This is a genomic window from Streptococcus pseudopneumoniae (assembly GCF_001074975.1).
In the GTDB taxonomy this organism is placed as follows: Bacteria; Bacillota; Bacilli; order Lactobacillales; family Streptococcaceae; genus Streptococcus; species Streptococcus pseudopneumoniae_D.
Window position 1 is genome coordinate 1 of record NZ_JUUO01000029.1, and the last position, 44,426, is coordinate 44,426.

A 44,426-nucleotide genomic window follows, 5' to 3' on the forward strand; every position below is an offset into this window, starting at 1 on the left:
ACAAAGTAGGCTCCATAATATCCATAGGGGATTTACCCACTACAAATATTATAGAGCCATAAAATCTTGATATTATGCGTTTTATTGTGGAAAGAGCCGATTTTTCGTTAGTTACTAAAATGAATTTTTCCCAGCCTTTTTTAAAATGTTTGGCGTTTTGCTTTGCGCTCCACACGACTGCGAGCTCGATTTTCAGCGCGCTTGGTCTTGCGGCGTTTTTCATCCACAGCCCATTGAATTTTTTTCTTATAACCTGGTTTGACTTTTTTCTTTTTCTTTTTAACCAAACCAATCATTTCGATATCGAGCTTATCTTGTTTTTTCTCACGGTTGGCACGACGATCACGGTCATAAGTATCTTGAAATTCCCCGTCTTTAACCATTTTCGGAGTAAACTTAATTCCTAATTTCTCCAACTCACGGATGTCCGAGTCATCACTTGGCTGATATAGGGTAATAGCTGTACCTGGTAGGCCATTGCGTCCAGTACGACCAACTCGGTGCACGAAGAAGGATAAATCTTGCGGAATGGCATCATTGATGACATGACTAACACCTTCAATGTCAATCCCACGCGCTGCCAAATCCGTTGCGACAATATACTCAAAATCCAGATTTTTCACCTGATTCATGATACGCTTGCGCTCACGAGGAGCAATATCTCCATGAATCTTTGCTACCTTCAAGCCTTGAGCAGTCAAGTAAGCATGCAATTCATCAGCACGCGTTTTAGTGTTCACAAAAATCATTGCCAAATAAGGCTGCATCAACTGGGTCAACTGATAAATTTGAGCGTTTTTGTCACGTCCCTTGGTAGAAATCAACCAATTATCAATAGTGTCAGAAATGACCGTTTTGGTCTTGATTTTTTCCATAACAGGATTTGACAAGTATTTTTTCAAGAATGGTTGCAATTTTTGTGGAATAGTCGCTGAGAAGACCATGAATTGCAAGTCTTTTGGAAGGCTACCAGCAATCTTATCAACAGTTTCCAAAAATCCCATATCCAAGGTCATATCAGCCTCATCGACCACAAAGGTCTTAGCCTTGTGAATAGCTAAATCACCAGATTTAACCAAGTCGTAGATACGACCTGGCGTTCCAATAACAATATGAGGTTGGTTACTTGCCAATTTTTCAATTTGGCGAGCCTTGTCCGTACCACCCACATAATTAACCACACGAACTTCCACTTCTGAGTGAGCTGCAATCTGACGGGCTGCTTGATAAATCTGAGTAGCCAACTCACGGCTCGGTGCCGTAATCACTGCCTGTACACTATCGCTAGCTTCATCTAATTGCTGAAAAATCGGCAACAAGAAAGTGTGAGTCTTACCTGAACCTGTTTTTGATTCTCCTACTAGGTCACGACATGCTAAAACAATAGGAATCAACTTATCTTGCACCTCTGTTGGAGTTGTAAATTTTAACTCCTCCAAGGCTTCTCCAATATAGTTTTTAAATTGAAATTTCGTAAATGACATAATATCCTCGATTCTATCTATCTTATCAATTATACCATATTTTATTTCATTACAGTAGTCTCACTTATAGAGCTTACTTTCAGAGCTTCTCTAGTCAGAAAAAGGCTGGAACTTCATGATTCCAACCTCTTTTCAGTTATTATTTCCAGTTTAAAATAGCATTCAAGCCATAGTGATCACTGACTTGCGGACTCTTGTTACCATCAAATACGACATGTAAATTTTCCAACTCTAATTCTTTAGTAGTAAAAACATAGTCGATTCGAAGGGGTTCAGTGTTTCCTTTCCAGCCATCAATTTCTGGTGGAACAGTATAGCTACCGCTTTTCTCTTGAGCAACTTCAAAAGCGTCTTGTAGGCCTAATGGACTAGCTAAAATAGCTTGATAACCTTCCTGACCAGCTGGGTTGTTAAAATCCCCAGCCAGCAAAAGTGGCTTGTTCAATTCTTTCAAGACATCCTCAAATCGTGCCCATTCTTCTTGGAAACCTTTATCCCACCAAGAAAGGTGGACACTGGCAACTGCAAGCTCCTTACCATCTACTACAGTTTCAGCCAGGGCAACGCGGCGAGTATGATAATCCGTTGGATCATCCACATCTGAAACCAAAATTTCTCGTGCTTCAATAGGTGTTTTAGATAAGATAGCTACACCTTCATGGTAGCGGTCATAACCGATATGATTATAAGCCCAAGTCCAATAGTAATTTTTTCCTTGCTCAGATAACTTTTCAACCAAAAGTCTAACATAATGGTCTTGGTGAATAGGCTCAGCAGCTGGCAAAGCTTGATAGAGATCATTAACTTCTACCTTAGGCGACGTAATCTCCTGATTGATTTCTTGGAAACAAATCAAATCATAGTCTTTATCAAGAATATCTTGGAGCAAGAGCTGGAATTTTTCCTCAGCTTCTTTTTCCATCCAGCTATGAGTATTGAGTGTTAAAAATTTCATGCTTTTCTCCTAAAACAAGAGGTTGGAAAACAGCTTCCAACCTCAAGTATATTACAATTCTACTTTAGCAACTGCTGTTTTAGCTGCAAGAGAACCTGTTTGTTCTAATTTAACTGATTTAATAGCTTCAGCATTTGTGAAGACAACTACTGTAGAAGTTTCACGACCTGCTGCACGGATAGCATCCAAGTCAGCTGTGACAAGAAGGTCACCTGCTGCAACTTTTTGTCCTTCAGCTACATGAACTGTAAATGGTTTTCCTTCAAGACTTACTGTGTCCAAACCAATGTGAACAAGTACTTCAAGACCTGCTTCAGTCACAAGACCAAGAGCATGTTTTGTAGGGAAGATGCTTGATACAGTACCTGAAACTGGAGATACAATGTTTCCATTTGCAGGTTCTACAGCAAATCCATCACCCATCATTTTTTGAGCAAATACTGGATCTTTTACTTGTTCCAAGGCAACAACTTGACCGTCAGCTACTGAGTAAACTTCCTCAGTAAGACCTTTGAATTGAACAGTGTTTTGTTGCGCTTCTGTCATTTGACTTGGAAGAGTTTCAGGAATGATTTCACCTGAATCAAGGATATCTTGGATATCAGATTTCAATACGTCTGCTTTTGGACCATAGATAGCTTGAACTCCTTGTCCTTTCATGACAAGACCCATAGCTCCTTCTGCTTTCCATTGCTCTGCATTTCCTACTTTATCTGCATCTTTAACAGTTACACGAAGACGAGTCATACATGCATCCACATCAACGATGTTTGCACGTCCACCAAGAAGGTTGATAATGTTTACAGCTTGAGAACCTGCTGCAACTTTCACTGCGCTGCTAGCTTCTTCTGAACCTTCAGCAGTTTCGTAGTTACCGTTACGTCCTGGAGTTGCGTAGTTGAATTTTTGAATCATGAAGTTTGCGATAAAGTACATGATTACAGCAAAGAGAACAGTTACCCAAATGAAGTTAATGATATCCATACCGATACCAGCACTGATTGCAATAGGTGTACGAGTCAAGAACTCGATTGAACCGAATGAGTGCATACGTAGGTTTACAACGTCAGCCATAGCGAAGGCAGCACCTTGAACAAGTGAGTAAACAAGATACATAGGTGTTGCTACAAACATGAACATGTATTCGATTGGTTCAGTAACCCCTGTCAAGAATGTTGCAAGAGCTGTCGCAATCATCATACCTTTATATTGGTGTTTCTTGTCAGCATCAACATTACGGTAAATAGCAACGATAACACCCATCAAGATACCGAATGAACCAATCATTTGTCCAACTTTGAAACGAGCTGGGTGAACAGTATCTAACAATTGTTGGTAGTGACTTGCATCTGTACCTTTAAGGTTAACAAGGTCTGTTACCCATGCAAGCCATAGTGGGTCTTGACCAAATACTTGACTACCTTTAGCTGCACCAGTTAAGACCTCATAAGTACCACCAAGAGCTGTGTAGTTCATTGGGATAGTCAACATGTGGTGAAGACCAAATGGCAAGAGCAAACGTTCCAATGTACCATACAAGAATGGTGCAAGGATTGGAGCAGTTTCTTGTGAGTTAGCAATCCAGATACCAAAGCTATTGATACCAGTTTGCACAAGTGGCCAGAAAGCTGAAAGTACAATTGCAGCAATTATTGAACGAAGAATAACTACAAACGGTACAAAACGTTTTCCGTTAAAGAATGAAAGTGCATCAGGAAGCTTACGGAAGTTGTAGTATTTGTTGTAAGCAGTTGCCCCAATAAAACCAGAAATAATCCCTACGAAGACACCCATGTTAAGTGCTGGTGCTTCCATAACGCTAATAAAGTAATCAGCAACTTTGATTGATCCACCAAAGAGTGTTGTTACCATAGCTTCTGGATTTTTCAACATATCTCCTGATACGCCAAAGATTGTACCAGTGATACGATTGATTAGGATAAAGGCAAGACCTGCCGCAAACGCACCACCAGCGCGTTCCTTAGCCCAGCTTCCTCCAATAGCGAGGGCGAACAAGATATGAAGGTTAACGATAACTCCCCAACCGATTTGCTCTAGTACACCACCAGTAATAACGAGTGGAGCAAAGTTAGGGTTAATCATCACAAGCGACTTACCGATTGAAATCATCAAACCAGCAGCCGGCATAACGGCGATAACCACCATCAAAGCCTTACCGAATTTTTGCCAAAACTCGAAAGACAAGACATTTTTGAATGTATCTTTCATCATTCAAATCTCCTTTATTTTTATTTAGGCAAACGTTTTACGAAAACGTTTGCACTTAACTATGTATTAATTATACCACTTTAATTTTTTTTGTAAAGGCTTTTATAAAAAAAAGTAGACTTTTTTCTAAAATTTTTGTAGTAAAAGAGGAGATATTAAAATCTCCTCAAATATACATCTATTTAAATTTAAATTTTTAAGAATCGACGCATTGAAATTCCTGATCCAATTGAACCAATAAAAATTCCAATAATAAACAAGAGGGCTATTATTAGTGGACTAAATACTTCTGGTGAAATCATAGAAAGATTTTGACCGACTAATGACTTATTAACCGATTGGTAAACCATTTGATAAACAACGAATACTAAAACCGATGGAAGGGTTGCTCCAAGTAATCCGATGAAAGCCCCCTCAAGGAGGAATGGTCCTCGGATATAGCTATTCTTAGCACCAACCAAGCGCATAATTTGAATTTCTCGACTGCGAGAAATAATGGTAATACGAATGGTATTAGAAATCAAGAAGACTGCAATGAAAATCAAGAGTCCTGCTATAACTAATCCCCAAACACGGATAAATGATGCTAGTTGGAATAGGCGTTCTGTATTGGCACCACCATCCTGAACCTCAGACACACCTTCAATTTTTTTAGCATCCTCGGCTACAGTTTTTACATCACTTGGCGTATTTGTATCAACGACATAGGCATCATAGAGAGGATTGGCATCTCCTTCAAAGATTTTCCAGTTGTCACCCATTGTCTCGGTTAATTTTTCATATTGTTCTTCTTTACTTGAAAAAGTAACACTCTTAACCATAGACATGCCCTTCAAGGCATTATATACCTTATGGTAGTCATTATTTGTAACAGTTTGACCTTCTTTTTCAATAGTCTCGCTATTATCAGCGACATCCTTACGAATGTAAACCATTACTCGGACATTATTTTCAATATCTGTAGCCAGTTTCGCTGTATTGAAAATAACAGAAGCAAATATGGCAACCAAGGTTAACGTAATCATGACTGAGCTGACAGCAGCTACTGTCATCCAACCATTTCGTTTCAAACTTTTTAATGATTCAAATAAATGGCGAAAAAATCTACTAATCATCGTATCCATACTCTCCTTTTGATTCGTCACGGACGACACGGCCATTTTCAATGGCAATGACACGGTGGCGCAAGGTATTTACAATCTGGCTATTATGAGTCGCCATCAAAATAGTTGTTCCTTGTAAGTTAATCCGTTCCAAGAGATTCATAATTTCCCATGAATTATCCGGATCCAAGTTTCCTGTTGGTTCATCAGCTATCAGTACTTTTGGATTGTTTACAATAGCTCGTGCAATCGCAATCCGCTGTTGCTCCCCACCTGAGAGCTCATTTGGAAAAGAACGAACCTTATGCTTCAATCCAACCAAGTCCAAAACTTCCATCACTCGTTTTTTGATATTACGGCGATTTTCCCCAATTACTTCCATAGCATAAGCAATATTTTCATAGACAGTTTTCTTTGGCAACAGTTTATAATCCTGGAAGACAACCCCAATACTACGACGTAGAAGCGGGACATCTTTCTTTTTAATCTTAACCAGATTAAAACCAGCAACTGATAGGCTTCCTTTATCGATTTTTACTTCACGATACAAAGAACGAATAAAAGTTGACTTCCCTGCTCCTGAAGGTCCTACGATGTAAGCAAATTCCCCTGGATCAACGCTAACTGAAACACCTCGTAGAGCAGTCGTTCCATTGTCGTATTTTTTGACGACATCTCTCATTTCAATAATTGACATGTGAGTTCCTTTCTATCTTAGCTGATGCGCCACTTGAGATAGGCATCAATAAAACCATCTAGGTCTCCATCCATCACCTTATCTACTTGTGCAACTTCAAAGCTAGTTCGGTGATCTTTTACCATAGTATATGGCGTGAAAACATAAGAACGGATTTGGCTTCCCCATGTGATTTCTTTTTTCTCACCTTTGAGGGAATCTACCTCCGCAGCTTTCTTTTCTTGCTCCATTTGATAGAGCTTTGCCTGCAACATTTTCATAGCACGATCTCTATTTCCATATTGGGTACGATCGACCGTTGACTGGACGACAGTTCCCGTAGGAATGTGTGTCAAACGCACACCTGTTGAAACTTTATTGACGTTCTGTCCACCAGCACCACCTGAACGGAAGGTGTCCATTTTGATATCATCTTCACGGATTTCCACTTCAATAGTATCATCCAACTCAGGCATCACTTCTACAGATGTAAAAGAGGTATGGCGACGTTTGGCAGAGTCAAATGGTGAAATACGAACCAAACGGTGAACACCCATTTCTGACTTGAGGAGACCATAGGCATTAGGCCCTTCAAAGGACAAGGTCACCGACTTAATACCTGCTTCATCACCAGCTTGGTAATCCAAGACTTCTACTTTAAAGCCTTTAGCATTTCCATAGCGAGTGTACATACGAAGTAACATATCACCCCAGTCTTGCGCCTCTGTACCACCAGATCCTGGATGGATTTCCAAGATGGCATTATTATGGTCATAAGGTTCTGACAAGAGGAGGGTCATCTCGTAGCTGGTCATCATCTTATCAAGTTCGGATAACTGCGTTACCAGTTCTTCTTGAACCGACTCGTCTTCTGCTAAGAAGTCCAATAAAATTTCGACTTCATCCTGCAACTCTTCCATTTTGTGGAAGGTGTTATAGGTGTTTTTTAATTCATTTAATTCTTGCGACGTTTTTTGGGCCGCGATATTATCGTTCCAAAAATCAGGTTCTGTCATCTTGTTTTCCAAGATAGCAATCTCTTCTTCTAAACCTTCGAGGTCAAAGAGACCCCCTGAAAGAAGCTAATTTTTCACGATTTGCGTCAATTTTCTGACGAATTTCTGAAATGTCCATAAATACTCCTTTTTTGTATCGTTTTATTATACCATATTCTCTCATTTCTTTCCATCTTTTGCTCTAATCCCATATTACATGTAAAAAAGAAGCCTTTCGGCTTCCATGCTTACAAAATTTTAGCAGAAGTACGACTAATCTCTTCTACTTGAATATTTTCAGCTTCAAATTTTTGCTTTAAGGCTGTCAAATCAACTGAACCATCAATTTGAACTTCGATAATCACCTTACCATCTTTACGCGGAATATTTACTGTATGGGAGATATTCAAATTTTCTTCAACGATTAGAGAAACAATCTTACCAAGAACGCCGACTTCATTTTCCGTAACAAAGCGCACACGAATTCCTTCTTCTCCATAGCCAGCAATTTCAAGAAAGGCTTGGAAAACGTCACGATCTGTAATAACACCATAGACTTGATGGTTATCTACGACAGGAAGAATACCAATCTTGTTTTTCAACATCAGATAAGTTGCATCTTCTAGACTAGCATAGCCTGAGACAGTGACAACATCACGAATCATGACATCTTTTACTTTTGTCTTATTCAGAAGATAATTCATCTCATAGATAGAAAGACTTGTTGCTTTGGATGGACTTGCTTGCGCAATGGTTCCCTCAGTCACCAAACCAACCAATTGATCATTTTCGATAACAGGCAAGCGGTGCAAACCTTGCTCTCTCATCAAATCTGCTGCATGAGATACTGTTGTATCTGGACTAATGTACACTACCTTGCGGGTCATAAAATCTTTAACTGCCATGAGACTTCTCCTTTTCTATTCTTATCCCTATTATACAATCTTTTTGTAAATCTATCAAACGCTTACATTTCTTTTTCAAAATTCAGAAAAGTATGAATAAGCTAGCAAAAAGAGCTCTAAAATCGAGCTCTATGAATGAAAGTAAGATAGCTTTCATTCGATTTTTTCAATTATTAAAAATTAGCCTTTTAATGTAGATGAAGATTGCTTTACAATCTATATCTGCCGACTAAAAAGGTACCCCAGACTATTAATGAGGATTACTTCGTAATCTTCATTTGCAACCTAAACTAGTCTCCCAGACTAGTTTAGCCACCCAGATATGCTTTTCTGACTTCTTCTGATGAGGCAAGTTCTTTTCCTGTTCCTGATAGGACGATTTTCCCTGTTTCCAATACATAGCCTCGGTCAGAGATTGCGAGTGCTTTATTGGCATTTTGTTCAATCAAGAGGACGGTTGTTCCTTGTTTCTGGATGTCTTGAATGATATCAAAAATCTCTTGGATAAAGATTGGTGCAAGTCCCATTGATGGTTCATCTAAAAGAAGAAGTTTTGGTGTTGACATGAGGGCGCGTCCCATGGCAAGCATTTGTTGTTCTCCCCCTGAAAGAGTGGCTGCATCTTGGTTCTTCCGTTCTTCTAGACGTGGGAAGCGTGAGAAAACTTTCTTCAAGTTAGCTTGATTTTCTTCACGATTTTTCTTTAAGAAAGCTCCCATTTCAAGATTTTCCATAACAGTCAAGCCAGGGAAGACGTGGCGTCCTTCTGGTACTTGTGAAAGCCCACCTGCCACGATTTTCTGAGCTGGCATTTTTTGGATTTCTTGACCTAAAAATTCAATTTTTCCTGAACTTGGTCTAACTAGACCAGACAAAGTACGGAGAATAGTTGTCTTACCTGCACCATTGGCACCGATAAGGGAAACAACTTCACCTTCATTAACTTCAAAGCTTACATCACGGACTGCTTGGATCATACCGTAATGTACAGAAAGATTTTCAACTTTTAACATAGACATTAGGCTTCACCTCCTAGATAAGCTTCGATAACGCGTTTATTGGTCTTAATTTCGTCTGGAGTTCCTTGAGCAATCAAACGACCATATTCAAGTACGTAGATGCGTTCTGTTACTTCCATGACCAGATTCATATCGTGTTCAATCAACATGATTGTAATTTTAAATTCATCTTTGATACGACGAATTAACTCAGTCAATTCCGCTGTTTCCTGTGGGTTCATACCTGCTGCTGGTTCATCTAAAAAGAGAATTTTAGGTTCCGTAGCAAGGGCACGAACAATTTCCAAACGACGTTGTTGTCCGTAGGCGAGGTTTTTAGCAAGAGTCTCTGCATCACCATCTAAATCAAAGATTTTCAATAATTCCAAAGCTTTAGCTTTTAATTCTTTTTCACTCTTGTAAAAAGCTGGTAAGCGTAAGAAACTAGCAATAACATGTTGTTTGTGATGGTTGCCAAAAGCAATCAAAACATTGTCCAAAACTGTTAAATCTTTAAAGAGACGGATATTTTGGAAAGTACGTCCAAGTCCCAAAGAGGCAATCTTATAGGGTGACTTCCCATTTAAAAGGTGACCATCAAGGGTAACTGTTCCCTCACTTGGTTCATAAACACCCGTCAAGAGGTTAAAAAGAGTGGTTTTACCAGCTCCGTTTGGACCGATTAGTCCAACCAATTCCCCTTCGTTCAATTCAAGAGTCACATCTCCAACAGCTGTTAGACCGCCAAAATGTTTGGTTAACTGTTTTACTTCAAGTAATGCCATTAGTTTTGTTCCTCCTTCTTAGATTTTTTAAAGAAACGTGATAGGCTCAATTCCCATGTTCCAAGAAGTCCACCTGGTCTGAAAATCATTACCAATACCAAGGCCAAAGCGTAAATAATCATACGCACGCTGGCAACATCTTGGAGAAGCATATTCAAAATTCCAAGAACAATGGCTGAAACAATTGCACCTGTAATGGAACCAAGTCCACCAAATACAACAATAATCAAAACGTTGATTGAGTTGATGAAAGTGTAATCTTTCGGTACAACTGAACCGATAAATCCTGCTTGAAGCGACCCTGCAATACTTGCAGTGATAGCACCAAAGACAAAGGCGATGATTTTAATTTTAGTCGTATTAACCCCAACTGACTCAGCAGCGATTTCATCCTCACGAACAGAGAGGGTTGAACGCCCAATTGGACTACGCAAGAAGTTCAAGGTTGCAATCGTTGTAATCACGACAAAGAAGTATACCATTTGCCAAGTTGTAAAGTTAGGAATCCCTAAGATACCTGCCGCACCATTTGTAAGGCTTCCACCGTTGATGATAAAAATACGGATGATTTCAGAAACACCTAGAGTCGCTACCGCAAGATAGTCCCCCTTCAAGCGCAAGGTTGGAATTCCGACAAGCAAGGCAACGGCTCCTGAAAGCAAAGCCCCTATCAGCATAGCTCCAAAGAAGGCAGCGTAGGTTGGTGATTTAGAACCAATAATAGCTGCTGCATAGGCACCAATCGCCATGAAACCAGCATGCCCAAGTGAAAATTGTCCTGAAAAACCAACGATTAAGTTGAGACCAACAGCCAGAATAATATTAATTCCAATTTGTTGTAAAATCTGTACATAGAATAGGTTGAGTACTCCGACTGAAACCAGTACACTAATCAAGCCATAGCCAGCTAACAAAAGGAGTAACCATAGAATATTAACTTTTAAATTTTCTTTCATCGTTTACACCTTCTCTTTCACATTCTTACCAAGGATACCAGCTGGGCGGACAATCAAGATCAACAACAAGATTCCATAAACAATGGCATCACGGAAGTCTGACATTCCAAAGGCTGTCGCAAAGGTTTCTAATAGACCAATTACAAAACCACCAAGAGCCGCACCAGGAATGATTCCGATACCACCAAGTACAGCAGCAACGAAAGATTTAAGACCTGGAGTCACTCCCATCAAAGGCTCAAGAGAGTTATAATAGAGGGCAATCAGAACACCAGCCGCACCCGCAAGAGCTGAACCCAAAGCGAAGGTAAAGCTGATAGTACGGTTTACATTGATCCCCATCAATTGCGCTGCATCGCTATCTACAGATACCGCACGCATGGCTTTCCCCATCTTTGTTTTTTGCACAATGACCTGTAACAAAATCATCAAAATCAAGGAAATGGCCAAGATCATTAACTGCACATTTGTTAGGCTAACTGGTCCCAAATCATAGCGAACTGTTTGAATCGCTTGAGGGAAAGCACGAGTATTAGCACCAACCAGATAGACCATCCCATACTCCAATAGGAAAGAAACCCCAATAGCTGTAATCAAAACAGCAATACGCGTAGAGTGGCGCAAAGGTCGGTAAGCAAGGAACTCAATCACGACACCAAGAATGGCTGTCGCTAGCATAGCTACAATAAGCGCTACAAAAAAATTCATTTGGAAAGAATTAATCAAGAAATAACCGATAAAGGCTCCCATCATATAAATATCACCGTGGGCGAAGTTGATGAGCTTGATAATTCCATAAACCATGGTATACCCTAGGGCTAACAGCGCGTATACACTACCTAGAATCAAACCATTTACTAGTTGTTGGAGCATAAGATTCACTCTTTCTATTTATAATTCCGAGGGTTTTCCCTCACTTTTTGATAGGTTCTTAAACATCGAAACAGGGAGTGAGTCCGAGGCTCATTCCCTATTTCAACATTTTCTATTATGGTTTTACAACTTCTGCTGCTTCAACCTTACCATTGTTCATGGTCATCATGTAAGCAGTTTTGACTGTGTTGTGGTCTGCATCGAAGCTTGTTTGACCAGTTACACCTTCAAAGTCTTTTGTTTTAGCAAGGTTATCCTTGATTTCACCAGAGTTTTTAGCACCTTTTGCTGCGTTTGCTACAAGGTGAACTGAGTCATAAGCCAAGGCTGCAAATGTTGAAGGCTCTTCATTGTACTTAGCACGATATGCGTCAAGGAAGGCTTTTGCTTTAGCTGAAACTTCTACAGTAGTTGAGAAGCCTGAGATAAAGTAGATGTTTGATGCTTTTTCAGCAGTTGCTTGTTGTACAAATTCTTCACCGTTGAATCCATCGCCACCAACGATTGGTTTGTCAATTCCCATGCCACGCGCTTGGTTTACAATTTTACCAGCTTCAGTGTAGTAACCAGGGACGATGATAGCATCAAAGTCTTTCCCTTTCATTTTTGTAAGGGCTGCTTGGAAGTCTGTGTCACCTGCTACGAAAGTTTCATCAGCAACGATTTCACCCTTGTATGACTCGCGGAAAGATTTGGCAATACCTTTAGCATAGTCGCTGGCATTGTCAGTGTAAAGAACTACTTTCTTAGCTTGCAATTTTTCAGAAACATAGTTTGAGATAATTTTTCCTTGGAAGCTATCTTGGAAAGTTCCGATAAAAAGGTAATCTTGACCTTTAGTCAATCCATCTTGAGTCGCACTTGGTGAGATCAACGGAACACCTGCTTTTGTAGCGTTCGCTACCGCAGCTGCAGTCGCACCAGATGTCGCAGGTCCTACGATTGCTGATACTTTAGATTGAGTTACAAGGTTAGTTGTTACTGAAGCCGCCTCAGCTGTTTCAGACTTGTTATCTTTATCAACTACTTCGATTTGTTTTCCATCGATACCACCTGCTGCATTGATTTCATCAACAGCAAGTTGAGCACCTTTTTGTTCAGATGTTCCGTAGGCTGCTACAGCACCAGTTTCTTCGAAGTTAAATCCGATTTTGATTGTCTTTTCCTCTACTGAGTTACCAGTAGCGTTTGACGCTCCAGACTTCACTTCTCCACAGGCTGCAAGAAGTGCTACACTTGCAAGCGCCACAAACGATAGGGCAAATTTTTTCTTCATCTTTTTTGTCTCCTTATTTCTTAAATAAATAGCATGTTAAGAATATACCGAATTATCAGAAAATTGTCAACACTTTTCTTGAACTTTTTCGATGATAACGTTTTCCTCTCGATAAAGATTGCCCACAAAGGGTGTTTCTAGCTCTTGGATATGACAAACTCTGACTTTTTTTATAAACTTTTCCTTGCTCAAGCGCCCGACCAATTGCTCCACTTCTTGAGTTGGAACATAAAGCTGTAAGTAACGATGTTTCTTGGAATGATAGGTAATATCTCCATAATCCTGCAGTTTTTTGGCATCACGATTATAGTAAAGATAGATAATCAATCCAGATCGATTGACTTTTTCAAACATGATAAATCCTCTTTCTAAGAAATCTCCCTCTATTATACCAAAAAAAGCAAACTCAGTCGAGTTTGCCTTCTTTCATCATTAGTTCAATGAATTGTTGGCCATGATTTCATCAATAAAGCCATATTCAAGTGTTTCTTGGGCACTCATCCAGTTATCTCTCTCTGCATCTGCGTGAACTTTTTCGATTGACTGACCTGAATTTTCAGCCAAGATTTTTTCCAAAGTGTTACGAGTTTTAAGCAAGTGTTCTGCAGCAATCGCCATATCGGTTTGTTGAGTACCACCACCTGTACCACCCATTGGTTGGTGGATCATGTATTCAGCATTTGGAAGCATGAAACGTTTTCCTTTTGCTCCACTTGATGCAATGACCGTCCCCATAGATGCGGCCATTCCCATAACAATGGTTTGGACATCTGCCTTGATAAAGTTCATGGTATCAACTATTGCCAAACCAGCTGAAACGGAACCCCCAGGTGTGTTTACATAAAGGTAAATATCTTTTGTGCTGTCTTGGGCATCCAAGAAAAGCAATTGGGCAATAACAGAGTTGGCCATATTGTCTTCAACTGGACCTGTCAGCATAATGATGCGGTCTTTGAGAAGACGTGAATAAATATCGTAAGAACGTTCTCCACGGCTTGTTTGTTCAATAACTACAGGAATCATTTATTTCTCCTTTTGAGTTTTATTTTGTTGGTCAAATGACTGAAGATAAGACTATTATAATATCTTGGTCAAAAAAGGTCAAATTTTTGCTCTGTTTTCATTAGACAGAAACAAAAATTCAACCTCCTTTCACGACTGGAAATCCTTTTCAAAGTCAATCTCTTTTTAATTTTATTTTGTACCGAACAAGCGGTCCCCAGCATCTCCAAGACCTGGAACGATATAACCGTGTTCGTTCAAGCGTTCATCCAAGGCTGCTGTAAAGATTTCTACATCTGGATGAGCTTCTTGAAGAGCTTTTACACCTTCTGGAGCAGATACAAGGCAGACAAATTTGATATTTGATGCGCCACGTTTTTTAAGCGAGTCAACAGCCAAGATTGCTGAGCCACCTGTTGCCAACATTGGGTCTACGACAAAAATTTGACGTTGGTCAATATCTTCAGGCAATTTCACCAAGTACTCAACTGGTTGAAGTGTTTCTTCATCACGGTACATACCGATGTGACCAACCTTAGCAGCTGGAACCAAGCTCAAGAGCCCATCAACCATCCCGATACCTGCACGCAAGATTGGAACGATGGCCAATTTCTTACCAGCCAATTGTTTTTGAACTGTTTTTGTGATTGGTGTTTCGATTTCCACATCTTCTAGTGGAAGATCACGAAGTACTTCATACCCCATCAACATTGCAATCTCATCTACTAGCTCACGGAAAGCTTTTGTAGAAGTATCTGTACGACGCAAGATTGACAATTTGTGTTGAATCAGTGGATGATTAATAACTTCAATTTTTCCCATTTTTGGAATTCCTTCTTTCAATTTATTCTTCTTATTATACCAAAAAACGGGGTAAAAATCTTTCTAAACCATTTATTTTTGATAATTTTTACATTAGATCTGCCTCTTTAAGAGCTGTCTGTACTGTCTCAAGTGGTAAATGGGTCAATTCTGTTCCCTTTTCTTGATAAAGGTATTGGGCATAGTCGTCCATTCTGTACTGGTTGATATAAACCACGCGCTTGCAACCGACCTGCAACAATTGTTTCGTGCAATTTAGACAAGGAAAATGGGTCACATAGGCTGTAAAACCTTTGGGAACACCACGTTCTGCACCTTGAAGGATAGCATTAACTTCGGCGTGAAGGGTACGAACACAGTGGCCTTCAATGACCAGACATTCGTGATCAATACAATGCTCAGTCCCTGACACCGAACCATTGTAACCAGTGGAAATAACCTTATTGTCCTTTACCAGAATTGCGCCCACTTTGGCACGTTTACAAGTGGAACGATTGGCAATTAGTAGGGCTTGGGCTGCAAAGTACTCATCCCAGGCTAGTCTTTTTTCAGTCATCTCTTTTCTCCTTTTTCTCTATTTTTTTAAAAATGGTAACCGTAAATCCGCAATCTTTTCAGCAGGTACTTTCATGCCATCCTTGATCCATTTTAGAAGGACAGAGACGATGGCTGAGCTCCAAAAGGAATGAAGATAAGAGCTGACACCTTTTGATTTTCCATGGTATTTTTCTAGAAATTCCTGCATAGCTTGGACAAAGATTTTTTCCAAATGATAATCTAAGGCTAATTGAATCACTCTGGCTTCCTTTCTTGCTTCTCGGAAAAGGTGAACCCAGACCAGATAAAGGTCTGTCTTTAAATCATAATGATGCAACTGTTCCATAATATTGTGGACAGTTCGTTTAAAGACACTTTCTAAAATCTCCTCTTTGGAATCATAATTGCGATAAAAGGCCGCACGAGAAACGCCTGCACGTTTGACCAATTCAGAAATACTAATCTTGGTCAAGTCCTTTTTTTCCAAGAGCTGCAAGAGGGCTGTTTCAATGGCTTCTCTGGTTATTAAATTGGATTCCTGGTTTGATTTTCTGAGATTTTCAAGAGATTTTTCGGAGATTCTACGTTCAGACATAACATTTTCTTTCTTCTTGTCACAACAGACGGATGAGGCTTTTGTTTCAAGGGTTTTCATGATATAATTGTAAAAAAAGACAGAACCTTTGTCAATGTATAACTGACAAAGATGGAGAATTTCTATGACTTGGAAGATTATTGCTGACTCTGGTTGTGATTATCGTCAACTGCCAACACCAGCTATTGACACAACCTTTGTAAGTGTTCCCTTAACCATTCAAGTAGCTGATCAAATCTTTATTGATGATGCCAGTCTTGATATTGATCAAATGATGGAAACCATGTATGCAACTGCAGAAGCTTCAAAATCAGCTTGTCCAAGCCCAGATGATTATTTGCAAGCATTTGAAGGAGCAAAAAATATTTTCCTAGTAACTATCACAGGTACTCTTTCTGGCAGCCACAATAGTGCTCAACTAGCCAAGAATATTTATCTGGAAGAACATCCTGATACTAAAATTCATGTAATTGATAGTTTGTCTGCTGGTGGAGAAGTTGACTTGCTCGTAGAAAAATTAAATGATTTGATTGACCAAGGCTTATCTTTTGAAGAAGTGGTTGAAGCTATCACCGCCTACCAAGAAAAAACCAAGTTGCTCTTTGTCCTAGCCAAAGTAGATAACTTGGTGAAGAACGGCCGTTTGAGCAAGCTTATCGGTACAGTCGTTGGCCTTCTCAATATCCGTATGGTTGGAGAAGCTAGTGAAACTGGAACCCTCGAATTGCTACAAAAAGCACGAGGACCAAAGAAATCGATTCAGGCAGCCTATGAAGAGTTAGTGAAAGCAGGATATGCTGGTGGTCGTATTGTCATGGCTCAACGAAATAACGAGAAATGTTGCCAACAGCTTTCAGAGCGAATCCGTGAAACCTTCCCACAAGCGGATATCAAAATTCTCCCAACCTCTGGTCTTTGCAGTTTTTATGCAGAAGATGGTGGTTTGCTGATGGGATATGAAATTAATTAATTGCATTCTTGACAAGAGGTGACTTCATCTCTTGTTTTTTTGTGGTACAATAGAGCTATGAAACATTTTGATACTATTGTTATCGGTGGAGGACCTGCCGGTATGATGGCTACGATTTCCAGTAGCTTTTATGGACAGAAAACCCTCCTCATCGAAAAAAATCGGAAACTTGGAAAAAAACTAGCTGGGACTGGTGGGGGACGCTGCAATGTAACTAACAACGGAACTCTAGACGACCTATTAGCTGGAATTCCTGGAAATGGTCGCTTTCTATACAGTGTTTTTTCCCAGTTTGATAACCATGATATCATCAACTTTTTTACAGAAAATGGTGTTAAACTTAAGGTCGAAGACCACGGCCGCGTCTTTCCTGATAGCGACAAATCTCGTACCATTATCGAGGCCTTAGAGAAGAAAATTACTGAGTTAGGTGGCCAAGTTGCTACTCAAACAGAGATTGTTTCGGTTAAAAAAGTAGATGACCAGTTTGTTCTTAAATCAGCTAACCAAACCTTCACTTGTGATAAATTGGTTGTCACAACTGGCGGAAAATCCTATCCTTCGACTGGTTCGACTGGTTTTGGCCATGAGATTGCTCGCCACTTCAAACATACCATTACCGAACTCGAGGCCGCTGAAAGTCCTTTGTTGACAGATTTTCCACACAAAGCCTTGCAGGGGATTTCGCTGGACGATGTAACCCTAAGTTATGGCAAGCATGTCATCACTCACGATTTACTCTTTACACACTTTGGTCTATCCGGTCCTGCTACCCTACGTATGTCCAGCTTTGTCAAGGGTGGCGAAGTTCTCTCACTGGATGTCTTACCTCAACTTTCTGAGAAGGACTTGGTTGTATTTTTACAAGAAAATCGGGAAAAATCTCTAAAAAATGCTTTAAAAACCTTGTTACCAGAACGTTTAGCAGAATTCTTTATTCAAGGATATCCTGAAAAAGTCAAACAGCTAACTGAAAAGGAACGTGAGCAACTTATCCAGTCTATCAAATCTCTCAAAATCCCTGTAACTGGCAAGATGTCGCTAGCAAAATCTTTTGTAACTAAAGGTGGTGTCAGTCTCAAGGAAATTAATCCCAAAACGCTGGAAAGCAAATTAGTTCCTGGCCTTCACTTTGCAGGTGAAGTACTTGATATCAACGCCCACACGGGTGGCTTTAACATCACTTCTGCCCTCTGCACTGGCTGGGTAGCAGGCTCAAATCAAATATATAAATAATTGAATGACTAAAATACCAAATAAGAAAGGAAGTCCTTTGGAACATATTATTTTACTAAGAGGTGTTACTCCTAATGAAAAAAATGCTATCCCGAAAATGTCTTATTTGGTAGATATTTTAACAGAAGCTGGTTTTCAACAAGTTCGAACTTATATTCAAAGCGGAAATATCATTCTTGAAAGTGATTTGTCCCTAGAAGAAATACGAGAACAGATTCACACTCTAATAAAGGATAAAATTGGTGCTGACTTAAAAATGGTAATCAAGAGCAAAAGTGATTTTACGAAAATTGTCCAAGAAAACCCATTTAGAGAACACTATCTTTATGACCGAATACATGTGATTCTTTTTCAAAATGATATCCAAAGTCTCCCCTTAGAAAAATTAAAAATTGATTACGGTGAAGAAGAAATTTGTATCGGTAACCATTGCCTTTACCTCTATCTCCCTAGAACTGCAAAACAAAAGAAACTTAATACCAACTATCTTGAAAAACTTTTTAATGTAGATTTGACCATGCGAAAACTGAATGTAGTAGAAAAATTATTAAGTAAGTAGTATTTGAATTTAGTAAAAATCGGAAGATTACTCCTCCGATTTTATTTTGTCTTAGTTTGGACATAGTAAGCAATGACATCTGATGTGTACTGGGCAGTACCAGTTCCAAATTTATCAATATTTTCCTTAAACTCTGGATTATAGACATAGCCTTTGCCGATATGGCCGAATACCTCAACAGAACAATCAAATCCATAAGTACGGATGGATTGCAAGAGCTTGGCTGCCTGCTCTTGGTTTTCAGTTGCTGTTGCAGGTAAACCAGCTTGAAGATTTTGTGCCAAGGTTCGAAAAACTTGGTTGAAGGCAGCCGTAGCTTCGTCTTCGTGACCTTTTTGGCGCTCTAGTGCTTGGTCCATCACTTCTTGTCCATATTTCTCTACCGCCTCTTGGTGGTATTTTTGATGGTCTTGGTAGTTAAATCCTGCGAATTTTTCTTGGATACTCATTTCTCTTTCTCCTTTTTGTTCTTGAATGGTTTTTTGCAAGGTGGAAATCAAGCTATCCAGATGTTGCCTTTCTCGAGTCAAATAGTCCAACTGTCTGGTCAAGTGAGGCAACAAATCTGATCTATCTTCCTTTAGTAGCTCTGCTATTTTATCTAAAGAAAAACCTAGATATTTGTAGTAAAGAATGACCTGAAGGCGTTCCAAATCCTCTTTACTGTAGATTCGATAGCCGTTTTCCGACTTTATGGGAACCAGAAGACCTATCTTATCGTAGTGGTGCAGGGTCTTGACAGAGACACCTGAAAGCTGCGCAGCTTCTTTGATATGGTACATGATTTCCTCCTTGCGTTGATAGTATAACCCCTCCCCTTAGGTCAGAGTCAAGCGTTTTTGTGAAATTTTTTAAACTTTTTAAAGAAGGTGTGAAAGCTTGAAAATGGTTTTCTTGCCAGACCTTAGAAAACATGATAGGATAGTCAAGTCTATCAATCAAAAGAAACGCTCAGTTTGAGTACTTATGAGGCTATTTGCCAAGGGCAGTGGCTTTTTCTTTTGTAACACTAATTTTAGGAGTTTAACTATGTCTGAAAAATCGCAATGGGGTTCTAAACTGGGCTTTATCCTAGCATCTGCTGGTTCAGCCATCGGACTTGGTGCCGTTTGGAAATTCCCCTACATGACTGCTGCTAATGGCGGAGGAGGATTTTTACTGGTCTTTCTCATATCCACTATTTTGATCGGTTTCCCACTTCTCCTTGCTGAATTCGCCCTCGGCCGAAGCGCTGGTGTCTCTGGGATTAAAACCTTTGGAAAACTCGGCAAAAATAGCAAGTATAACTTGATCGGTTGGATTGGTGCCTTTGCCCTCTTTATCCTCTTATCTTTCTACAGTGTTATTGGAGGATGGATTTTAGTCTATTTAGGCATTGAGTTTGGGAAATTGTTCCAACTTAGCGGAACTGGTGATTATGCTCAGTTATTTACTTCCATCATTTCAAATCCAGCCACTGCGCTTGGAGCTCAAGCAGCCTTTATCTTATTGAATATCTTTATTGTATCACGTGGGGTTCAAAAAGGGATTGAAAGAGCATCTAAGGTTATGATGCCCCTGCTCTTTATCATCTTTGTTGTCATCATCGGGCGCTCTCTCAGTTTGCCAAATGCCTTGGAAGGCGTTCTTTACTTCCTCAAACCAGACTTTTCAAAACTGACCAGTGCTGGTCTCCTCTATGCTCTGGGACAATCTTTCTTTGCCCTCTCACTATGGGTTACAGCCATGCTGACCTATGCTTCTTACTTGGATAAGAAAACCAATCTGGTCCAGTCAGGGATTTCCATTGTAGCCATGAACATCTCAGTATCCATCATGGCAGGTCTAGCCATTTTCCCAGCTATGTCAGCCTTCAATATCCAGTCTGAAGGGGGGCCGAGCTTACTCTTTATCGTCTTGCCTCAACTCTTTGACAAGATGCCTTTTGGAACCATTTTCTACATCCTCTTCCTCTTGCTCTTCCTCTTTGCGACGGTCACTTCTTCTGTCGTGATGCTGGAAATCAATGTGGGCAATATCACCAATCAGGATAACAGTAAGCGTGCCAAGTGGAGTGTGATTTTGGGAATCTTGACCTTTGTCTTTGGAATTCCTTCAGCCCTATCTTATGGTGTTATGGCGGATGTTCACATCTTTGGGAAGACCTTCTTTGACGCTATGGATTTCTTGGTTTCCAATCTCCTCATGCCATTTGGAGCTCTCTGCCTTTCACTCTTTACAGGCTACATCTTCAAAAAGGCTCTTGCCATTGAGGAACTGCATCTTGATGAAACAGCATGGAAACAGGGACTTTTCCAAGTCTGGCTCTTCCTTCTTCGCTTTATCATTCCAATCATCATCATTGTGGTCTTTATCGCACAATTTATGTAATCAAAAAGGACTTGAGTAGTGAACTCAGGCCCTTTCTTTTTTTATGGATGACTAACAATCAATTCCAAATCTTGCCCTTCTAGGGTCCAAGCTTCAACATCACTTGGTAGGATAAAGTGGCTACCTTTTTGGATTGGGTAGTTTTTTCCGTCAACAGTCAATTGACCTTGACCAGCCAAAACACTTAACAAGCTGTAGTCAGCTGTCTTTTCGAAGTCAACTTTTCCAGTGATTTCCCACTTGTAAACTGCGAAGAAATCATTGGATACAAGGAGAGTGGAACGTAAATCATCAGCTTTGACAGTCACAGGACGGCTGTTTGCTGGTTCACCAATGTTTAAAACATCAATAGATTTTTCAAGGTGAAGTTCACGCAAGTTGCCCTTGTCATCCTTGCGGTCAAAGTCATAGACGCGATAGGTGGTATCGCTAGATTGCTGGGTTTCAAGAATCAAGATACCAGCACCGATAGCGTGCATGGTTCCACTTGGTACATAAAAGAAATCTCCAGCTTTAACTGGTACTTTTGTCAATAAACTATCCCAGTTCTTGTCCTCGATTTGCTGACGGAGTTCTTCTTTTGACTTGGCATTATGACCGTAGATAATCTCTGAACCTTCGTCCGCTGTGATGATATACCAGCATTCTGTTTTTCCAAGTTCGCCTTCATGCTCGAGTCCATAAACATCGTCTGGGTGAACTTGGACGCTGAGCCAGTCGTTGGCATCGAGGATTTTGGTCAAAAGTGGAAATACAGGTTCTGGACGATTGCCAAACAATTCACGGTGTTCCGCATACAAAGTAGCTAGGTCTGTTCCCTCAAAACGACTATTAGCCACCTTTGAAACGCCATTTGGATGAGCCGAGATAGCCCAGTATTCTCCGATTTTTTCACTTGGGATGTCGTAGCCAAACTCATCACGTAGCTTGGTTCCACCCCAAATTTTTTCTTGCATAACTGATTGTAAAAATAATGGTTCTGACATGTCAATCTCCTGTCTGATTTTTCTCCCCTCATTATAGCAAAAAAAGAGTTCCAGTTGAACTCTTTTTCATATCTTATAAAGTAGAGAGAAGATTTTATAAAAATAGTAACGATATACTTTTTTCTTTAATAGAGACGAACATAAAAGACTCTCGTAAAACTAGCTGTCACTGGACTTTTTCCCCCAACTCTCATTCAAAAATTACTTTAATGAAGCATCTATTTTCATAAACGAACAAAACTGTAACCAGTCTTCTTTTTAAATCAAAGCTGTAATAGCCGTCACAAGGCCAAAAATAATACCTGGTGCATTCGCTGCTGCAAGAGGAATATCTCTTTCTTTTTTGAAAAGACCGTAGTAGACCCACAGACTGCAGTTGATCGCTGCAACCAAGGGCTGGATGAAATTTCCTTTTTGACCAGCCAGATTGTTCATAATTTGTGGGAAGTAAGACACATACATCATAACAGACATGAAGGTCGCTACCCAACCCAAAACTTTCATTTGTTTTTCGGACATTTTCAAATCCTCTTTCATTTTTACTGAATCTTATTTTATAATATCCCTTCAAAACAATCAAGTCTTTAAAACTTTTGTTATAAAGATGTAAACTATCACAATCTTATGATAAGAAAAAGACCGAATTGCCCCGATCTGTTCAGTCAATCAAATATTAGAAAATGAATACTCCTTTTCAATGAATCAATTGATTGATGGTAAATAAGCCGTTAGAAATTATTGACAGTATCGAAATTTTCTAGTATAATCACCTTTGTTACTGCCTATATGGTGTGTAGTTTTCTATCAACATAGTCAGGAAAAAGGAACTTATGTTAAAAAAATTTAATGAATTGACACTGAAAAAAAAGGCTTATCTAATTGGCGGTTTGAGCTTATTAGTCATTGTGACCTGCTTTGGTCTGCTCAATCGTCAAACAGTAGCTGTCAGTCTTGTCTTTACAAAACTATCTGCTCCCTTGATTTTGGTGATTTTTACTTGTCTAGTAATCGGGTTCATTGCTGGTAGTGCTATTGGTATTAGCTATCACCATGGCAAGACCCAAGAGCTGAAAGGCCGCATTGCTGAAGCAGAAGCGACTATCCATAAAAAAGACAAGGAGCTTGTCCACCAGTACAAAGAACAGGTGCAACAATTAAAACAACAAGCCAAACAATAAGTGTAGAAATCATAACCACCCGTGAAAACGGGTGGTTTTTTGTCTCGCACCTAACGGAGCGAGACGGACTGAAAGTCGCATAAATACAAAAAAGACCGGATTGCTCCGATCTTTCAATAGTTCATATTCTCACATTCTATTTTAAGAATAGTTAAGGTCATCTTCAAATGACTAAGCCCCTTATTTCATACGATAAAAATCAAGCACTAGGCCCGCAGGTCCTTTAACTAATAAGGACTCTGTTCCCCAATCAGTTACAGCTGGGCCATTTAAAATCTGGATACCAAGATCTTTCAACCGTTGGTAGTTCTGCTCTACATCCTCAACCTCAATGTGAAGAATGATTCCTGACTGAAAATCGTCCAAAGGAATCAAATGATTTTGAGACAACATAAGACAGTGACTACCAATCGTAAACTGAGCAAAACTGTCGTCAACATAATCAGCTTTTTTATCCAAAATACGCTCCAAGTCGGCACAGACTTGGGGAACATCTGAAACAATAATATCTAATTGATTTAAATTCATTTACTATCCTCCAGAAAAAGACCGAATTGCTCCGATCTTTTCAAGTTCCTCTCTATGAAAATCAAAGAATAAACAAGACATCGAACCGCAGGCAGTACTGTCGTACGGCAAGGTAAAGATAACACAGTTTACATTTGATTTTCGACGTGAGAAATTATTTAATTGCGCGTGATTGCAAACCTTCTTCTTCCAAGAAGAGACGGAATGGTACGAGTTCTTCTGCTTCGTATTTTTCCTTGAAGGCTTTGATTGCTTCTTCTGAGTGAAGTTTTGGATCCAATTCAAGTACTTCTACTGGAAGTGGACGGTGTGGAGTGATGTGAGCATCGATAACAACAGTTTTACCTTCTTTGTTCAATTTAACAGCTTCTGCAACAACTGCATCGATATCTTCGATACGGTTTACAGTGAACCCTACAGCACCTTGCGCTTCAGCGATTTTCGCATAGTCAGCATTAGTGAAGTCACAACCAAACAAGTGTTTGTTTGTGTCTTCGTATTTGTCCTTGATGAAGGCATATTTACCATTTGAGAAGACAACATTGATAACTGGAAGGTCGTATTGAACGTTTGTGATAACGTCTGGGTAGCACATGTTGAATGCACCGTCACCCATGATGTTCCATACTTGGCGATCTGGATTGTCTTTCTTAGCAGCAATACCACCAGGAAGGGCAATACCCATTGTCGCAAAGAGTGGAGATGTACGCCACATGTTCTTAGGTGTCATGTGAAGGTGACGAGTAGATGTTTGAGTAGTGTCACCTACGTCGATTGAGTAGATAGCATCTTGATCAGCATGTTTGTTGATTGCATTGTAAACTTGATACAATTGCAATTCACCCTCAGTTTTACCTTCGAGTTTGTTCATGTAATCACGCCAGTTTTGGTTGTTCTTAACGTTTGCACGCCACCATGGAGTAGATTCAACTGGGTTCACTTTGTCAAGGATAGCTTTAGCTGCTTGACCTGCATCACCAAGGATTGAAGCGTCAAGGGCGTGACGTTTACCAAGTTTGTAAGGGTCGATATCGACTTGGATGAATTTTTCAGTGTTTTTGAATGCTTCGTATACTTCAGCAAATGGGAAGTTTGATCCAAGGAAAAGAACTGTGTCTGCTTCAAAGACCACTTCGTTGGCTGGTTTCCAACCAACACGGTAAGCAGAACCTGTCAAACCTTCATAGTTCCATTCAAAAGCTTCAAAGTTTTTACCAGTTGTGATGATTGGTGCTTTGATTTTACGTGACAATTCAGTAATCACTTCACCAGCTTTAACACCACCGTAACCAGCATAGATTACTGGACGTTCAGCATTATTCAAGATTTCAACAGCTTTGTCGATTTCAACTTCGTTCAAAGCAGGAGCGATGAATGAACGTTCGTATGAACCTGAACCGTAGTATGAGTTTTCGTCGATTTCTTGGAAACCGAAGTTTACTGGGATTTCAACAACAGCTGGACCTTTTTTAGAAACTGCAGCACGGCAAGCTTCGTCGATTACTTTTGGCAATTGCTCTGCGTAAGCTACACGTTTGTTGTATACAGCGATACCGTTGTACATTGGATTTTGGTTCAATTCTTGGAAGGCATCCAAGTTCAATTCATTAACTGGACGTGATCCAAGGATAGCAAGGAATGGAGTGTCATCCATAGCTGCATCGTAAACACCGTTAATCAAGTGAGTTGCACCAGGTCCACCCGAACCAACTGCAACCCCGATTGAACCGCCGAATTTAGCTTGCATAACCGCTGCAAGAGCACCTGTTTCTTCATGGCGAACTTGCAAGAAGCGGATATCTTTATCTTCAGCCAAAGCGTCCATCAATGAGCTGAGTGTTCCTGATGGGATACCGTAGATAGTGTCTACGCCCCATGTTTTCAATACGTTGAGCATTGCTGCAGATGCAGTAATTTTCCCTTGAGTCATAATGATAACTCTCCTTCAAATATTTTTAAATCTACTAAAAAAGGTTTCATATAGTTTCTGAAAACGTTTCAGTAAATTTTTACTCTACTAATTTACCACATTTAATTCTACTTTACTAAGAATCTGCTCAGAAGTTTTTATTCTCTATTACAGTACAGTTCGGAAACGTTTTTAATGTCTGTTTTATAATAAAAAGTGAGCAAGCCCGCTTTTAGTCTATCTTACTAAAGTTTAGTAAGAGTGAACTGGTCAGAACAGATACAGAACTAAAGGCCATGGCTAGACCTGCCAGTTCTGGATTGAGGCTCAGTCCAACACCTGAAAAGACTCCTGCTGCTATCGGAATTCCGACGACATTGTAAATAAAGGCCCAGAAAAGATTGAGCAAAATGCGATTAAAGGTTTTCTTACTCATGTCAAAGGCACGAACCACTCCTAAGAGGTTATTAGTTGTCAACACCAAATCTGCTGACTCGATGGCGATATCTGTTCCAGCTCCCATAGCAATTCCCACATCCGCTACGCTGAGGGCAGGAGCATCATTGATACCATCCCCAACAAAGGCTACTTTGCCAGCCGCTTGTAGTTTATGGATTTCGTTGGCTTTTTCTTCTGGCAAGACACCTGCAATGACCTCTTCGATTCCGATCTGATCGGCAATAGCACGCGCCACACCTGCATTGTCTCCTGTCAGCATGACTGTTTTAAGGCCTCGTTTTTTCAACTGACTGATGGCTAGCTTAGCATTTTCCTTAGGGATATCTTGCAGAGCAAGCAAGCCTTTGATTTCATTGTCCACAGCCAAGAACACAACTGTCTTAGCTTCTTTTTCCAGTTCTTCTAGTTTTTCTTGATAAATGCTAGAAATATCCATGCCATCCAGCATTTTAGCATTTCCAAGTAAGACTTGTTTTCCAGCTATTTGCCCTGAAACACCTTTTCCGTGCAAGGCTTGGAAATTTTCAACAGTTTGTAACTCAAGTCCAACTTCACTCGCTCGTTTCACAACGGCTTCAGCCAGTGGGTGTTGAGAAGCTTCTTCCAAGGAGGCTGCCAATCCAAGCACTTCTACTTCGTCGCCGATGATATCTGTTACCACAGGCTTCCCTTCCGTCAAAGTCCCAGTCTTATCAAAGACAAGAGTTTGGACTTTCTGGATTTCCTGTAGAACCATTCCATTTTTGAGGAGAACTCCCATCTTGGCACTGCGTCCTGTCCCTACCATAAGGGCTGTCGGTGTTGCGAGTCCCAAGGCACAAGGGCAGGCGATAATCAAAACCGCCACTCCGTAGAGAAGAGAGGACACAAAGCTAGCTCCAAGCACGACTACACTATCTCTCAACAAGACAAACCAAACCCAAAAGGTCACAATCCCTAAAATGACAACTGCTGGAACAAAAATCCCTGAAACTTTATCCGTCAAGTCCTGAATCGGAGCACGACTTGTCTGAGCTTTCTTCACAAAATCCACAATCTGAGCCAAAACAGTCTCTGAACCAACTTTTTCTGCTCTAAAAACAAGCGTTCCACTATTATTGATGGTTGAGCCAATCACAGTATCTCCAACTGTCTTATCCACAGGCAGACTCTCACCTGTCACCATAGACTCATCAATACTGGAGACACCTTCTACTACGATACCATCAACCGCAATCTTTTCACCGGGACGCACTCGAATCAGGTCACCTACCTTGACTTGCTCCAAGGGGACTTGGACATAGTTATCCTCACGCAAGACTTCTGCAGTTTTAGCCTGCAAGTCAAGTAATTTCTCCACAGCTTGGGAAGTATTTTTCCGCATTTTCTCCTCAAAAACTGCCCCCATAAGAACGAAGAAGAAGATAAATGCAGCACTTTCAAAGTAAACGGGGAGACCAGCGAAGAGGGCAACTAAGCTATAGAAATAGGCCACTAGGGTTCCCAGAGCAACCAAGGTATCCATGTTGGCATTGTGCTTTTTAAAACTAGCCCAAGCACTTTGGATATAAGGACCACCTGCTACTAGCATAATCGGTGTTGTGGCTAAAAAGGTTCCCCAACGCATAACTTGGTGACTAATTCCTCCTGTCGACATCCCAATCATGAGAATCACAAGAGGCACAGTAAAGATACTAGTAATCCAAAAACGCTGTAAAAGTGATAGAGATTTTCGAGTCTTCTCAACTACGGTATAACTCCCCTTTTGCATCTTCATGCCACAAGAAAATTCATGTTGACCTAATTCTTGAGGTGTAAATCGAATGACTTTCTCCTCATCTACGCCGATTGGTTCCAAGATGCCTTCTTCTTCAAATAGAATTTCCTTATAACAGTTTGAAGGTGTCACACGGTGAAAGGTGATCTCAGCAGGAACTCCTTTTTGCAGTTGAATGTGGGCTGGATGGTAGCCTTTGTCTGCCGTGATACGGATTTTTTGAACACCATTTTCAAGACTTGCTTTTACAATTTCAGTCATATCATTCTCCTATTCTACAATCATCTTGCCGTGCATCATATTCATGCCACAAGCAAAGCCAAATTCTCCAGCCTGCTCAGGTGTGATTTCCACTACATACTCTTCCCCCATAGGCAGGTCCGCATGTACACCAAAATCTGGAAAAACAATTTGGTCCAGACAGGGTGAAGGATCCTTGCGGTCAAAGACAATGCGGGCTGGCACTGATTTCTTGAGGATAATCAACTCAGGCGTATAGCCCCCCATGACCTCCACTCGAATCTCTTGATAGCCCTTTTTTTGCTGGGCCTTTTGTCCAGATTTTTCAGGCTTTTTGAAAAACCAAAACAAGATAAACGCGATAAGGGCAATACAAATAATGGTTACAATGCTATTTAACATGACGTCTCCTTTACATACAATTACATTTTACTTCTGTTACAGCGCTTGATTTCTTCTCAGAAATCACAGCTTCCAAGTCTTCCAAGTCAGCCTGAGTAAAATCACATTCAGCAATCAAATCAGCCAACAAGTTCTTAATCCTACGAGAACAAACCTTGTCCTTGATATCTTGGACAAGTAAATCCCGACTTTGGTCCAAAGTTAAAAGGGCTGAATAGACAAAGAACTTGCCTTCTTTTTTCCTTGTCAGACACTCTTTCTCAACCAAACGAGCCAAAAGAGTTTGAATGGTTGACTTGGACCAGTCGAACCGCTCCGCCAGAACCCTGATCAAATCCGTACTGGTCTGCTCTCCTTGCATCCAAATAATCTTCATGACCTGCCATTCTGCATCTGAAATCTGCATAATCACACCTCCTAAATCTACATTTGTCGATTACAATTATTAGTATACTCCTAAAATCTACGTTTGTCAATTAAAAAAATCGAATCTTTCTCTTTTTTTAATCTTCATTACAAAGGTGATTAAAACACAAGCAAAAACCTCCACACTCAGTGGAGGCAAACTGTTTTATCAATACAATTTTAAGTCACGAGGATCAACTGGGAAGGTTGGGTTGTATGGGTTGTGACGAAGTTTAAAGTGTTTGACATCTTCAATTGTCTGAGTTCCAGACAACTGCATAACTGTCTTCAATTCCGCATTCAAGTGTTCAAAGACTTGACGCACACCGACACTACCACCGAGAGCCAAACCATAGATGACAGGGCGGCCAATTGCTACCAAGTCTGCTCCTGATGCCAAGGCTTTAAAGACGTGTTGACCACGACGAACACCAGAGTCAAAGACGATTGGTACACGTTTGTCAACTGCTTCTGCTACTTCTTGAAGTGAGTCAAAGGCAGCTGGTCCACCGTCGATTTGACGACCACCGTGGTTGGTTACCCAGATACCAGAAGCTCCTGCAGCAAGCGAACGTTCAACGTCCTCACGGCATTGTGGTCCTTTAACGTAAACTGGTAATCCTGAGTATTCAGCAATGAATTCTACATCACGTGGAGATAGGCGTTGTTTCGCTGATTTGTAAACAAAGTCCATTGATTTTCCAGCACCTTCTGGCAGGTATTCTTCAACAATCGGCATGCCAACTGGGAAGACAAAACCATTACGCTTGTCCACCTCGCGATTACCCCCTACAGTAGCGTCTGCCGTCAAGACAATCGCTTTATAACCTTCAGCCTTCACACGATCCATGATGTGGCGGTTGATACCGTCATCTTTACTAAAGTAAAATTGGAACCAATGAGGTGTCCCTTGAAGGGCTTCCGAAATTTCTGGAAGGTCTACAGTAGAGTAAGAGCTAGTTGTATAGAGGGAACCGAACTCATGCACACCACGCGCAGTCGCCACTTCACCCTGTTCATTTGCCAATTTATGAGCCGCAACAGGCGCCATAATGATTGGTGAAGACAGTTTTTCACCAGCAAATTCAATCTCTGTACTTGGATTTTCAACATTACAAAGAGTATGAGGAACGATGAGTTTGTGGTTAAAGGCGCGAATATTCTCTCTTAAAGTAAAAGTATCTTCCGCTCCACTAGCGATATAGCCAAATGCTGCTTTAGGAATAACTTGTTGCGCCATTGGCTCCAAATCATAGGTATTGATGAAATCTACATGACCTTCTGCATTGCTTGTTTTGTATGACATAAAATGTCCTCCTTAATAAGTAAGCGTTTACTTTTGTATGTTACAAAAATATCTTAACTCTTTTTTCAAAACTTTTCAAATATTTTGTTTGGAAATTTCAGAAAAATTATGGCTATGATAAAAAATCTTTATAACGGCAATAAAAAATACATATTATCCAAAGGAGATTTTAAGTGCTACAATAACTGTATTATTTCTAGATGGGAGGTTCTATTTTTGGATTGGTCCATTGTTGAACAATATCTACCACTATATCAAAAGGCATTCCTTCTAACCTTGCATATTGCAGTTTGGGGAATTTTGGGATCCTTTCTGCTCGGTTTAATCGTTAGTATCATCCGGCATTATCGAATTCCTGTTTTGGCGCAAGTAGCGACAGCCTACATTGAATTGTCACGTAATACGCCCCTTTTGATTCAACTCTTCTTTCTCTACTTCGGTCTTCCCCGAATCGGGATTGTCCTATCTTCAGAAGTCTGTGCTACTTTAGGACTGGTCTTTTTAGGAGGCTCCTATATGGCAGAGTCTTTCCGAAGTGGGCTGGAAGCTGTCAGTCAAACCCAGCAGGAGATTGGATTAGCTATCGGTCTGACACCTCTACAGGTCTTTCGCTATGTGGTTCTTCCGCAAGCAACAGCGATTGCTCTACCGTCTTTTAGTGCCAATGTCATTTTCCTCATCAAGGAGACCTCTGTTTTCTCAGCAGTGGCTTTGGCCGACCTTATGTACGTCGCCAAGGACTTGATTGGGCTCTACTATGAGACAGACATTGCGCTAGCTATGTTGGTAGCTGCTTATCTGATGTTGCTGCTACCCATCTCACTGGTCTTTAGCTGGATAGAAAGGAGGCTACGCCATGCAGGATTCGGGAATCCAAGTACTCTTTCAAGGAAATAATCTACTGAGAATCATACAGGGACTGGGCGTTACCATTGGGATATCCATCCTGTCTGTCCTCTTATCCATGATATTCGGAACGGTCATGGGAGTTATCATGACCTCCCATTCTAGAATCGTACGATTTTTAACACGATTGTATCTGGAATTTATCCGTATCATGCCCCAGCTGGTGCTACTCTTCATCGTTTATTTCGGCTTGGCTCGAAACTTTAATATCAATATCTCAGGTGAGACTTCAGCTATTATTGTTTTCACCCTCTGGGGAACAGCTGAGATGGGGGACTTGGTTCGTGGAGCTATCACTTCCCTCCCCAAGCATCAGTTTGAAAGTGGACAGGCACTTGGCTTAACTAAAGTGCAACTCTACTACCACATTATCATCCCTCAAGTCTTGAGAAGACTGCTGCCACAAGCCATCAACCTTGTTACTCGGATGATTAAAACCACTTCCTTGGTTGTCTTGATTGGGGTTGTTGAGGTTACCAAGGTTGGGCAACAAATCATTGATAGCAATCGCCTGACCATCCCAACCGCTTCCTTCTGGATTTATGGAACCATTCTGGTCTTATATTTCGCAGTCTGCTTTCCTATTTCCAAACTATCCACTCACTTAGAAAAATATTGGAGGAACTAAATGTCTGAAACTATCTTAGAAATCAAGGAACTAAAAAAATCCTTCGGAGACAATCCTATCCTCCAAGGACTTTCTTTAGATATTAAAAAGGGGGAAGTTATCGTCATCCTAGGACCATCTGGTTGTGGTAAAAGCACGCTACTTCGCTGTCTCAATGGTTTAGAAAGTATTCAAGGAGGAGATATCCTGCTGGATGGCCAGTCCATTATTAGCAATCAGAAAGACTTTCACCTCGTTCGCCAAAAGATTGGCATGGTCTTTCAAAGCTATGAACTCTTTCCCCATCTGGATGTCCTACAAAACCTTATCCTAGGTCCTATTAAGGCTCAAGGTCGCGACAAGAAGGAAGTAACGGAAGAAGCTCTGAAACTACTGGAACGTGTCGGATTGTTGGATAAACAACATAGCTTTGCGCATCAATTATCTGGTGGACAGAAGCAACGGGTTGCAATTGTCCGTGCCCTTCTCATGCATCCAGAAATTATCCTCTTTGACGAAGTGACTGCTTCGCTGGATCCAGAAATGGTGCGTGAGGTGCTGGAACTTATCAATGATTTGGCTCAAGAAGGCCGTACCATGATTTTAGTAACCCACGAAATGCAGTTTGCCCAAGCCATTGCAGACCGCATTATCTTCCTAGACCAAGGGAAAATTGCTGAAGAGGGAACAGCTCAAGCCTTCTTTACCAATCCGCAAACCAAACGAGCTCAGGAATTTTTAAACGTCTTTGACTTTAGCCAATTTGGCTCATATCTATAAAGGAGATTCTTATGAAACTATTCAAACCACTCTTAACTGTTTTGGCACTTGCCTTTACCCTTATCTTTGTCACAGCTTGTAGCTCAGGTGGAAATGGTGGTGCATCATCAGGTAAAACCACTGCCAAGGCTCGCACAATCGATGAAATCAAAAAAAGCGGTGAGCTACGAATCGCCGTGTTTGGAGATAAAAAACCGTTTGGCTACGTTGACAATGATGGTTCCTACCAAGGTTACGATATTGAACTTGGGAACCAATTAGCGCAAGACCTTGGCGTGAAGGTTAAATACGTTTCAGTCGATGCTGCCAACCGTGCGGAATACTTGATTTCAAACAAGGTGGATATTACCCTTGCCAACTTTACAGTAACTGACGAACGTAAGAAACAAGTTGATTTTGCCCTTCCATACATGAAAGTCTCTCTTGGTGTTGTATCACTTAAGACTAGTCTCATTACAGATGTCAAACAACTTGAAGGTAAAACCTTGATTGTCACAAAAGGAACGACTGCTGAAACTTATTTTGAAAAGAATCATCCAGAAGTCAAACTCCAAAAATACGACCAATACAGTGATTCTTACCAAGCTCTTCTTGACGGACGTGGAGATGCCTTCTCTACTGACAATACGGAAGTCCTAGCTTGGGCGCTTGAAAACAAAGGATTTGAAGTAGGAATTACTTCCCTCGGTAATCCAGATACCATCGCAGCAGCAGTTCAAAAAGGAAACCAAGAATTGCTAGACTTCATCAATAAAGATATTGAAAAATTAGGCAAGGAAAACTTCTTCCACAAGGCCTATGAAAAAACACTTCACCCAACCTACGGTGACGCTGCTAAAGCAGATGACCTAGTTGTTGAAGGTGGAAAAGTTGACTAAGTTTTAAAAAGAAAAACGGACAAGACTAGAATTCTGGTAATCAGAATCTCTATCTTGTTCGTTTTTTATCTAGTCCATCATAGATGCAATTTCCATTATTGCAACAACGTTTGTTGGATTATCAGAAGTCAATGAATGATTTGCGAACCCAAGAGCAACACGGAATTGTACATTCTTGTTTGCTGGGCTATAACCATCACCCATCATCATAGCTGCATAGTGACCTGGTGAGTGTTTCCATACAGTATAGAAGTAGTGAGCTAACGCTTTTTCATTTGTAAGACTTACAATATCCCAAACAGATGTTGTTTCTGCTGTATTTTCAGTCATTGCATTTGTTTGTTTATAGAACTCTGGATCATAAGCAGTTGACCAACGAGAGCCGTCCGGACGTTTGTGCTTACCTTCCTTCTTACCTTGGTAACGCAATGAACCATGATCTGCCATTTCATTTGCACGAATATTGGCAACTCGAGTTAGTTCGCTATCATCTGCTGCGATTGTTGCAGGAGTCAATCCTTTACGAGTACGTTCTTCGTTAAGAAGTTCCATGAAGTGTTCATTAAGTTTACGATTATCTACGATTTGTTCAAGCTTATCAAGTTCTGCTTGAGAGAGGCGAGATGCTTTCCAAACTGAGATAAGTCCACTGTCTCGAGGAAGTTCATCTTCATCATCTGTTGTATCAACCGCCACACGGTCTTTATCAGATTGAGAAAGATTGTCGTGTAGATACTTAGCACTACGGTGATCTTCATTGTTTGGATCCAAACCATTTTTACCTAGGCTCTTAACGTCTTTCCAAGTGCCATCAATGTCATAGTTTTCATCACTTGTTGGAACTACAACATCTGTTGGGTCAGCGACACGTTTTTTCTTAGTACCATTAAAGGTGATTGTGTCAACTGCATCTTGAATTTCAACTAGCTCACGACTTTTAACAGTTCGTTCACCAGTTTTATTGTTTACTGAAATAACTTTACGATAACGTTTGAATCCATCACGTCCGTTTTCAGTACGAGTTTCACCTTCGAAAAGGTTAGAATCATTTTCAGTACGAGAACCGTGTGAAATTGTTTCAGTTTCTTCTTCAGTAACTTCAGACATCAATTTCTTAGTTCCATAATGAACAACTTTTTGTTTAGCTGGAACTGTGTTGATAAGTTCACGACTTACTTCGGTACGGTTTTGATACTCATCATTTAGATACTTAACTTTGTAAGTTTCTTTACCATTTACCGCATCTTCAACTCGTTCATCACCTTCAAAAAGTTCAGGATCAGCAACTCGTTTTTCACCTTCAGCGGTAAGAACTTTATCTTCGTTAGCATAAGTGTAACGATCTTTAGTTCCAACTTCGACTACTTCATTCACTGCTGGAACAGTTTCAGTATTTATTAGCTCACTCTTAACAAGTTTACCATCTTCATAGTAGTCTTTGTAGTTTTCGATGATTTCACCGTTTTTACCTTTAGTTTTAACTACTCGTTGATCATTGAAAAGTTTATCGCTTTTAATTTCAACAGTCTTGAAAGCTTCCCCTTCTTTGCGCTCAACTCGAGTTTTGTTTTCAGTTAAAACTTTATGAGTTCCAACTCGAACAACCTCTTTAACCGGTTTAACTTCATCACTTTTAACTACGGAAGAACGACCATCATCATAAACAATTGTAGTTTCTGTATAAAATCCTTTTTGACCTTTTGTTTCAACTACACGTTTACCTTCATTAAGGGTCTCGTCTTTAACTTCTTCAGTTTCGTAATTTACTTCAACTGTTCGAGAAGTGCGACTTGTTTCAATGTTTTCACCAGTTCCGATTTCTACAATTTCATCAACTGCAGGAACTTCATTTTCTCGTTTTTCATCACGAGAAACTTCCGTACCATCTGGAGTGGTTACAACTGTAGTAACAAGTTCATAAGAACCATCCTTACCAGCTTGAATTACTTTTTTCTCACCTTTCGGAAGGTCTGGATTTGTGTTGCTAGTAACTTTATGTTCAACCTTGTGGTTTTCACGAGTTACAGTTTCAATGTTTTTCTTAGCAACTTTTTTTCCGACATGAACAACTCGATTTTTTGCCTCTTTTTGAGTAGATGAAACAAGAGTACGACCAGTTTCTACACCGTCTTCAAGTGTTACAGTGTATACTTCAAGTTTTTCACCAGCTTTACCGGCTTCCACTTCTTTTTCTACTCCAGCATCCAATTTTTCATCTGGAACGTATTCTGTACCTGGAAGAATAGGAGTGCGAACCAATTCTTCTTTTGTAGTACGAACCACTTCTTTAGAAGTTTTAGTCCCAACATGGATAACTTTATCAACTGCAGGAGTTGTTTGAGTTCCTGTTACTGTACGACTAACTTCCACACCATTTTCAATGGTAATTGTGTAAGTTGTTTCTGTTTTTCCTGTAACACCTTCTTGAACAACTTGAGTCTCCCCAAGGCTAAGGTTTGCATCTGGGACATGTTGTACCCCAGGTTCAATAACAGAAGTTTGTACTTCAGTTCGAGTAGTTACGACTTTTTTAACTTCAGGCTGAGCTGGAACTTCAGGTTTTCCTGGAATAGCTGGTTTAATAACTTCTTCAGTCGTTGTTTCACCAACTACAGTATTAGTTTTACCAGTTTCAACTTGTTCTTTGTTTCCTGGTAAAGTTGCTTGGTTATTACCTTCAACCTTATCTTTTTTCTCTTCTAAAGTTTTTTCTTCTTTAGTTGGAGTACCAGTTGTTTGGTCTTTGTTTTCTGGAACAGTTGGAGTTGTAACTTTAGTTTCAACTTCTTTTTTCTCTTCCTTTTTATCTGAGACCTTATCTTTTTCTGGTTTAGCTTCAGGCAATGCAGGCTGAACTTCTGGAGTGCCTTTTTCGATAATTACCAATTCTGGCAGTTTAGGCTGAACTGCTGGGATGCCTTTATCATCTTTAACTTCAACCTTTTTAGTTAGGTTATCAGATTTTTCCAATATTTTATTATCTTTATTAGCTACTTCTAATCTAGAAACTTGCTCAACTGCGTCTTCACCCTCAGTTCTTACCTGTGACTTAAGCTTTTCCTCTACCTTCGTTATTTCTGATAATTTTTCATATGATTTATCGAAAGATTTAATCGAATCTTCAGCACCAATTTTTTTAGTAGCTACAAATGCTTTAGCCAATTCCTCTTTGGCATCTACTTTAGGTAGAAAACTCTTCTCTGTTTCTTTAATAGTATCAGTTGTTGTGTATTCTTTTTCTTTTGAAGAAGAGTCTGAAACGGTAACACTTTCACATTGCCCTTGATTTTGACTCGATTGATTTTGCAACATAACTGTTCCAGCTGAAATTCCTAAAAGCGCGACAATTGCAGCTGAGATTACCCAACCTCTTCTACCTTTTTTCAAAGTCTTTTTTTCATTAGTATTTTGTCTATCCATCTTTATTTTCCTGACTTTTCAATGATTATATTTTTACATAGTGACACTATCTAATATATTTTTTAGAAAAACGATAATTTCTAACAGTACCTATAATGCCTCCTAGGCTACATGTAAATAAAATCAAAATAAAAATGGAAAAGCTATCGCCAATTACTTTAATACTATATAGATAATTAAAAATTAAAAATAAAGGTAGCGAAATCGGCAGTATAGTACAGCTCACAGCAGCTCGTCTCATTTCTTTGGTCTCTCCACTCATAAACCAAGTCAAAGGTAAAAATCTCATCCAATTTAAATATTCTTTCTGTTGGATTTTTTCTTCAAACAAATGAGTAAATAAAGTATAAAATGGTAATGCAACATAATAAGTTGCTTTGACTAAAAAGTACATTACAGTTATAAAAATAGCAAAGCCCCACCACATATCTCTAACTGTTTGATCAATATCACTTTCATATTTCGGTTTTCCAAACATCTTATTTCTCCTAATCTATTATTTCATTAAATTTGTAAATGTATTAATTGTTGTCATTTTGTTATTGTAATCAACTTTTCTTTGTAATTCTTGAAACTGATGATTTAATTGCTCTGTTCTTATCAAGTCTTCATACATATTTTGCGCTTGTCCTAGATCATAGGCTCTACCTTGATCGATTACATTAACCATATAAGCAAAAGCATCAAAATGAATATCTAATCCTGTTTGTTGCCTTGCATAAACAAATGGGATACTATTCAATTTCTCTATACAATAGTTTCTAGCTTGAGCAACTTCATCCTTATGTTCTTTTACTTGATCTGCTATTGGTTTTTCATGCTTCACTCGTTGATAAGCAAAATAAATTGGAGACCATAGAAGAATCCATGCTATCACCCAAAGGGAGTATTCAAAAGGTTTACTTAAGATTCCTAAACCAGAACTAGAAAATTCACCAAGTCTATCTATATAGGCAACTAAAAACAATGAACCTAAAATTCTGAAAATCCATCCCAAAACACTCAATTTAGGATTGATAAGAGAAACATGTTTTCCATCTACTATATAAAAATACTTAGTTAGGTCTTCTACTCTTTTGGACCAAATAGCAGCTTCAACTATTAAGTTTCTACTACGTTTAGGCTCTTCTATTGTCAAAAGATATTCTTGTAAAACAGTCTGGTATGATTGCGGATTAACAATAGGATAATATTCATATTTTTTGCCTTCTGCAGTAATGACATCAAGCGAATGGTATGCCCCATTATCAAAAACTTCAGACCAATGTTTATTTGGTAACCGACCTTTTACATAGGCTTCCCAAATAGTCCATTCATCAAACAAATCTGACTTAGATTCATCCGGAATAATTCCTAAAAAATAATCTAACTCATTCTCCTCTTGAGAAATAATATCATTCTTATTCATCCATAAGTCTCCTTTCCTAGTTATTTTATCATATTGTGGATATATACACAATATGAAGTCAGATACTTTTTTCTTATAATTAAATAAAAGGAGTTGATGACGATAATCAGTTTTAACCCACTCTGGGCTACAATGAAGAAAAAAGAAGTTTCTCAATATAAGTTATTAAAATCCGGAGTTGATAACAAAACTCTTGACAGCTTAAAGAAAAACAAAAACATAACTTTACTAACTCTAGAAAAGCTATGTCGCATTTTAGATTGTCTTCCAAATGATATCGTTGAATTTATCGAAGAAACTCCCGATTCTAATATTAGTAACACATTTATCAAATTTTAATATTCATTCTTGTATTGGAACATTTACTTAATCTACCTTCTATGACATTGTTTACAGTATAAATCAAATAATCAGAACAAAAATTCAATTTGACTAGAAACTTCAGAAAACATTTCCACAATAAAACGCATCATATCAAGCTTTTCTGTACTGATATGATGCGTTTTTATATTATGAAAGTCTCTTTCTCAAAACTCTTTGATTTTTCTACACTTCTTGCCAATTTTCTTGGTCTTCTTTAAATCGTTTTAGAAGGTCGAGCCCTTCTGGGGTGATATAGCCTTCTTCTTGGGCTAGGTGGATGAGTTCACTGTAGTTAGAAAGCGTCACAAGTTTAACACCTGCATCTGAGAAATTCTTATCTGCTTTTGGCAATTGGTAGCTGAAAATCGCTACAACTCCAAGCACATCTGCTCCTTCTCGCTTGGCTGCTGCTACAGCTTCAAGAACAGAACCACCTGTTGAAATAAGGTCTTCAACAACTACCATTTTTTGACCCTGAGCCACGCGGCCTTCGATTTGGTTACCAGCTCCGTGGTCTTTTGGTTTGCTACGGATATAGGCAAATGGCAGATTCATCTTATCAGCAATAATAGCTCCGTGAGGAATCCCTGCTGTCGCAGTTCCTGCAATGACTTCTACCTCTGGAAAGGCTTCTTTGATAGCTTCCACAAAGCCATTTTCAATTAAGGTACGAGTTTCTGGATAGGCTAGTGTCACACGATTATCAGTGTAAATCGGTGACTTGATACCAGATGCCCAAGTGAAAGGCTCCTCTGGTTTGAGGTAAACGGCTTGGATTTTCAAGAGGTGGCTAGCGATATCTTTAGCAAGTGTCATGGTATTCTCCTTTTATTTTTCTAATCTAGTTCTTTAATTCCAGTTCTGTGTCCATTCATCCTTGATGGCATGATAAGCTGCAACAGGATCCTCAGCTTGAGTAATGGGACGTCCCACTACGATATAGTCACTACCGATTTGATAGGCATCTGCTGGCGTCATCACGCGTTTTTGGTCTCCAACAGCAGCTCCCTGAGGACGAATTCCCGGTGTCAGACAGATAAAATCTGGATTGGTAGCCTGCTTGATGAGTTGCACTTCCTGAGCCGAGCAGACAACACCATCTAATCCAGCTTCAGCTGTCTTCTTGGCATAATGAATCACAGACTCTTGCAGACTAGTTTGGATATTTTGAAACTCCTGCATCTGAGATTCTGACGTTGAGGTCAGCTGAGTGACAGCGATCAATTTGGCTTGGTTTCCAAGGCCTTCACGCGCCGCCTTCATCATCTCTACACCGCCAGCGGCATGAACATTGGTCATATCCACACCAAGCTGAGACAGGATCTTCATAGCTGATTTGACTGTATTGGGAATGTCATGCAACTTGAGATCCAAAAAGACACTGTGCCCCAGGCCTTTCAAGTAAGACACAATCTCAGGCCCCGTTGCGTAATAAAGCTCCATCCCTACCTTTAGATAAAGGCTTTCTTCTGCTGGGAAAAGAGCTAAAAATTCCTTGACCGCCTCAAAACTAGGAAAATCAAGAGCAATGACTGGACGATGTTCTCGCATAGGTTTCTCCTTTTACCTTTGCTAGTGAGAGAGTCTGGCCACAAGAAGCCACGAAAAAAGGAACCTGCCAACAGCAAGGTTCCACGAAAAATGGGTAGTCTCCACCCTTTCACCGTCTAACCTTAGCTGCCTCTCTGGACTGCTTTAAAGGTTTTCTATTATTCTATTATTTATACTAGCACTTGTCAAGTAAAAACAGCTAAAAAACTAATAACTAAAGAACTATAAGAGAAAAGGTAAACCTAACGACGCGATGAGCGCTGGGTCGTTTGGTTTCGATTGCTCTGATCCTCTTGTTTTTTCTGTTCTTCTTCTAAACGTTTACGTTCTTCTTCCTGCTTTTTCTCAGCTTCTTCAGCCTCTTTTTTGGCTTTTTCTTCTGCTTCCATAATTAATTTATCCGCCACAGTGTAACTGTAAATTCCAGCTTCCATATCGACCACACTCGGTTCTGACAATTGTGGCTTAATCTTACTGTAATATGGCAGTTTCTTACTCATTTCAGATAGAGGAACCAAGACTTCGTCCGAATCATTCATGGTCAATCGAATTAAATCTGAAGTCACCTTGCTTGGGGCTAGTTCTACCTTTTGGATAGCCGCCTTGAGTTCTGGGCTAATTTGAGAAAGTTCTGACGTAAAGGTTTTGATTTGTTCGCTGTCATTAAAGAGAACAGATAAATAAGTTTCTGGCAGACTCACCAAGCTCACAGCACTGGTCTCAAGCTGACCACTGGAAAGAATAGGATAATGATTTTCACCAGAAACATAGTAGGCCACAATATCATATTCCTTGACCTTGATAGTAAACTTGGTTGGAAATTGATAAACAAGCTGAGCTGATTCCACCCAATAATTAGACTTGATCTGTTCTTCATATTTTGCCTTGTCTAGCAAAAGGTTAATCGTATAATCCGAATCCTGAATGCCTGAAGCCTGTTGGATATCATCAGCCGTAGTTTGCACCGTTCCCTCAACACGGATATCCTTCATGGTCGCATAAGGACTGAGTAAGTAGGCAGAGACAATCAATAAAAGCAGACTTGGAAATAAAATCGTTAAGGCTCGTAAGATATGGAGGCCAGGAATCTTTGCTTTGGCTGTTTTTTCTTTTGTATCCTTTTTATCCTGTTCCTCGTCCTCTTTAAACCCTGATTCTTTTATCTCTTCTTCATCTTTGTCACCCTCTGAGGATGCTACTTTTTCTTCAGACTTTTCCTTAGCTGATTCTTCATCTTCTGGGTTTGTTTCACTCTCCTGGTCCTCTGACTTCTCAGATTCTTCTCCCATTCGAGCTTGTCTTTCCTTTTCCTTCTCCTCAGCTAGGGCTGCCTCTTCTTCAGCCTTCTTTTTTAGGTATTCTTGGTTTCGTTTCTGCCATTCTGATAACTCTTTCAATTCTTCGAGGATTTCTTTGCCCTCATTTTTCTTATCTTTTGACATTTACTTTCCTTATGATAAATCTTTTTTCAACAATTGATAAAAATCTGCTAGAGATTTCAATTCCTTAGAAGCCTTCATCTTAGCTTGATAGTCTTCCTTGTGACTTAGTAAGTGAGAAAGCTTCTTTTCCAAACTATCCAAGGTCAAATCGCTTTCTTGAAGCTCTTCTGCATAGCCTTTTTTTACAAAGTAAGCTGCATTTTCAATCTGGTCTCCACGACTAGCTTCACGACCAAGTGGCACAATAACATGTAATTTTGCCATGGCCAAGAGCTCAAAAATCGTATTGGCACCACCACGTGTCACAACAATGTCAGCCAATTCCATCAAGGGTTGATAGAGATTGGTCACATAGTCAACACGAAAGAGATTTTGGCTCAACTCGTTCAGGCTAGAATCTCCAGTTAAGTTGATAATATTGTAGTGCTCTGTCAGCTCTTTCTTATGGTCTGTCACCAATTGGTTAAAGACACGAGCACCTGCAGAACCACCGACAAACAATACCGTTGGCAATTTGGGATTAAAGTGAGTTTGGATATCCACCAATTCATCTGGTTCTGGAGTATTTTGGTCCGAAACCTTGGTCACTGCTCCCACATGCTCAACCTTAGACAAACTTGAAGCTTGCTCAAAGGTTGAATACATCTTCGTCGCAAATTTGTAGGCGATTTTATTGGCCAAGCCCATGGACAGGTCAGATTCATGAATAAAGACTGGCACTCCTGACACACGCGCAGCGATAACAGGCGGTACTGAGACAAAGCCTCCCTTTGAAAAAAGAGCCTGTGGACGAAGTCGCAACATGATAAAGAGAGATTGGACAATTCCCCAGCCAACTTTAAAGACATCCAGCATATTTTGCCAAGAGAAATAACGACGCAATTTTCCAGTCGCAATGGAATGGAAGGTGACATCTAGACCCGACTTGAGGATTTCTTGGTGTTCGATCCCACGCTTGTCTCCGATATAGTGGACTTCCCAACCATCTTCGATGAACTTGGGCATTAACAAAAGATTGAGGGTGACGTGTCCCACCGTCCCCCCACCTGTAAAGACAATTTTTTTCATATTATTCCTTTAACTCCGCTACTGTGTCGATAAAGAGGTCGCCACGTACTTCAAAGTTAGCATACATATCCCAGCTAGCATTGGCAGGACTGAGAAGAACCACGTCTCCTTGAGTCGCAAGTTCATAGGCCTTGCGGGTCGCATCTGCAATATCAGTCGCATCCACATAAGACACACCAGCCTTATCTGCTGCCCGTTTGACACGTTCTGCAGACTGACCGAGGATGACCATTTTCTTGAGTCCAGTAATATCTGGAACCAATTCGTCAAACTCATTACCACGGTCCAAACCACCTGCAATCAAGATGACCTTACTGTTGTCAAATCCTGACAAGGCTTTTTGAGTAGCCAAGATATTGGTTGACTTGCTATCGTTATAGAATTTGACACCCTTAATTTCATCCACAAACTGGAGACGATGTTTAACACCACCGAAAGCTGAAAGAGTTTCCTTGATGGTTTGGTTATCCACACCACGGAGCTTGGCTACTGCAATAGTCGCAAGGGCATTTTCCACATTGTGGCTACCTGGAACTCCGATTTCATTAGCTGCCATGACTACTTCACCACGGAAGTAAAGTTGACCATCTTCCAAATAAGCTCCATCAACCTTTTCCTGTGTTGAAAATGGTACAACAGTAGCTTGTGTTTTGCTAGCCAATTCTTTTGCCAAATCTTGATTAAAGTTCAAGACAAGGAAATCAGCTGCTATCATCTTGTTCTGGATATTCCACTTGGCTGCTACATATTCCTCAAATGAACCATGATAGTCGATATGAGTTGGCATGAGGTTGGTAATAACCGCAATCTCTGGATGGAATTCTTGAACGCCCATGAGTTGGAAAGAAGACAGTTCCATGACAAGCGTGTCCTTGTCTGACGCAGTTTGGGCCACTTGACTAGCTGGATAGCCAATATTCCCTGATAAGAGACCATGTTGTCCAGCAGCAGTCAAAACTTCCCCAATCATGGTCGTTGTGGTTGTTTTACCATTTGAACCAGTAATACCAACAATCGGTGCTTCTGAAATCAAGTAAGCCAATTCTACCTCAGTCAAGACTGGAATTCCCTTGGTCAATGCCTTTTCAATCATGGGATTGCTGTATGGGATACCAGGATTTTTCACCATGAGGGCAAACTCTTCATCCAAGAGTTCTAAAGGATGGCCACCTGTGATAACCTTGATTCCTTCTTCCAGCAAACTTTGGGCAGCTGGATTGTCCTCAAAAGGTTTCCCGTCATTTACCGTCACAATGGCACCTAGCTTGTCCAACAAACGAGCTGCAGATTCACCAGACTTGGCCAAGCCTAAAACAAGGACTTTCTTATTTTTAAATTGATCTATTACTTTCATGTCTCGAACTCCATTTCTACTCCTACTATTTTACCATTTTTATGGAAATAAAAAAGCCACAAAGTGTGTTTGTGACTCTTTCTTCTAACTGATACTCTTCGAAAATCTCTTCAAACCACGTCAGCTTCGCCTTGCCGTAGATATATGTAACTGA

44 protein-coding genes are annotated in these 44,426 nt (G+C 40.0%); 10 read left to right on the plus strand and 34 right to left on the minus strand.

Annotation, left to right across the window (positions count from 1 at the left end; translation table 11 throughout):
* Window positions 1–140 precede the first annotated feature (140 nt).
* From ADI86_RS01395 to ADI86_RS01475, 17 genes are all read right to left on the minus strand, one after another.
* Window positions 141–1,484 (minus strand): DEAD/DEAH box helicase, encoded by a 1,344-nt coding sequence (locus ADI86_RS01395; protein ID WP_049531474.1) that lies wholly within the window; start codon window positions 1,482–1,484, stop codon window positions 141–143.
* Between the two features lie 139 nt (window positions 1,485–1,623).
* Entirely contained in the window at window positions 1,624–2,439 is an 816-nt protein-coding gene (locus tag ADI86_RS01400) for an endonuclease/exonuclease/phosphatase family protein (protein WP_049531475.1), read from the minus strand.
* A 51-nt stretch (window positions 2,440–2,490) separates the two neighbouring features.
* Window positions 2,491–4,671: a PTS transporter subunit IIBC gene (locus ADI86_RS01405; protein WP_080983147.1), complete on the minus strand. Its 2,181-nt coding sequence runs from the start codon at window positions 4,669–4,671 to the stop codon at window positions 2,491–2,493.
* 185 nt (window positions 4,672–4,856) lie between these two features.
* The gene (gene ftsX / locus ADI86_RS01410; protein WP_000625546.1) at window positions 4,857–5,783 is read right to left on the minus strand and encodes a permease-like cell division protein FtsX; all 927 of its coding nucleotides are present in this window, start codon (window positions 5,781–5,783) and stop codon (window positions 4,857–4,859) included.
* Window positions 5,776–6,468 (minus strand): cell division ATP-binding protein FtsE, encoded by a 693-nt coding sequence (ftsE, locus tag ADI86_RS01415; RefSeq protein WP_000022261.1) that lies wholly within the window; start codon window positions 6,466–6,468, stop codon window positions 5,776–5,778. Before ftsE ends, ftsX begins: the two co-directional genes overlap by 8 nt.
* A gap of 17 nt (window positions 6,469–6,485) precedes the next feature.
* A protein-coding gene (gene prfB, locus ADI86_RS01420) for a peptide chain release factor 2 (protein WP_100198772.1) occupies window positions 6,486–7,581 on the minus strand; the annotation gives its coding sequence in 2 pieces (ribosomal slippage) (window positions 6,486–7,508 and window positions 7,510–7,581; 1,095 coding nt in all).
* A gap of 109 nt (window positions 7,582–7,690) precedes the next feature.
* Entirely contained in the window at window positions 7,691–8,347 is a 657-nt protein-coding gene (locus ADI86_RS01425; RefSeq protein WP_000268671.1) for a CBS domain-containing protein, read from the minus strand.
* 308 nt (window positions 8,348–8,655) lie between these two features.
* A complete protein-coding gene (locus tag ADI86_RS01430) occupies window positions 8,656–9,366 on the minus strand; it encodes an ABC transporter ATP-binding protein (protein ID WP_000062219.1) in 711 nt (236 codons plus the stop codon).
* Window positions 9,366–10,130: an ABC transporter ATP-binding protein gene (locus tag ADI86_RS01435; protein WP_001186009.1), complete on the minus strand. Its 765-nt coding sequence runs from the start codon at window positions 10,128–10,130 to the stop codon at window positions 9,366–9,368. The genes ADI86_RS01430 and ADI86_RS01435 overlap by 1 nt, the downstream gene beginning before the upstream one ends.
* Window positions 10,130–11,086 carry a branched-chain amino acid ABC transporter permease gene (locus ADI86_RS01440; protein WP_000662280.1) on the minus strand — a complete coding sequence of 319 codons (957 nt, stop codon included), beginning with the start codon at window positions 11,084–11,086 and terminating at the stop codon, window positions 10,130–10,132. The genes ADI86_RS01435 and ADI86_RS01440 overlap by 1 nt, the downstream gene beginning before the upstream one ends.
* A gap of 3 nt (window positions 11,087–11,089) precedes the next feature.
* Window positions 11,090–11,959 carry a branched-chain amino acid ABC transporter permease gene (locus ADI86_RS01445; RefSeq protein WP_000941427.1) on the minus strand — a complete coding sequence of 290 codons (870 nt, stop codon included), beginning with the start codon at window positions 11,957–11,959 and terminating at the stop codon, window positions 11,090–11,092.
* A gap of 115 nt (window positions 11,960–12,074) precedes the next feature.
* Complete coding sequence (locus ADI86_RS01450; protein ID WP_000726123.1) at window positions 12,075–13,235, minus strand: ABC transporter substrate-binding protein; 1,161 nt, start codon at window positions 13,233–13,235, stop codon at window positions 12,075–12,077.
* 66 nt (window positions 13,236–13,301) lie between these two features.
* The gene (locus tag ADI86_RS01455) at window positions 13,302–13,589 is read right to left on the minus strand and encodes a YlbG family protein (RefSeq protein WP_000462127.1); all 288 of its coding nucleotides are present in this window, start codon (window positions 13,587–13,589) and stop codon (window positions 13,302–13,304) included.
* 78 nt (window positions 13,590–13,667) lie between these two features.
* The gene (clpP, locus tag ADI86_RS01460; RefSeq protein WP_000613475.1) at window positions 13,668–14,258 is read right to left on the minus strand and encodes an ATP-dependent Clp protease proteolytic subunit ClpP; all 591 of its coding nucleotides are present in this window, start codon (window positions 14,256–14,258) and stop codon (window positions 13,668–13,670) included.
* A gap of 171 nt (window positions 14,259–14,429) precedes the next feature.
* The gene (gene upp / locus ADI86_RS01465; protein WP_000515974.1) at window positions 14,430–15,059 is read right to left on the minus strand and encodes a uracil phosphoribosyltransferase; all 630 of its coding nucleotides are present in this window, start codon (window positions 15,057–15,059) and stop codon (window positions 14,430–14,432) included.
* A gap of 88 nt (window positions 15,060–15,147) precedes the next feature.
* Window positions 15,148–15,615, minus strand: coding sequence for a deoxycytidylate deaminase (locus ADI86_RS01470; RefSeq protein WP_000136976.1), 468 nt, complete (start codon window positions 15,613–15,615; stop codon window positions 15,148–15,150).
* 18 nt (window positions 15,616–15,633) lie between these two features.
* Window positions 15,634–16,191, minus strand: coding sequence for a TetR/AcrR family transcriptional regulator (locus ADI86_RS01475; protein WP_049531476.1), 558 nt, complete (start codon window positions 16,189–16,191; stop codon window positions 15,634–15,636).
* Window positions 16,192–16,315: 124 nt separating this feature from the next.
* Between ADI86_RS01475 and ADI86_RS01480 the strand changes: the two genes are divergently transcribed.
* Genes ADI86_RS01480 through ADI86_RS01490 form a run of 3 tightly spaced genes read left to right on the plus strand, consistent with a single transcriptional unit; the run spans window position 16,316 to window position 18,956 of the window.
* Window positions 16,316–17,161 carry a DegV family protein gene (locus ADI86_RS01480; protein WP_049531477.1) on the plus strand — a complete coding sequence of 282 codons (846 nt, stop codon included), beginning with the start codon at window positions 16,316–16,318 and terminating at the stop codon, window positions 17,159–17,161.
* 57 nt (window positions 17,162–17,218) lie between these two features.
* The gene (locus tag ADI86_RS01485) at window positions 17,219–18,397 is read left to right on the plus strand and encodes an NAD(P)/FAD-dependent oxidoreductase (protein WP_049531499.1); all 1,179 of its coding nucleotides are present in this window, start codon (window positions 17,219–17,221) and stop codon (window positions 18,395–18,397) included.
* A 37-nt stretch (window positions 18,398–18,434) separates the two neighbouring features.
* A complete protein-coding gene (locus ADI86_RS01490) occupies window positions 18,435–18,956 on the plus strand; it encodes a DUF1697 domain-containing protein (RefSeq protein WP_049531478.1) in 522 nt (173 codons plus the stop codon).
* Window positions 18,957–18,997: 41 nt separating this feature from the next.
* On the opposite strand, the gene ADI86_RS01495 is transcribed toward ADI86_RS01490, so the two are convergent.
* Window positions 18,998–19,738, minus strand: a complete 741-nt coding sequence (locus ADI86_RS01495; RefSeq protein WP_049531479.1) for a MerR family transcriptional regulator — start codon at window positions 19,736–19,738, stop codon at window positions 18,998–19,000.
* A gap of 247 nt (window positions 19,739–19,985) precedes the next feature.
* Between ADI86_RS01495 and ADI86_RS01500 the strand changes: the two genes are divergently transcribed.
* On the plus strand, window positions 19,986–21,326 hold the full coding sequence (locus ADI86_RS01500) for a sodium-dependent transporter (RefSeq protein WP_049531480.1): 1,341 nt from the start codon (window positions 19,986–19,988) through the stop codon (window positions 21,324–21,326).
* Window positions 21,327–21,367: 41 nt separating this feature from the next.
* Here the strand turns inward: ADI86_RS01500 and manA are convergent, their stop codons facing one another.
* Both manA and ADI86_RS01510 read right to left on the minus strand, forming a co-directional pair.
* Window positions 21,368–22,312, minus strand: coding sequence for a mannose-6-phosphate isomerase, class I (manA, locus tag ADI86_RS01505; RefSeq protein WP_049531481.1), 945 nt, complete (start codon window positions 22,310–22,312; stop codon window positions 21,368–21,370).
* Between the two features lie 258 nt (window positions 22,313–22,570).
* A complete protein-coding gene (locus tag ADI86_RS01510; protein WP_001291475.1) occupies window positions 22,571–22,831 on the minus strand; it encodes a SemiSWEET family transporter in 261 nt (86 codons plus the stop codon).
* Between the two features lie 311 nt (window positions 22,832–23,142).
* Between ADI86_RS01510 and ADI86_RS01515 the strand changes: the two genes are divergently transcribed.
* Entirely contained in the window at window positions 23,143–23,490 is a 348-nt protein-coding gene (locus ADI86_RS01515; RefSeq protein WP_049531482.1) for a lipopolysaccharide assembly protein LapA domain-containing protein, read from the plus strand.
* A 180-nt stretch (window positions 23,491–23,670) separates the two neighbouring features.
* Here the strand turns inward: ADI86_RS01515 and ADI86_RS01520 are convergent, their stop codons facing one another.
* From ADI86_RS01520 to lctO, 6 genes are all read right to left on the minus strand, one after another.
* On the minus strand, window positions 23,671–24,018 hold the full coding sequence (locus tag ADI86_RS01520) for a VOC family protein (protein ID WP_049531483.1): 348 nt from the start codon (window positions 24,016–24,018) through the stop codon (window positions 23,671–23,673).
* Window positions 24,019–24,172: 154 nt separating this feature from the next.
* Window positions 24,173–25,948 carry a pyruvate oxidase gene (spxB, locus tag ADI86_RS01525; protein WP_049531484.1) on the minus strand — a complete coding sequence of 592 codons (1,776 nt, stop codon included), beginning with the start codon at window positions 25,946–25,948 and terminating at the stop codon, window positions 24,173–24,175.
* A 211-nt stretch (window positions 25,949–26,159) separates the two neighbouring features.
* On the minus strand, window positions 26,160–28,403 hold the full coding sequence (locus ADI86_RS01530; RefSeq protein WP_049531485.1) for a heavy metal translocating P-type ATPase: 2,244 nt from the start codon (window positions 28,401–28,403) through the stop codon (window positions 26,160–26,162).
* 9 nt (window positions 28,404–28,412) lie between these two features.
* Window positions 28,413–28,784, minus strand: coding sequence for a cupredoxin domain-containing protein (locus ADI86_RS01535; protein WP_049511580.1), 372 nt, complete (start codon window positions 28,782–28,784; stop codon window positions 28,413–28,415).
* Window positions 28,785–28,794: 10 nt separating this feature from the next.
* The gene (locus ADI86_RS01540; protein WP_001167197.1) at window positions 28,795–29,190 is read right to left on the minus strand and encodes a CopY/TcrY family copper transport repressor; all 396 of its coding nucleotides are present in this window, start codon (window positions 29,188–29,190) and stop codon (window positions 28,795–28,797) included.
* Window positions 29,191–29,358: 168 nt separating this feature from the next.
* Window positions 29,359–30,495 (minus strand): L-lactate oxidase, encoded by a 1,137-nt coding sequence (gene lctO, locus ADI86_RS01545; RefSeq protein ID WP_049531486.1) that lies wholly within the window; start codon window positions 30,493–30,495, stop codon window positions 29,359–29,361.
* A gap of 216 nt (window positions 30,496–30,711) precedes the next feature.
* Between lctO and ADI86_RS01550 the strand changes: the two genes are divergently transcribed.
* Genes ADI86_RS01550 through ADI86_RS01565 form a run of 4 tightly spaced genes read left to right on the plus strand, consistent with a single transcriptional unit; the run spans window position 30,712 to window position 33,666 of the window.
* Window positions 30,712–31,392: an amino acid ABC transporter permease gene (locus ADI86_RS01550; RefSeq protein ID WP_049531487.1), complete on the plus strand. Its 681-nt coding sequence runs from the start codon at window positions 30,712–30,714 to the stop codon at window positions 31,390–31,392.
* On the plus strand, window positions 31,352–32,029 hold the full coding sequence (locus ADI86_RS01555; protein WP_049531488.1) for an amino acid ABC transporter permease: 678 nt from the start codon (window positions 31,352–31,354) through the stop codon (window positions 32,027–32,029). The genes ADI86_RS01550 and ADI86_RS01555 overlap by 41 nt, the downstream gene beginning before the upstream one ends.
* Complete coding sequence (locus ADI86_RS01560; protein WP_049531489.1) at window positions 32,030–32,788, plus strand: amino acid ABC transporter ATP-binding protein; 759 nt, start codon at window positions 32,030–32,032, stop codon at window positions 32,786–32,788.
* 11 nt (window positions 32,789–32,799) lie between these two features.
* Window positions 32,800–33,666, plus strand: a complete 867-nt coding sequence (locus ADI86_RS01565; RefSeq protein WP_049531490.1) for a cysteine ABC transporter substrate-binding protein — start codon at window positions 32,800–32,802, stop codon at window positions 33,664–33,666.
* Window positions 33,667–33,735: 69 nt separating this feature from the next.
* Here the strand turns inward: ADI86_RS01565 and ADI86_RS01570 are convergent, their stop codons facing one another.
* Genes ADI86_RS01570 through ADI86_RS01580 form a run of 3 tightly spaced genes read right to left on the minus strand, consistent with a single transcriptional unit; the run spans window position 33,736 to window position 38,494 of the window.
* Window positions 33,736–37,086 (minus strand): G5 domain-containing protein, encoded by a 3,351-nt coding sequence (locus tag ADI86_RS01570; protein WP_049531491.1) that lies wholly within the window; start codon window positions 37,084–37,086, stop codon window positions 33,736–33,738.
* A 46-nt stretch (window positions 37,087–37,132) separates the two neighbouring features.
* Window positions 37,133–37,564 carry a hypothetical protein gene (locus tag ADI86_RS01575; protein ID WP_000467199.1) on the minus strand — a complete coding sequence of 144 codons (432 nt, stop codon included), beginning with the start codon at window positions 37,562–37,564 and terminating at the stop codon, window positions 37,133–37,135.
* An 18-nt stretch (window positions 37,565–37,582) separates the two neighbouring features.
* Window positions 37,583–38,494, minus strand: coding sequence for a hypothetical protein (locus tag ADI86_RS01580; RefSeq protein WP_049531492.1), 912 nt, complete (start codon window positions 38,492–38,494; stop codon window positions 37,583–37,585).
* A gap of 96 nt (window positions 38,495–38,590) precedes the next feature.
* Here ADI86_RS01580 and ADI86_RS01585 point away from each other — a divergent pair, with 96 nt between their 5' ends.
* The gene (locus tag ADI86_RS01585) at window positions 38,591–38,833 is read left to right on the plus strand and encodes a helix-turn-helix domain-containing protein (protein ID WP_228111173.1); all 243 of its coding nucleotides are present in this window, start codon (window positions 38,591–38,593) and stop codon (window positions 38,831–38,833) included.
* A gap of 207 nt (window positions 38,834–39,040) precedes the next feature.
* Here ADI86_RS01585 and pyrE read toward each other — a convergent pair whose 3' ends face one another.
* The 5 genes from pyrE to murD form a co-directional block, all read right to left on the minus strand.
* A complete protein-coding gene (gene pyrE, locus ADI86_RS01590; protein WP_049531493.1) occupies window positions 39,041–39,673 on the minus strand; it encodes an orotate phosphoribosyltransferase in 633 nt (210 codons plus the stop codon).
* A gap of 33 nt (window positions 39,674–39,706) precedes the next feature.
* Window positions 39,707–40,408, minus strand: coding sequence for an orotidine-5'-phosphate decarboxylase (gene pyrF, locus ADI86_RS01595; RefSeq protein ID WP_049531494.1), 702 nt, complete (start codon window positions 40,406–40,408; stop codon window positions 39,707–39,709).
* 242 nt (window positions 40,409–40,650) lie between these two features.
* The gene (locus ADI86_RS01600; protein WP_049531495.1) at window positions 40,651–41,850 is read right to left on the minus strand and encodes a cell division protein FtsQ/DivIB; all 1,200 of its coding nucleotides are present in this window, start codon (window positions 41,848–41,850) and stop codon (window positions 40,651–40,653) included.
* A 9-nt stretch (window positions 41,851–41,859) separates the two neighbouring features.
* On the minus strand, window positions 41,860–42,918 hold the full coding sequence (locus tag ADI86_RS01605; protein WP_049531496.1) for a UDP-N-acetylglucosamine--N-acetylmuramyl-(pentapeptide) pyrophosphoryl-undecaprenol N-acetylglucosamine transferase: 1,059 nt from the start codon (window positions 42,916–42,918) through the stop codon (window positions 41,860–41,862).
* 1 nt (window position 42,919) lies between these two features.
* Window positions 42,920–44,272 (minus strand): UDP-N-acetylmuramoyl-L-alanine--D-glutamate ligase, encoded by a 1,353-nt coding sequence (murD, locus tag ADI86_RS01610; protein WP_049531497.1) that lies wholly within the window; start codon window positions 44,270–44,272, stop codon window positions 42,920–42,922.
* Between the last annotated feature and the right edge of the window lie 154 nt (window positions 44,273–44,426).

What these genes read in the sequence shown, in the direction of transcription:
- ADI86_RS01395 (WP_049531474.1), bottom strand. Translation starts at nt 1,484, where the DNA reads ATGTCATTTACGAAATTTCAATTTAAAAACTATATTGGAGAAGCCTTG.
- ADI86_RS01400 (WP_049531475.1), bottom strand. Translation starts at nt 2,439, where the DNA reads ATGAAATTTTTAACACTCAATACTCATAGCTGGATGGAAAAAGAAGCT.
- ADI86_RS01405 (WP_080983147.1), bottom strand. Translation starts at nt 4,671, where the DNA reads ATGATGAAAGATACATTCAAAAATGTCTTGTCTTTCGAGTTTTGGCAA.
- ftsX (WP_000625546.1), bottom strand. Translation starts at nt 5,783, where the DNA reads ATGATTAGTAGATTTTTTCGCCATTTATTTGAATCATTAAAAAGTTTG.
- ftsE (WP_000022261.1), bottom strand. Translation starts at nt 6,468, where the DNA reads ATGTCAATTATTGAAATGAGAGATGTCGTCAAAAAATACGACAATGGA.
- ADI86_RS01425 (WP_000268671.1), bottom strand. Translation starts at nt 8,347, where the DNA reads ATGGCAGTTAAAGATTTTATGACCCGCAAGGTAGTGTACATTAGTCCA.
- ADI86_RS01430 (WP_000062219.1), bottom strand. Translation starts at nt 9,366, where the DNA reads ATGTCTATGTTAAAAGTTGAAAATCTTTCTGTACATTACGGTATGATC.
- ADI86_RS01435 (WP_001186009.1), bottom strand. Translation starts at nt 10,130, where the DNA reads ATGGCATTACTTGAAGTAAAACAGTTAACCAAACATTTTGGCGGTCTA.
- ADI86_RS01440 (WP_000662280.1), bottom strand. Translation starts at nt 11,086, where the DNA reads ATGAAAGAAAATTTAAAAGTTAATATTCTATGGTTACTCCTTTTGTTA.
- ADI86_RS01445 (WP_000941427.1), bottom strand. Translation starts at nt 11,959, where the DNA reads ATGCTCCAACAACTAGTAAATGGTTTGATTCTAGGTAGTGTATACGCG.
- ADI86_RS01450 (WP_000726123.1), bottom strand. Translation starts at nt 13,235, where the DNA reads ATGAAGAAAAAATTTGCCCTATCGTTTGTGGCGCTTGCAAGTGTAGCA.
- ADI86_RS01455 (WP_000462127.1), bottom strand. Translation starts at nt 13,589, where the DNA reads ATGTTTGAAAAAGTCAATCGATCTGGATTGATTATCTATCTTTACTAT.
- clpP (WP_000613475.1), bottom strand. Translation starts at nt 14,258, where the DNA reads ATGATTCCTGTAGTTATTGAACAAACAAGCCGTGGAGAACGTTCTTAC.
- upp (WP_000515974.1), bottom strand. Translation starts at nt 15,059, where the DNA reads ATGGGAAAAATTGAAGTTATTAATCATCCACTGATTCAACACAAATTG.
- ADI86_RS01470 (WP_000136976.1), bottom strand. Translation starts at nt 15,615, where the DNA reads ATGACTGAAAAAAGACTAGCCTGGGATGAGTACTTTGCAGCCCAAGCC.
- ADI86_RS01475 (WP_049531476.1), bottom strand. Translation starts at nt 16,191, where the DNA reads ATGTCTGAACGTAGAATCTCCGAAAAATCTCTTGAAAATCTCAGAAAA.
- ADI86_RS01480 (WP_049531477.1), top strand. Translation starts at nt 16,316, where the DNA reads ATGACTTGGAAGATTATTGCTGACTCTGGTTGTGATTATCGTCAACTG.
- ADI86_RS01485 (WP_049531499.1), top strand. Translation starts at nt 17,219, where the DNA reads ATGAAACATTTTGATACTATTGTTATCGGTGGAGGACCTGCCGGTATG.
- ADI86_RS01495 (WP_049531479.1), bottom strand. Translation starts at nt 19,738, where the DNA reads ATGTACCATATCAAAGAAGCTGCGCAGCTTTCAGGTGTCTCTGTCAAG.
- ADI86_RS01500 (WP_049531480.1), top strand. Translation starts at nt 19,986, where the DNA reads ATGTCTGAAAAATCGCAATGGGGTTCTAAACTGGGCTTTATCCTAGCA.
- manA (WP_049531481.1), bottom strand. Translation starts at nt 22,312, where the DNA reads ATGTCAGAACCATTATTTTTACAATCAGTTATGCAAGAAAAAATTTGG.
- ADI86_RS01510 (WP_001291475.1), bottom strand. Translation starts at nt 22,831, where the DNA reads ATGTCCGAAAAACAAATGAAAGTTTTGGGTTGGGTAGCGACCTTCATG.
- ADI86_RS01515 (WP_049531482.1), top strand. Translation starts at nt 23,143, where the DNA reads ATGTTAAAAAAATTTAATGAATTGACACTGAAAAAAAAGGCTTATCTA.
- ADI86_RS01520 (WP_049531483.1), bottom strand. Translation starts at nt 24,018, where the DNA reads ATGAATTTAAATCAATTAGATATTATTGTTTCAGATGTTCCCCAAGTC.
- spxB (WP_049531484.1), bottom strand. Translation starts at nt 25,948, where the DNA reads ATGACTCAAGGGAAAATTACTGCATCTGCAGCAATGCTCAACGTATTG.
- ADI86_RS01530 (WP_049531485.1), bottom strand. Translation starts at nt 28,403, where the DNA reads ATGACTGAAATTGTAAAAGCAAGTCTTGAAAATGGTGTTCAAAAAATC.
- ADI86_RS01535 (WP_049511580.1), bottom strand. Translation starts at nt 28,784, where the DNA reads ATGTTAAATAGCATTGTAACCATTATTTGTATTGCCCTTATCGCGTTT.
- ADI86_RS01540 (WP_001167197.1), bottom strand. Translation starts at nt 29,190, where the DNA reads ATGCAGATTTCAGATGCAGAATGGCAGGTCATGAAGATTATTTGGATG.
- lctO (WP_049531486.1), bottom strand. Translation starts at nt 30,495, where the DNA reads ATGTCATACAAAACAAGCAATGCAGAAGGTCATGTAGATTTCATCAAT.
- ADI86_RS01555 (WP_049531488.1), top strand. Translation starts at nt 31,352, where the DNA reads ATGCAGGATTCGGGAATCCAAGTACTCTTTCAAGGAAATAATCTACTG.
- ADI86_RS01560 (WP_049531489.1), top strand. Translation starts at nt 32,030, where the DNA reads ATGTCTGAAACTATCTTAGAAATCAAGGAACTAAAAAAATCCTTCGGA.
- ADI86_RS01565 (WP_049531490.1), top strand. Translation starts at nt 32,800, where the DNA reads ATGAAACTATTCAAACCACTCTTAACTGTTTTGGCACTTGCCTTTACC.
- ADI86_RS01570 (WP_049531491.1), bottom strand. Translation starts at nt 37,086, where the DNA reads ATGGATAGACAAAATACTAATGAAAAAAAGACTTTGAAAAAAGGTAGA.
- ADI86_RS01575 (WP_000467199.1), bottom strand. Translation starts at nt 37,564, where the DNA reads ATGTTTGGAAAACCGAAATATGAAAGTGATATTGATCAAACAGTTAGA.
- ADI86_RS01580 (WP_049531492.1), bottom strand. Translation starts at nt 38,494, where the DNA reads ATGAATAAGAATGATATTATTTCTCAAGAGGAGAATGAGTTAGATTAT.
- ADI86_RS01585 (WP_228111173.1), top strand. Translation starts at nt 38,591, where the DNA reads ATGACGATAATCAGTTTTAACCCACTCTGGGCTACAATGAAGAAAAAA.
- pyrE (WP_049531493.1), bottom strand. Translation starts at nt 39,673, where the DNA reads ATGACACTTGCTAAAGATATCGCTAGCCACCTCTTGAAAATCCAAGCC.
- pyrF (WP_049531494.1), bottom strand. Translation starts at nt 40,408, where the DNA reads ATGCGAGAACATCGTCCAGTCATTGCTCTTGATTTTCCTAGTTTTGAG.
- ADI86_RS01600 (WP_049531495.1), bottom strand. Translation starts at nt 41,850, where the DNA reads ATGTCAAAAGATAAGAAAAATGAGGGCAAAGAAATCCTCGAAGAATTG.
- ADI86_RS01605 (WP_049531496.1), bottom strand. Translation starts at nt 42,918, where the DNA reads ATGAAAAAAATTGTCTTTACAGGTGGGGGGACGGTGGGACACGTCACC.
- murD (WP_049531497.1), bottom strand. Translation starts at nt 44,272, where the DNA reads ATGAAAGTAATAGATCAATTTAAAAATAAGAAAGTCCTTGTTTTAGGC.